This is a genomic window from Cylindrospermum stagnale PCC 7417, assembly GCF_000317535.1.
Classification (GTDB): domain Bacteria; phylum Cyanobacteriota; class Cyanobacteriia; order Cyanobacteriales; family Nostocaceae; genus Cylindrospermum; species Cylindrospermum stagnale.
Genome location: NC_019757.1, coordinates 3,675,163 through 3,732,833, shown reverse-complemented (window position 1 = coordinate 3,732,833; position 57,671 = coordinate 3,675,163). Strand labels below are relative to the sequence as shown.

46 protein-coding genes and 1 pseudogene (1 of these 47 running past the window's edge) are annotated in these 57,671 nt (G+C 41.2%); 20 read left to right on the top strand and 27 right to left on the bottom strand.

Going from position 1 to position 57,671, the window contains the following annotated elements; genetic code table 11:
• Nucleotides 1–60: 60 nt before the first annotated feature.
• The 3 genes from recJ to CYLST_RS15500 form a co-directional block, all read right to left on the bottom strand.
• Nucleotides 61–2,139 (bottom strand): single-stranded-DNA-specific exonuclease RecJ, encoded by a 2,079-nt coding sequence (recJ, locus tag CYLST_RS15510; RefSeq protein WP_015208672.1) that lies wholly within the window; start codon nucleotides 2,137–2,139, stop codon nucleotides 61–63.
• Nucleotides 2,140–2,208: 69 nt separating this feature from the next.
• Entirely contained in the window at nucleotides 2,209–2,634 is a 426-nt protein-coding gene (locus CYLST_RS15505; RefSeq protein WP_015208671.1) for a hypothetical protein, read from the bottom strand.
• A gap of 541 nt (nucleotides 2,635–3,175) precedes the next feature.
• On the bottom strand, nucleotides 3,176–3,388 hold the full coding sequence (locus tag CYLST_RS15500) for a hypothetical protein (protein ID WP_041233122.1): 213 nt from the start codon (nucleotides 3,386–3,388) through the stop codon (nucleotides 3,176–3,178).
• Nucleotides 3,389–3,817: 429 nt separating this feature from the next.
• Between CYLST_RS15500 and CYLST_RS35945 the strand changes: the two are divergent.
• Nucleotides 3,818–4,003 (top strand): annotated as a pseudogene (locus CYLST_RS35945) (VapC toxin family PIN domain ribonuclease); the annotation flags it as partial.
• A gap of 38 nt (nucleotides 4,004–4,041) precedes the next feature.
• Here CYLST_RS35945 and CYLST_RS15495 read toward each other — a convergent pair.
• From CYLST_RS15495 to CYLST_RS15435, 13 genes are all read right to left on the bottom strand, one after another.
• Complete coding sequence (locus CYLST_RS15495; protein ID WP_015208670.1) at nucleotides 4,042–4,710, bottom strand: chemotaxis protein CheB; 669 nt, start codon at nucleotides 4,708–4,710, stop codon at nucleotides 4,042–4,044.
• 476 nt (nucleotides 4,711–5,186) lie between these two features.
• Nucleotides 5,187–6,017 carry a phosphate ABC transporter ATP-binding protein PstB gene (gene pstB, locus CYLST_RS15490; protein WP_015208669.1) on the bottom strand — a complete coding sequence of 277 codons (831 nt, stop codon included), beginning with the start codon at nucleotides 6,015–6,017 and terminating at the stop codon, nucleotides 5,187–5,189.
• A 79-nt stretch (nucleotides 6,018–6,096) separates the two neighbouring features.
• A complete protein-coding gene (pstA, locus tag CYLST_RS15485) occupies nucleotides 6,097–6,996 on the bottom strand; it encodes a phosphate ABC transporter permease PstA (protein WP_015208668.1) in 900 nt (299 codons plus the stop codon).
• A 5-nt stretch (nucleotides 6,997–7,001) separates the two neighbouring features.
• Nucleotides 7,002–7,943, bottom strand: a complete 942-nt coding sequence (pstC, locus tag CYLST_RS15480) for a phosphate ABC transporter permease subunit PstC (protein WP_015208667.1) — start codon at nucleotides 7,941–7,943, stop codon at nucleotides 7,002–7,004.
• A gap of 37 nt (nucleotides 7,944–7,980) precedes the next feature.
• Nucleotides 7,981–8,982, bottom strand: a complete 1,002-nt coding sequence (locus CYLST_RS15475) for a PstS family phosphate ABC transporter substrate-binding protein (protein WP_015208666.1) — start codon at nucleotides 8,980–8,982, stop codon at nucleotides 7,981–7,983.
• Between the two features lie 85 nt (nucleotides 8,983–9,067).
• Entirely contained in the window at nucleotides 9,068–10,216 is a 1,149-nt protein-coding gene (locus CYLST_RS15470; protein WP_015208665.1) for a sulfate ABC transporter substrate-binding protein, read from the bottom strand.
• Between the two features lie 617 nt (nucleotides 10,217–10,833).
• Entirely contained in the window at nucleotides 10,834–12,087 is a 1,254-nt protein-coding gene (sbcD, locus tag CYLST_RS15465; protein ID WP_015208664.1) for an exonuclease subunit SbcD, read from the bottom strand.
• Nucleotides 12,088–12,300: 213 nt separating this feature from the next.
• Entirely contained in the window at nucleotides 12,301–13,887 is a 1,587-nt protein-coding gene (locus tag CYLST_RS15460; RefSeq protein WP_015208662.1) for an iron uptake porin, read from the bottom strand.
• A gap of 235 nt (nucleotides 13,888–14,122) precedes the next feature.
• Nucleotides 14,123–15,142 carry a phosphotransferase gene (locus CYLST_RS15455; RefSeq protein WP_015208661.1) on the bottom strand — a complete coding sequence of 340 codons (1,020 nt, stop codon included), beginning with the start codon at nucleotides 15,140–15,142 and terminating at the stop codon, nucleotides 14,123–14,125.
• 3 nt (nucleotides 15,143–15,145) lie between these two features.
• The gene (locus CYLST_RS15450; protein WP_015208660.1) at nucleotides 15,146–16,975 is read right to left on the bottom strand and encodes an ABC transporter ATP-binding protein; all 1,830 of its coding nucleotides are present in this window, start codon (nucleotides 16,973–16,975) and stop codon (nucleotides 15,146–15,148) included.
• The gene (locus CYLST_RS15445; RefSeq protein ID WP_015208659.1) at nucleotides 16,976–18,154 is read right to left on the bottom strand and encodes a glycosyltransferase family 4 protein; all 1,179 of its coding nucleotides are present in this window, start codon (nucleotides 18,152–18,154) and stop codon (nucleotides 16,976–16,978) included.
• Nucleotides 18,155–18,156: 2 nt separating this feature from the next.
• On the bottom strand, nucleotides 18,157–19,431 hold the full coding sequence (locus CYLST_RS15440) for a glycosyltransferase (RefSeq protein ID WP_041233121.1): 1,275 nt from the start codon (nucleotides 19,429–19,431) through the stop codon (nucleotides 18,157–18,159).
• A gap of 23 nt (nucleotides 19,432–19,454) precedes the next feature.
• A complete protein-coding gene (locus CYLST_RS15435; RefSeq protein WP_015208657.1) occupies nucleotides 19,455–20,726 on the bottom strand; it encodes a glycosyltransferase family protein in 1,272 nt (423 codons plus the stop codon).
• 538 nt (nucleotides 20,727–21,264) lie between these two features.
• Between CYLST_RS15435 and CYLST_RS15430 the strand changes: the two genes are divergently transcribed.
• The 3 genes from CYLST_RS15430 (at nucleotide 21,265) to CYLST_RS15420 (ending at nucleotide 24,862) form a co-directional block, all read left to right on the top strand.
• Nucleotides 21,265–22,851, top strand: coding sequence for a sensor histidine kinase (locus tag CYLST_RS15430; RefSeq protein ID WP_041233668.1), 1,587 nt, complete (start codon nucleotides 21,265–21,267; stop codon nucleotides 22,849–22,851).
• Nucleotides 22,852–22,964: 113 nt separating this feature from the next.
• Entirely contained in the window at nucleotides 22,965–23,633 is a 669-nt protein-coding gene (locus tag CYLST_RS15425; protein ID WP_015208655.1) for a response regulator transcription factor, read from the top strand.
• A gap of 104 nt (nucleotides 23,634–23,737) precedes the next feature.
• On the top strand, nucleotides 23,738–24,862 hold the full coding sequence (locus CYLST_RS15420; RefSeq protein ID WP_015208654.1) for a HAMP domain-containing protein: 1,125 nt from the start codon (nucleotides 23,738–23,740) through the stop codon (nucleotides 24,860–24,862).
• A gap of 275 nt (nucleotides 24,863–25,137) precedes the next feature.
• On the opposite strand, the gene cysH is transcribed toward CYLST_RS15420, so the two are convergent.
• Entirely contained in the window at nucleotides 25,138–25,863 is a 726-nt protein-coding gene (cysH, locus tag CYLST_RS15410) for a phosphoadenosine phosphosulfate reductase (protein WP_015208652.1), read from the bottom strand.
• 569 nt (nucleotides 25,864–26,432) lie between these two features.
• On the opposite strand from cysH, the gene CYLST_RS15405 reads away from it, so the two are divergent.
• From CYLST_RS15405 to CYLST_RS15395, 3 genes are all read left to right on the top strand, one after another.
• Nucleotides 26,433–28,151, top strand: a complete 1,719-nt coding sequence (locus CYLST_RS15405) for a pentapeptide repeat-containing protein (RefSeq protein ID WP_157162590.1) — start codon at nucleotides 26,433–26,435, stop codon at nucleotides 28,149–28,151.
• 443 nt (nucleotides 28,152–28,594) lie between these two features.
• Nucleotides 28,595–28,777 (top strand): hypothetical protein, encoded by a 183-nt coding sequence (locus CYLST_RS35225; protein WP_015208649.1) that lies wholly within the window; start codon nucleotides 28,595–28,597, stop codon nucleotides 28,775–28,777.
• A 338-nt stretch (nucleotides 28,778–29,115) separates the two neighbouring features.
• Nucleotides 29,116–29,313 carry an NblA/ycf18 family protein gene (locus tag CYLST_RS15395; protein ID WP_015208648.1) on the top strand — a complete coding sequence of 66 codons (198 nt, stop codon included), beginning with the start codon at nucleotides 29,116–29,118 and terminating at the stop codon, nucleotides 29,311–29,313.
• A 222-nt stretch (nucleotides 29,314–29,535) separates the two neighbouring features.
• Here CYLST_RS15395 and CYLST_RS15390 read toward each other — a convergent pair whose 3' ends face one another.
• Nucleotides 29,536–30,165, bottom strand: a complete 630-nt coding sequence (locus CYLST_RS15390) for a type I restriction endonuclease (RefSeq protein WP_015208647.1) — start codon at nucleotides 30,163–30,165, stop codon at nucleotides 29,536–29,538.
• 255 nt (nucleotides 30,166–30,420) lie between these two features.
• Between CYLST_RS15390 and CYLST_RS15385 the strand changes: the two genes are divergently transcribed.
• The 3 genes from CYLST_RS15385 to CYLST_RS15375 all read left to right on the top strand — a co-directional run bounded on the left by CYLST_RS15385 (nucleotide 30,421) and on the right by CYLST_RS15375 (nucleotide 34,119).
• Nucleotides 30,421–30,708 carry a glutaredoxin family protein gene (locus CYLST_RS15385; RefSeq protein ID WP_015208646.1) on the top strand — a complete coding sequence of 96 codons (288 nt, stop codon included), beginning with the start codon at nucleotides 30,421–30,423 and terminating at the stop codon, nucleotides 30,706–30,708.
• A gap of 52 nt (nucleotides 30,709–30,760) precedes the next feature.
• Complete coding sequence (locus CYLST_RS15380) at nucleotides 30,761–32,248, top strand: UDP-N-acetylmuramoyl-L-alanyl-D-glutamate--2,6-diaminopimelate ligase (protein WP_015208645.1); 1,488 nt, start codon at nucleotides 30,761–30,763, stop codon at nucleotides 32,246–32,248.
• A 431-nt stretch (nucleotides 32,249–32,679) separates the two neighbouring features.
• Nucleotides 32,680–34,119: a DICT sensory domain-containing protein gene (locus CYLST_RS15375; RefSeq protein WP_015208644.1), complete on the top strand. Its 1,440-nt coding sequence runs from the start codon at nucleotides 32,680–32,682 to the stop codon at nucleotides 34,117–34,119.
• Here CYLST_RS15375 and CYLST_RS15370 read toward each other — a convergent pair.
• Complete coding sequence (locus CYLST_RS15370; RefSeq protein WP_015208643.1) at nucleotides 34,114–35,598, bottom strand: sensor histidine kinase; 1,485 nt, start codon at nucleotides 35,596–35,598, stop codon at nucleotides 34,114–34,116. The two genes, CYLST_RS15375 and CYLST_RS15370, sit on opposite strands and share 6 nt — an antisense overlap.
• A gap of 525 nt (nucleotides 35,599–36,123) precedes the next feature.
• Between CYLST_RS15370 and CYLST_RS15360 the strand changes: the two genes are divergently transcribed.
• Nucleotides 36,124–36,699 carry a BON domain-containing protein gene (locus CYLST_RS15360; RefSeq protein ID WP_015208642.1) on the top strand — a complete coding sequence of 192 codons (576 nt, stop codon included), beginning with the start codon at nucleotides 36,124–36,126 and terminating at the stop codon, nucleotides 36,697–36,699.
• A 600-nt stretch (nucleotides 36,700–37,299) separates the two neighbouring features.
• Nucleotides 37,300–38,205, top strand: a complete 906-nt coding sequence (locus CYLST_RS15355; RefSeq protein ID WP_015208640.1) for an amino acid ABC transporter substrate-binding protein — start codon at nucleotides 37,300–37,302, stop codon at nucleotides 38,203–38,205.
• A gap of 7 nt (nucleotides 38,206–38,212) precedes the next feature.
• On the opposite strand, the gene acsF is transcribed toward CYLST_RS15355, so the two are convergent.
• A complete protein-coding gene (gene acsF / locus CYLST_RS15350) occupies nucleotides 38,213–39,289 on the bottom strand; it encodes a magnesium-protoporphyrin IX monomethyl ester (oxidative) cyclase (protein ID WP_015208639.1) in 1,077 nt (358 codons plus the stop codon).
• 460 nt (nucleotides 39,290–39,749) lie between these two features.
• Here acsF and CYLST_RS15345 point away from each other — a divergent pair, with 460 nt between their 5' ends.
• The 6 genes from CYLST_RS15345 to CYLST_RS15320 all read left to right on the top strand — a co-directional run bounded on the left by CYLST_RS15345 (nucleotide 39,750) and on the right by CYLST_RS15320 (nucleotide 47,408).
• Nucleotides 39,750–40,466, top strand: a complete 717-nt coding sequence (locus CYLST_RS15345; RefSeq protein WP_015208638.1) for a biliverdin-producing heme oxygenase — start codon at nucleotides 39,750–39,752, stop codon at nucleotides 40,464–40,466.
• A gap of 278 nt (nucleotides 40,467–40,744) precedes the next feature.
• Entirely contained in the window at nucleotides 40,745–42,127 is a 1,383-nt protein-coding gene (gene hemN / locus CYLST_RS15340) for an oxygen-independent coproporphyrinogen III oxidase (RefSeq protein ID WP_015208637.1), read from the top strand.
• A 946-nt stretch (nucleotides 42,128–43,073) separates the two neighbouring features.
• On the top strand, nucleotides 43,074–43,352 hold the full coding sequence (locus CYLST_RS15335) for a GlsB/YeaQ/YmgE family stress response membrane protein (RefSeq protein WP_015208636.1): 279 nt from the start codon (nucleotides 43,074–43,076) through the stop codon (nucleotides 43,350–43,352).
• A 211-nt stretch (nucleotides 43,353–43,563) separates the two neighbouring features.
• Nucleotides 43,564–44,256, top strand: a complete 693-nt coding sequence (locus CYLST_RS15330; protein WP_015208635.1) for a manganese catalase family protein — start codon at nucleotides 43,564–43,566, stop codon at nucleotides 44,254–44,256.
• Between the two features lie 367 nt (nucleotides 44,257–44,623).
• Complete coding sequence (locus tag CYLST_RS15325; protein ID WP_015208634.1) at nucleotides 44,624–45,358, top strand: DUF3891 family protein; 735 nt, start codon at nucleotides 44,624–44,626, stop codon at nucleotides 45,356–45,358.
• Between the two features lie 997 nt (nucleotides 45,359–46,355).
• Nucleotides 46,356–47,408 (top strand): tellurite resistance TerB family protein, encoded by a 1,053-nt coding sequence (locus CYLST_RS15320; RefSeq protein WP_015208633.1) that lies wholly within the window; start codon nucleotides 46,356–46,358, stop codon nucleotides 47,406–47,408.
• Between the two features lie 122 nt (nucleotides 47,409–47,530).
• Here CYLST_RS15320 and CYLST_RS15315 read toward each other — a convergent pair whose 3' ends face one another.
• From CYLST_RS15315 to rpsB, 6 genes are all read right to left on the bottom strand, one after another.
• A complete protein-coding gene (locus tag CYLST_RS15315) occupies nucleotides 47,531–50,317 on the bottom strand; it encodes a KGGVGR-motif variant AAA ATPase (RefSeq protein ID WP_015208632.1) in 2,787 nt (928 codons plus the stop codon).
• Nucleotides 50,314–50,793: a hypothetical protein gene (locus tag CYLST_RS15310; protein WP_015208631.1), complete on the bottom strand. Its 480-nt coding sequence runs from the start codon at nucleotides 50,791–50,793 to the stop codon at nucleotides 50,314–50,316. The genes CYLST_RS15315 and CYLST_RS15310 overlap by 4 nt, the downstream gene beginning before the upstream one ends.
• 44 nt (nucleotides 50,794–50,837) lie before the next feature.
• Nucleotides 50,838–53,315 carry an ATP-dependent DNA helicase RecG gene (gene recG / locus CYLST_RS15305; protein ID WP_015208630.1) on the bottom strand — a complete coding sequence of 826 codons (2,478 nt, stop codon included), beginning with the start codon at nucleotides 53,313–53,315 and terminating at the stop codon, nucleotides 50,838–50,840.
• Nucleotides 53,316–53,389: 74 nt separating this feature from the next.
• On the bottom strand, nucleotides 53,390–54,217 hold the full coding sequence (locus tag CYLST_RS15300; RefSeq protein WP_015208629.1) for a hypothetical protein: 828 nt from the start codon (nucleotides 54,215–54,217) through the stop codon (nucleotides 53,390–53,392).
• 262 nt (nucleotides 54,218–54,479) lie between these two features.
• The gene (gene tsf, locus CYLST_RS15295; RefSeq protein ID WP_015208628.1) at nucleotides 54,480–55,424 is read right to left on the bottom strand and encodes a translation elongation factor Ts; all 945 of its coding nucleotides are present in this window, start codon (nucleotides 55,422–55,424) and stop codon (nucleotides 54,480–54,482) included.
• Between the two features lie 151 nt (nucleotides 55,425–55,575).
• Nucleotides 55,576–56,370, bottom strand: a complete 795-nt coding sequence (gene rpsB / locus CYLST_RS15290; protein ID WP_015208626.1) for a 30S ribosomal protein S2 — start codon at nucleotides 56,368–56,370, stop codon at nucleotides 55,576–55,578.
• Nucleotides 56,371–56,619: 249 nt separating this feature from the next.
• On the opposite strand from rpsB, the gene CYLST_RS15285 reads away from it, so the two are divergent.
• Both CYLST_RS15285 and CYLST_RS15280 read left to right on the top strand, forming a co-directional pair.
• Entirely contained in the window at nucleotides 56,620–56,850 is a 231-nt protein-coding gene (locus CYLST_RS15285; RefSeq protein ID WP_015208625.1) for a hypothetical protein, read from the top strand.
• Nucleotides 56,843–57,103, top strand: a complete 261-nt coding sequence (locus tag CYLST_RS15280; RefSeq protein WP_015208624.1) for a type II toxin-antitoxin system RelE family toxin — start codon at nucleotides 56,843–56,845, stop codon at nucleotides 57,101–57,103. The genes CYLST_RS15285 and CYLST_RS15280 overlap by 8 nt, the downstream gene beginning before the upstream one ends.
• Before the next feature lie 189 nt (nucleotides 57,104–57,292).
• On the opposite strand, the gene CYLST_RS15275 is transcribed toward CYLST_RS15280, so the two are convergent.
• Nucleotides 57,293–57,671, bottom strand: the 3' portion of a protein-coding gene (locus CYLST_RS15275) for a hypothetical protein (RefSeq protein WP_015208623.1). Its footprint extends 356 nt past the window's final position; 379 of the gene's 735 nt are visible here — the last part of the coding sequence; the start codon falls outside the window, past its right edge — the gene reads right to left on this strand; the stop codon is at nucleotides 57,293–57,295.

The window sequence follows — 57,671 nt, the reverse complement described above, 5'->3', positions numbered from 1 at the left end:
TCCTTGCTGAATGCTGAGTGACTGAAGTTAAAAAAATTTTTGAATTCAAAACTCATTAACTCAGCAAGGAAGCACTGATAAAGCCTGAAGAGCAGCTTGGATAATGCCGTCATACACTGGTTGAGATAAATCAACCTTTTTGGCGTCTTCACGATTGATGCCTAGTAAGCCGATTGTATCTCCTGGCTGCATAACTAAAACTTTGCCTTCAGGATTTTTAATTCTTAACTCCGACCCAATAGCGTTTTGATAAACGCCACAAGTGTATTGACGCTGCTTGTGTTCAAAGCTAGCGCGTAGAGGTACTGGTGGTGAAGCAAATATGTGAGACAAATTTGGGAGTCTGACGCCGATTAACTCCATTTCAATGGTGGTGTTGCCATTAAAGTCATTTTCTCGGAGTTTGTAAGCGATATCTACTCGTGGCGGTAGGGGGAAGTAGTCGCGCCAACGCCAGGCGATCGCTTTAATTTTATATTGCTGATCATCGACGGTTTGGGCCAGAGTAAGTTTAATGTGACCTTTACCAACGATTGATTGCTCTACAACTTGGACATTGGGTGTCCAAAATACGGGATCTGGGTTGTCGATACCGCAGGGATGGAGAGCGTTTAGCTGTTGATAAAGCTGATGATTGATTTCGTTGAGATTCGCTTGGGCATCTATTTTCAGGAGTGGTTTGAGGTGTTGGGGTTCTAGACAGCCGTTAGCAAACTCACTCAAACGCGATCGCAACACGAGCAAATTTTCTGCTGGGAAAGAAAATCCCCCCGCAGCTTTGTGTCCACCAAACTTACCGAGCAAGTCGTGACAATATTCCAAAGCTGAAAACACATTAAACTCAGGAATTCCCCGTGCTGAACCGCGAATGTGTTTCTCATCTTCATAAGTGCCAATAAACACAGGGACACCGTAGCGTTCCACCAACCGAGAAGCGACAATACCAATAACACCGTGGTGCCAGTTGGGTTGGACTACGACTAATACGCGGTCGAATTGCAGAGACGTGGCATATAAATCTTCTACAACTGCGATCGCTTGTTGCTCAATTTCCTCGCACATTTTTTGGCGACTGAGGTTTATTTGTTCGCACTGCATTGCTCTCTCCAGTGCTATCCCCATATCATCAGTAGTCAGCAACTCAATCACCGTCTGGGGATTGCCAATCCGACCAATAGCATTAATGCGTGGCCCCAGACGAAAACCAATATCTTCAGGCTTCAACGTTTTGGCATTTTGGGATTGAGAAGAATTTCCTCCTTGTCCCTCTCCCCTGGCCTGCACTCCAGCAACCTGAATTAAAGCCTGCACCCCAGGTAACTGGGATTTAGGTAAATGCTTCAAGCCACGCTTTACCCAGCGACGGTTTACACCAATTAAAGGCGCTAAATCGGCGATCGTTCCCAATGTAAACAATGCCAACATCGGCTGAATCAATCCCTTAGTTTCCCCTAACTGTTGCGCTAGAGACACAGCCAGAATATAGGCAACACCAACACCAGCCACACCCCGATAAGGTGAAGATTCGGCGATTAATTTGGGATTGAGGATAGCGTTAGCTGGTGGCAATTTTTGGGGAATATCGTGGTGGTCGGTGATAATTACCTTTAGACCAAGCTCTCTAGCTCTAGCAACTGGTTCATAGGCCGATATCCCATTATCTACAGTCAGAATTAGTCCTACCCCTTCGCTGTGGAATTCTTCGACAATGCGTTTGTTAATGCCATAGCCTTCATGCATCCGACTGGGGATGGCGTAATCTACCTGAGCACCTAAAGCGCGGAGACTCCGCAGTAGTAATGCCGTACTAGTCATACCATCTGCATCGTAGTCACCACAGATGGCAATTTTCTCTTGATTAGCGATCGCCTCTCTCAACAACTCAACACTCATCGCCAAGTCTGGGAAGTCTTCTAACGGCGAAGGCAAAACCAAAGATTCTGGATCTAAAAATGCTTGTGCTTGTTCTGGTGTTTCAATACCACGATTAATCAGCAACTGGCTGACAATCGGGGAGATATTTGTCAAAATAGCCAGATGTTGAGCAAATTCTGTTTGCTGCGGGTATATCTGCCAACGCTGATTAGGTAAGCGCTTGCCAGGTTTTGAGAGTTCAGTTACAGGTCGGTCTACTAGCACAATCGGAGTTAGGCGCTTTGAGTTTTAAGTTATGAGTTTTAAGTAGTTTCATAACTCATAACTCATAACTCATAACACGTTTACACGACCATCGTTGAGAATGTATATAGAGCGATCGCCTGGGTTGCTACGACCGGGGCGAATTTCTACGCGCAATGTGCCAAAGTTGGGTTTAGAAACAATTGCTTTGAGTGGCCATCCTTTTTCATTCCAGAAGATCACAGAAAGATTCGGCTGCAAACTATCTCCTTGGGCAAATTGCAATTCTTGTCCTGGTTCCAGGGAAATTGGCGGCGTTCCTGGAGATTTCTCCAGTTTTACTAAACTATATGTGCGGTTCACCACTTCCAAGCGAATGTATTGACCAGGTGTAAACTGAATTGGCGGCGTACCACACCGAGAAGCACAAGTACCAGCCAATGTAACGTCAGAGTTATTGGTTGAGGTCAACACCAGGGCTGTAGCAATTAAGGTTGCAGATATTAACTTAGACATGGAATCACATTTATAGCTATGTCGATTTTAATACTTAAAGTTAACACTATAAATACAGGAATGCTTAAACATACTTTCTAATACCAGATGATTTCACAGTATTATTTCACCCGTACCCTTTTTACAGAGTAATTGTAACAGTTAGGTTCTTCACCACCAAGTCGCATATCAGCGGATCTGTCTCCACAACGGTTAATATTTATATCATAATCGTAGGAACATTCACATCCCATTCCTACCATAGATTCGCGGACTGGTTCTCTCCCAGTAATAACTGTTTTATAGTGTGGTTCGTTAGCAATACTACAATTTCGGAGTATAACAAAAACTAGCAAACCAGTACCCCAACTTATCCAATTTTTATTTTCCAACGCACCTAACTAAAAATATTTCAACATTAGCTAAAATAGATCAATGGCAACTCACAGAAGGGCTACACAACGAATGTCAAACAAACTATGAAGCCCTATACGATTGTATTTTATTCGACCGCATCAAGAACCGTCAACACATAGACAGTTAGTATAAACTTTTATAGTGCTTATCCTAGAGGATGCTTAGTATATGATGAATATAGTTTAGTAGCACTTATAGTACCAAATTCTTCAGTAAATAAAGCAACAGCCTGATTATTTTCAGGAAAAAGAATCACAAAGTTTTTGTCTGTTGAATTATAGTCTAATTGCAATAATTCTATACCTTCATACTTTGCTACTTTACTAGCCCCTTCTTGTAATCCTTGTGTAGTTACCACTATTCCTCTGCTTGCTCCCACATCTTTAATTATATAAGCAAATGCAGCTATTATATTTTGTTATAATGCTGCACTTTTTCGGATTTTTTGCGTTTGTAGTGTTTACATTCAACCAAAATACGCTGTTCATTGATGTCATCACCATAAGCGTCTACTTGCCAATTTGTACCAGATTTACCAGGCAATTTTTCTTTAGGTTGAATTTTAAAATCTTTTAAGTTCAGGTGTTTTTCTAAATATTTTTTAACTACTTTATCATTAAGAATACTACTTGTATATTATTCATATTTTCGCCAGCTTGTTTGTTTTATCAACATAAAAATTTGGATTTCAAATATTAGGATTTAAGTGTGATTACTCTGCTCTTGTGATAGATGTTTTAAATAAAGTGGTAAATTAACAGGAATAGGAACTACATCAGAAAACCCATCAGACTATCAAAGAATCCAAGAACTTAACACAATTTATCAAGATTTACCCGCAGATTTCACCGATTTATCGCTTATTGCCATTTCCGAAAGATTAAACATTTCTGCTATTGCCACTCTAGACAAAGACTTTAATATTTATCGCCGCTATCGCAAGCAACCATTTAATCGCATATTTTTACCTTAATTAGACGAGAAAAATCCTGCAAATCCAGTATTATAAACTCAGTCGCTGTGTTTAAAGTCACGGCTAAAGCTTGCCAGTTTCTCTGCAATTTTTTGCGGGGTTAAAACAAAGTCTACGTTACCTGTGGCCACGGCGGTATTGGGCATACTGTCGAATTTTGCCGTTGCTTCACACTGAGAAAAAGTCATGCCGCCCGCCTCCTTAATCGCTGTCAGCCCCAGTGAACCGTCTCCATCCATCCCAGATAAGACGACTGCGATCGCTTTGGTTCCGCGATCAATTGCCAAGGATCTCAAGAAGGCATCCCCCGGCATATATTTTCCTGAAACCTTCTCGCGGGGCGAAAGTTGCAGCACCCCTTGAGACAATATCATCTTGGTGTTGGGTGGAATAACATAGACATGGTTCTTTTCCATAACCATGCGATCCCTCACCTGAGTGACCGGCAGTTGAGTCGCCCTCGTCAGAATTTCAGCCAGCTGGCTCTTGTAATTGGGGGATAAGTGCTGAATCAGCACAAATGCCATATCGGTATCCGTATGTAAGTATTTGAGCAACTCAGTTACCGCCTCTAGCCCACCGGCCGAGGCGATAATGCCAACGATGGGGAATAAGACATCATTATTATTGTCTTGCTGCTTGGTATCAGACTCAACAGCCGAAGTTTTGGATGTCGGCTGCTGAGAAAGCTGATCAACTGAAGTCATATGATTGCTATAGAAATCCTATCTAATTTATATTAGCGAAGAAAGCGCGACAACGCATAAATTAACTTTGTTTAACGTAGATGCGGATGGAGCACTTCAACCTTACATAAAATCATAGCAAATTGACAGGAGAAAACTTTTGACTTTATGGTTGTCAGAAGTAATCTCCCTCAATCATTAAGTTTAAAAAACTGGGCTTACTTGCTTACAAGCAAAGAAACCCAGTTTTTTAGTCAACCATAATTTTTGAAAAAACAGCCTTTAATAGTAACCTACTCGTATAGGACTAATATTTGATTTTTGAACACCTGATCCAGCCAAAGCCTTGCGTGACAGGGATTACAATCTCAGTATTTTTAGTGAAATTTAAGTAGGATTCCTATATGATGCCCTGCCTCAGCAGATATTACCAAATTAGAAACATTCAAGATAATCCCATATCGACTGCAAAATTTCAGGCAAATTATCATCCGTTCTTAACCAAACCGTCCACTTATATAGTCCTCAGCTTCTTTGGTTTGAGGAGAACTAAATATTTGAGATGTAGGACTGAACTCGACTAATTTTCCCCGACGTTTGCCATGCTCATCAATTTCTGTATTGAAGAAAGCTGTCCAATCTGCCACTCTGGAAGCTTGCTGCATATTGTGAGTCACCATAATGATGGTGTATTGCTGCTTTAGTTCTAAACATAGTTCTTCCACTTGACGGCTAGAAATTGGGTCAAGAGCAGAGCATGGTTCATCCATCAATAATACATCTGGCTTCATGGCGATCGCTCTGGCAATGCACAGCCGTTGCTGTTGTCCACCAGATAATGCAGTACCTTTCTCTTTGAGTTTATCTTTAACTTCATCCCAAATAGCAGCACGTCTGAGGGACTCTTCCACCAACTGATCAACGTTACCTTTGTAACCATTAGCACGTGGGCCAAAGGAAATATTTTCGTATATTGACTTGGGGAAAGGATTCGGTCTTTGAAAAACCATCCCTACTTGTCGTCGTAACTTCACAGAATTGATTGTGGGATCGTAAATATTGCGATCGCGATAATTCAACCTACCCTCAACCTTAGCTCCAGGAATTAAATCATTCATCCGATTGAAGCAACGCAGTAGAGTGCTTTTACCACATCCTGAAGGGCCAATAAAAGCAATAATTTGTTTTTCAGGAATCTTTATGTAGACATCTATAAGTGCCAGAAAACCACCATAATATACCTTCACGCCTTCAACATTAAATACCGAATTATTCTGTTGGTTAATTGTGGAATTATCTGATTTACTTCTACTATTGCTATAGGTCACTTTTCTTGCCTCCTAATAACTGTGAATCCGGATTAATGCCGTAAAAATTGTCAAAAAAGCTATTTAATTGCCTCGTTACTTAACGTATTGAAAAGCGTTGTCGGATATAAATAGCCACACCATTTAAAAGTAAAATCAAGAGCAACAACGCAATAATTGTCGCTGCTGCTGCATCAGCAAAACCCGGTTCAGGACGAGTGATGTAACTGTAAATTTGAATGGGTAACGCCATAAATCTCTGAAACAAACCAGGGTCAAAGGTGAGAAAACCCACAGCACCCACCACAATTAGAGATGCTGCATCACCAATGGCGCGAGATACAGAGATAATCACCCCTGTGAGGATACCGGGAATAGCGTAGGGTATGACATGATTGCTGATAGTTTGCCATTTAGTAACACCTAATCCGTAAGAAGCATTTCTCAGGGAATCTGGGACAGCACGAATTGCTTCTCTAGCTGTCACAATAATTACTGGTAAAGACAGTAAAGATAAAGTCAATGCTCCAGATATCAAAGCGGGGCCAAAGCCAAGCAAATAATTGAAAACTCCTAAACCCAGCAATCCATAGACAATAGAAGGCACCCCCGCCAGATTGCTGATATTAATCTCAACAATCGCTGTCCACCAAGCTTTAGGCGCATACTCTTCTAGATATAAAGCTGCTCCAACACCAATTGGGACAGTGACAAAAATGACAACAATTACTAAAAGAATGCTGCTGATAATCGCAGGACGGATACCACCTTGGTCAGGAAAACGAGAAGGAGTTTCTGTGAAAAAGCCAGGGGACAAAAATCTAGCTAATCCGTCTCGGAAAATATCAAAAAGTAGCAATGCCAGGACAAATAAACCAATCAGCAATCCTAACAAAAAAAGTACTTCAAATACTTTCCCTAAAGTCTCCCTACTCTCAACATTATCACTAAATTCTGCCGCCGAATCGAGAGAATCATCTTGTTGATAACTTGTAGCCATGACTATTACTCGTATTTTTCTTTAAAGCGATTAGCAATCCAGTAACTAACAATATTCAAAGCTAGGGTGATGAGAAACAAAACAGCACCGACAGCATATAATGTCTGGAAATTGAGACTACCACGCGGACTATCTCCACCAGAAATTTGTGCCATGTAAGCCGTCATTGTTTCTACTGATTCCGCAAAGTTAACAGTAAGTTTTGGCTGTTGTCCGGCGGCTATAAGGACTGTCATTGTTTCACCCACAGCGCGAGAAATAGCCAAAATAATTGAGGCTATAATTCCCGAAAGCGCGGCTGGTAGAACTACTTTAAAAATAGCTTCCAGTTTAGTGATACCTAAAGCGTAAGCTCCTTCCCGCAAAGAACGTGGAACAGATCGAATAGCATCTAAGCTGATGGAACCAACAGTAGGAGTAATCATTACCCCCATCATTAACCCTGCACTCAAGGCGTTAAATATTTCTACAGGAATAAAATTCCGCAGCAATGGTGTGAGAAATAACAGCGCAAAGTAACCATAGACTACAGTTGGTATTCCTGCTAAAAGTTCCACCGCTGGGCGTAAAATTGCTGCTACTTTGGGTTGAGCATACTCACTCAAATAAATAGCAGAAGATAAGCCCAAAGGAATAGCAACTGCCATAGCAATAGCTGTAGTCAAAAAAGTGCCGCTAATCAATGGCCAAACACCAAAATGTCTATCTGCAAATAAAGGCGTCCACTTGGTATCAAGAAAGAATTGGGCAAATGAAACTTGTTGAAAAAACCCGAATGCCTCCTGAAAGATAATTACAACAATACCAAAGGTGGTCAAAACAGAAACTAGAGCACAAGCAAATAAAATTGCTGAAATGATCTTTTCTGAAATATCTTCAGAAGCATTTTTCTCTAATGACTGCCTGAATAGTTGATGAGCATCGTTTTCAGAATTGGTATTTTGCATAAACAGTTAAAACTACCTACAATGACTGGGATTTTATTTAGATAAAGTTTGTGATTGGTTCACCTGGTTTTGCTTTTTTGAATTTTGTCCCAGTTTCACCAGTAGCAAATTTTCGTTTTACCTTGACGTAAGCTTCATCTGGTAATGCCACATAACCAACACTATCTACCCACTTCCAAGAATTTTCCAGGTAAAAATCTACAAACTCTTTGACTGCTGGCTTGTTATCTAAGGATTTTTTACTGACATAAATGAAGAGGGGACGAGACAAAGGTGTGTAGATATTTTTGATCACATTATCTACCGGAACAGGTTTTTCACATTTTCCTGTGGGACTTTCTACAGCTACTAGATTGAGTTTATCTTGGTTTTGAATGTAGTAAGATATCCCAACATAACCCAAGGCAGATGCATCACCTGACACCCCTTGCACCAGGAGGTTTTGATTATGACTGGGAGTGTAGTCTGTCCGTCCATTCTTGGCTTTGCCAGTCACAGCTTGAGTCATATAATCAAAGGTTCCAGTATCAGAAGCTGGAGCATACAGCTTGAGTTTTTGGTTAGGAAACTTGGGATTAACTTGATTCCAAGTTAATATTTTACCGTCTGATTTAGCGCCCCAAATCTTGCTTAATTCCTTAATAGTTAGACATTTAGCAAAATTATTTTCGCGGTTAGTAATCACCGCGATGCCGTCTAAAGCTATGGGCAACTCGACAAATTCAATTTTTTTGCTGCTACATTTTTTAATTTCTTCATCTTTAATGGTACGAGAAGCACCAACAATATCAATATCGCCAGCACAAAACTTACTAATACCGCCACCAGTACCACTTGAGGCAACGCTAACTTTAGCGTTTGGTTTAACCCTTCCATATTCTTCAGCAACTGCCAAAGAAACAGGAAAACCTACCGCTGCACCGTCAATACTTACCTGACTTTTCAATTCCTGTCCGCTGTTACAACCAGTGATACTGCTGGCGATAAGCATTAAACATGTTAGGAACAAGTTATCCTTAAATCGGCTACGAAAGCTCATAAATTATTAATTGAGATCAAGTGAATGATAATCATTTATGCTTTGATATCTGCAATTTTATAATCTTGCCTGAAAAAATTAAATGTCATGTTTTCTTAGCAGCTTGAATTTTATCAAAAATTGCCCCATCTCCAAAAAACTTTTTCTGGATATTGTCCCAACCGCCGAAATCTTGAGATGTGAATAAAGTCTGGATTTGAGGATATTGTGATGCTACTTCTTGAGTAACAGTCGGGTTAACAGGACGATATTGTAATTTAGCAAATTCGCGTTGAGCTTCTGTCGAGTAAAGGAAATCAACAAATGCTTGTGCCACTTTCCTTGTACCGTGCTTATCAACGTATTTATCGACTACGGCTACAGGATTATCAATAGAAATATTGACTTGGGGTACAACATAAGGAAGTTTCTTCCCATTCTTTTCTGCCAAAATTACCTCATTTTCGTAGTTAATTAAGACATCTCCCTGATTTTGTTGGAAGAATAAATCGCTAGCCTCACGGGCATCTTTCGTCAGCACAGGGATATTTTTATAAACTTTTGTGACGTAATCTAGCGCTGCCGCTTCGTCACCTCCTGTTAAAGTTATAGAACCCCAGAAAGCCAAGAATTCCCAGATAGCAATACCAGAAGTTTTTGGGTTAGCCGCAATCACTTTCACGCCATCTTTTGCCAAGTCTTCCCAAGACTTGATGCCTTTGGGGTTGCCTTCGCGGGTGACAATTGCCGCAACCGATTTGCTAACAATACCACTTCTCGGAGATTTTATTTCCCAACCCGATTTAATCAAGCCTGCTTGCTGAATTTTGTTGACATCCAAGGGAAGTGCCAGATGTACTATGTCTGCTTCTTGCTCCCCAGCAATGATAGCAGCCGTTTGAGCGCCAGAACCTCCATAACTCTGGTCAAAAGTGACGTTTTGGTTGTGTTCTTGCTTCCACTTTTCTACAAATTTGGGAATTATCTGGTCATGAGCTGCTTTAGTAACTGAGAAGGAAACGAGCCTAAGTTTTATATCATCTTTGCTACCTAAGCTATTTTCAGAGCAGGCAGCAACTCCCATACACAAAAAAATACCAACTAGAAACAAGCACATAAAAGAGTTTTTACGCAACCAACTTTTGTTTATTCGTTGATACCAAAGTTGTATAGACTGCAAAATTTGCCAGACATAAACCTGTGTTTTCTTAATTAGGTAAAATCCTAATTGTGTTGGATGTTGTGACTTGCTCATCAGCATTTCCTCCCAAAAAGTACGGTAACTTGAGCGGAATTCCGTAATTGTAGCTATTATAGGGCAATATTCACAATATTTTTACCAGCAGCCTTTTTTTTACCGCCCACTTACTTACTGCATTTTGATTACTCTGAAGAAATAACACCCACATTCCGCATCCTCAACTGTCATAGACCCACAAAATTTGCTGAAAAATGGTACTTATGTACTAAAGGACTCGATTTGTGAATTCAAAGTGCGATTGTCTACTCCAGAAGCGCTGACTTTTTCGGACACACTGTTCGCGTTCGCGCCATCGCCAGTTGAAAAGATTAAGTAGTATTGTGACTAAAGTCGCGTAAACCACTCGTATTTGGTGCTTAGAGAGAAAGGTATTTGCAAAAAAAGCCGGGTTTTTCACTTTCTAATAGAAAAACCCGGCTTTTTTCATAGTCTGAAAACTTTTCTTAACATCCTGTTACAAGGAATATCTAACAGTGGTAACAACTCGACTTTTCTTATCTCGTAAAGCTGTTTTTAAGACCAATTCCCAAAATTTGCCTACCTAAAAGACAAACCGCCGTTTGTCCCTCTTGGGGAACAATATGATAAATGTTCGCCTTTTTCAAAAAAATTTAATTAGGAGTAGCCGATTCGAGCCAGATTTCTGCCTCATCTGCTAGCAAATTATGTGCTGCTTCTAGCATTGATGCGGCTATGTCTTTGAGGTCTTCGCGATTTTGCAAGTAAGTTTTCAATGCTTCCATCGGGTCAATGCTGCTACTCGCACTCAATTCGGGTATACGAGGTCTAGCCAACTGGCTGAGTAATTCTGGTTGGATAGTGTAGGTGTGAGCGGAACTTAAAGCAGTATGCAGTGAGGAGTTATCAATCAGATCCAACTGTTCTGATCGCAGTTTGTAAATTAACCGGACTACAGCATCTTGTAGATCATGTTTTGCGATCGCTTTCATTAATACCGCTTGCGGATCATCAGCCTTTGACACATCCACCTCAATCGTGCGGAAAGTCCGAGCTGGTAAGGGGCAAAATTCCCAATCAGCCCTCAGACGCTCCAGTTCAATCATCACATAACCTTTATCTTCCTTTTCTTCGCTAAAATCCACCCGTTCAATGCTTCCTGGATAAATCACAGGCGGGTTGTTGGATTTATGCAAATTCTGGTGCTGATGAACATGACCCAGCGCGACATAATCAAAACAAGGTCGTGTTAGCAAAGATAAAGGCAGAGTGAAACCTTTACCCACCGCTAAAAAGCGTTCTGCGCCCAAGGTAGCATTGTCAGCCATCAAGTGAGCCAAAAGCACAGTTGGCACATCGGCATCAAGGCGGCGAATTTCTGCTTCTAAAACAACTTGCAGACGTTCCGTTAACAATTGACCTACTTCCGCCAAAGACAAACCCTCAGTTTCTTGGCGAGTCATCAAAGTAGAACGAGTTAGCCAAGGAAGAGTGATCACTTGTACTTTGCCATTGCGGGTTTTGATGTGGTGGGTAGTTAAAGTATCCCCGACGATAAACCCCGGCACTCCCAAGGTGCGGTAAATATTTAAACTCGCTCCTCCCTGTCCTTGAGAATGTTGGTCATGATTACCCACCAGCAGCACTGTGGGAATATTGGCATCTACCAAACGCCGAAACTGGCTGGCAAAGGCTCCTTGGACGTAGGGTGGCGGTGTGGCATCAGGAAAAGCATCGCCGCCAAATATAACTAGATCCACGGGATCTGCGATCGCTCGGTCAATACACAATGACAAAGTATTGACAAAATCTTCTAACCGTGTATTTAATCCCGTCACAGGATTAATCCGTCCGTGGGAGAAACCGCTACCCATGTGGATGTCGGAGAGATGGAGGATTTTAATCATAATTAGCCAGTGGTCAGTTGTTTCTAGTCTAACTACTAATGATTCCTGACAACTGACTAAATATCGCCAGCGAGAATCTGTGCATCTTTAGACGTGTAGAGTGTCAACAAGGTTATGGCAGATGTTCCCATAGCGTGACTACCAAAAAAATCAGGTAGAAGAACACCTACCAAGAGTGGTTTATTGTTAATTTTTAATTCCAAGAAAGCGGTACTAGAAGTTAAAGGTTGTCCGAACAGTACCGACATAAATGGAATCATTACTATCATCATGTTCCGGGCTTGTAATCACAAACAACCCCGGAGTTATTGCCAGATTATCAGTGATTTGAAAGTGGTAAAAAGCTTCTAGATGTAAAGATGTATCTTTATCCTTAAAGATACCACCGAAACTATTATAAGTCACTTTGGGGGGTTGACCAACCACAAAACCGGCAAAGCTACCTTTTTTACCAATATCTCTGAGACTTAGCAGCATTGCCCATGTCGAGATCATAGCATTTGCATCTGTTGGTAAATCTTCTGCTTTGGCATGAATAAAACCAACTCTACCACCGAGGGCGATAGTTGGGTTAAGTTGCCAAGCTGCTTCTGCACCAAAAGAATTAGCAGTAATTGTATTTGCCTGATCATCAAACGGATCGCTGGTTAATTCGCTGCCGGTGCCTGTATTCAAATTGTTGCGAGAGTAGACGTAGGTAAAACTAAGCGCTGTTGTTTTAGTAGGTTCGAGTGTGAGTTGTGCGATCGCACCATTAGGACTAGCAAAAATTCCCCTTTCTGAATTAGCTGCATTACTAGCAATATATCCCAATGAAAAATTAGCAGCATCATTCAAATTATGAGAAATACCAACACCGACTCCACCACCTTGCCGTCGAATCGGATTTTCTCGTCCAAATGTAGAAATCGATCCATCTCCACTACCGCTAAATAGAGGATTGATACTAGGAACTAAATCACCTAATCCTCCTCCCAACCCATACAAAGTTATCCGGGTTTCTTTACCTAACGCCAACCTATATTTTATTTCATCTAATTCTACCTCATTGTCATCATCTCCATCAAATCCCAAATTTGCCATTTTAGTACCAGTGGCATCTTCCAACTCTGGTGTATTTCTGCCTTGTAAACGCACTTGCAATTTATCTTTACCTGTGAAACTGCTCTCTAAACTGAGACGGACACGATTACTGAATATTAAATTATCATTTATTGGCTTATTAGTAGTTTTAGCTTTTTGTCTGCCAGCCAATCCAGTCACAGCAAAAATAATCTCTCCCTCTAGTTCAATATGGGGTAAAAACTGCGGCGTCTTTAATGTATTAATATTGGTTTCTAATAAATTGACTCGGTTATCAAAAATCTTTAACTCTGCTGAGAATTCAGTTTTTAATCGCTGGATCTCAGTTAAACTTTCTCGATCAATAAGATTAGACTTTTCATTGATAATTAACTTATTTATACTGACGATACAAGTATTGAGTCCAGCCGCAAATTGGTATCGGTTTAGCCTTTGATCAGAAAAAGCCATATCTTCAGATAACCGATTCATACAATTATACTTTTCAACCAATGCTTGTAGTGTTTGAAATTTCCAACTATCCACACTAATATCTGACAATCGAGAAACAGAGTTGATTTGATTTAAGGCATAATTATCTGAGTTAGATTGATTGAAATTATCAATGTCTGACACTGATTGAATAGGTGCAGCATTAACTTGAGTTATGTTTTTCAACGAGCAGGAAATAATTAAACCAATCAAAATAATTTTTAGTAAGCAACTCAAATTATTCAAAGCAATCTCCTGTAATACTATTTTAAATTTTGGATTGTGAAAGAATTACTGCATCAGCTTTATATTTATCCATCTGTCACAATCTTTTTTTTAATTGGTATAAGCAACTAAAATAAATAACGAAAATTACAACAGTCGTAACTCATTAAAACAATCTCTATTTTCTTGATTTTATCTGTGTGAATAACAAAATAAATTTATGCGCTGTCGTGCTTTCTTCGCTAACACAAGTAACTCATTTAAATTTTCTATAATTATGAATTATATTGAGACGTTGTTCACAGAGATTTAATAATGCTTCTGTAAAATGAGAACGTTCTGAAAATTGAGTGCTAATATGAATGTGCCTTACTAAAGTTAAAGTGGTATAAGATTCAATTGCAACTCGGAATTGATCATCTGTAAGCTGAAGAAATCGTTCAGTCAAAGATTTTTCAAAATCGCGCAGCATTTCTAGATTACCAAATACACGCAGACTGTATTCTTGAACATGACCAATGAAATTACCGATGTCGAGAGCTGGATTACCTTCACAATATAGATCTAAGTCAATGAGATACAAACGTTGATGATTAATAATCAATTGATCAGGATAAAAATCTCTATGAATACCACAGCATTTTGGTGCTGGTGTGTTATTTGCCAAATAATTACATTCTGCTAAAATTCTTTCTAAACGTCCTTGCCATTGTGGATATTGTTTCATAACTAAAGGAATACGTTCGTGCAAGATTTTTAATTCATCAGTCATAGTATGAGAACAACGGGGAGGAATATTAGTTTTGTGAAGTTTATGAGCAGCTTCAGCAATTCGTTCAGCCCAGATAAAACCATTTTTTTCTATTAATAATTGAGTAGCTGTCACACCTTCAACTTTACGCTGTAACCACATTTGCCATTCAGGAATTATGCCAACAGGTTCAGGTACAGAAATTCCATCAATACTATCCCCAGCAAATCCTGCTTCCCATAAAGACTTCTGTAACTCATAACTATTAAAATCTATCCCCTTAGCCCGAACCTTCCCAATCAGCGTGATTTTTTGTCCATAATCATTAATCAATTCATATTCAATTAAACAACGCCGCCCCGGTTTGTGACGAATAACTTCAATTTTTTCAAGATGAGTATTTTGAGCAGTTGACAAATAATGACTCAAAGAGTCTTGCACTTGCAGCGGATCAATAGCTGCTGACAAAAACGGCATTTTAATATCAGTAACACTGTTAAACCTATCACTCACAAAAACATTCATTTTCTACTCCTCTGCGTCAGAAAAATCTTCTTTAGTTTGCATTGCAACTTGTAGATGATACAACGCTGCATAAAGACCATTTTGTTGGATCAATTCCAGATGCGTACCTTGTTCTAATACCCGCCCATTTTCCATGTAAACAATAATATCTGCGCGAGTAGCAACATCAAGGTCATGAGTAATTAAAAACGTCGTGCGGTTTTGAGAAAGCCTTTGTAGAGCATTAATTACAGCTTTTTCATTGCCCTTATCTAAACCAGTAGTAGGTTCATCTAAAATGAGAATAGGAGCTTGACGAATAGCAGCACGAGCGATCGCAATTCGTTGGCGTTGTCCTCCAGAAAGTGTTGCTCCTCTTTCCCCGACAAAAGTGTCATATCCTTGCGGTAAAGCTTGGATAAAATCATGAGCATTAGCCAGACGAGCCGCATCTTCAATTTCAGCGTCTGATACTCCGGCAACACCGTAAGCGATATTTTCCCGAATAGTCGCCGCAAACAAGATACTTTCTTGTAAAACTACACTAATTTGCGGGCGTAATGATGCCAATGTATACTCTCGTATATCTCTGCCATCAATCATAATCTGACCCAGTGCAGGGTCATAAAGCCGTAATAATAAACTCGCTAATGTAGATTTACCACTACCAGAAGTGCCAACAATCGCTACTTGTTGTCCTGGTTGAATATTTAAGTTGATGTCTTCTAGCAGAATTTGTCCTGGTTCATAGCCAAAATTAACATGATCAAAACAAACCGCACCTCGAAAAATTGGGGCGGGAATTGCATCTGGTAAATCTCTGATATCAGGCTGCTGTTGTAATATATCTAAAATTCGCTCACCAGAAGCCGCAGCTTTAGCAAGTCTGCCGGTGTACTTAGCGAAGTTCTGAACTGGCTTAAAGGCATTTTTGAGATAGGTGATAAATACGAGTACATCCCCTGGTGTCAGCGCAGCTCTTAATGCCAACCAAGAGCCATACCAGAGAACAATAGCTGTTCCTAGAGCAATGACAGCATCTACAGTGCGTTCTAGGTGAGCGGCCAGACGTTGGGTTTTGACGCTCTCTTTGAGGCTACGCTGATTTTGTTGAGCAAACACTTGTGCAAAGGCATCTTGCAGCCAGAGTGCTTTGACTAATTTAATGGCTGCAATTGATTCAGCTGCTGTAGCTGCTACAGATCCTTCTTGTTTCCGTTGCTTTAATGAGGAATCTTGAATTTTTTGGCTAAGTCGATTGGTAACTAACCAAAATAACGGTAACGTGAGAAGTGATAGTAGGGTAAGGCTGGGATTCATCCAAAACATTACCCCAATCATGCCAAATAGACTGAGAATACTGACTACTAAGGGCAATGCAGCCGTAATCATAACTTCTTGCAGACGGCTGGCATCACCACTCACACGAATAATTAAATCACCGCTACGGGCTTGGGTGTGATAAGCCAAAGACAAATCTTGCAGATGACGATATAAATGATTACGCACTTCGGTCATGACTCGGCTGCCGACTGTGGCTAATCCAACGGTACTTGAATAGGCAGCAAAAGCGCGTAATCCTGTAAATACAAGGACTGCAACTGCGGAAAGTGTCAGTAAAGTAATCGGTTCTAGACTTGTAATTACTGGAATATTGGTTGGTTGATTGTCCCGGATGAGAACGTAATCAAACACAAACTTGAGAGGCCAAGGTTCTAGTACCCGGAGTCCGACATCTGCAATTAGAGCGATCGCCGAAATTAAAATTAATCCATACTGTGGGCGAATGTAAGGCCAGAAATAAGCCAGCACTCCCCACAAACCAGGAACAGCTTGTTTGAGGGGTTTTGACATTTATTGTCTTACCTCCACAGAGAGTCCCGCTATAGGCAAAGTTTGTTGAGCGATTGCTACGGAGCGCTTCGCTATCGCATCCCAGGTATGATGTGCCATCACCTTTTGGCGTGCAGCTTGTCCTAGACTATGACGGAGAGTAGGCGTGAGCCACAATTGTGCTAATGCATCTGCCAATGCGATCGCATCACCAGGAGGACAAAGAATCCCATTTACCCCCGGATCAATTAAATCTACTAATTGCCCAATTCTGCTAACAACTACAGGCAAACCAGCCGCCATATATTCATAAACTTTCAACGGTGAAAAATAAAAATCCGCTTGCGCTGGATAGGGTGCAACAGCAACATCCATCGCAGCTAATAATTTAGGAACTTGATCAGGATTTACCGCCCCAGTAAATTGAGTATGAGAATTTAACCCCCGTGCAGATAATTCAGATTCGAGATTTTCTCGTTCTGGCCCATCACCGACAATTAAAAGTCTGGCATGAGGAACTTGTTGATGCAGTCGAGCAAAAGCCTCTGTGAGAATTGGTAATCCATGCCACGGTTTTAATGTCCCCACAAATCCCACCGTAAAGGTTGCCGATTGAGTGGCAGCATGAACAGTAGAAAAACGGTCAGGATTTACACCATTAGGGATGACATGAATTTTGCTACTATCTACATAATTCATTAAATAGGTTTTCACCTCCTCAGAAACAGCAATCAAGGCTGTAGCAGCTTGAAAAACCCGATGCGCCACCTGTTCAGCACTATGAATATCTATCAAACCGCGATGCTTTGCCTGTTCTGTAATCAGAGGGGAATTGACTTCTAATAAACCGGGAATTCCCTTTTCTTGGGCAAATTTCATGGCGCTATAACTCCAAAGAGAATAGCGCTCATAAATGAAGTCGAAAGATCCAAACCTCTGCAAATATAAACGTAAATCAGGATTAATTCCTAAAGCAACCTGTTCCCTCATAGCTTTTTGCACTTTGGGGATTGCTGGCAATTGATGAACAATAATATCAGTTAAATCTGCTGGTGCTATTCCTCCAATCCGAGTAGCAAACAATTCAACTTCGCTACCTTGCCTTTGTAATGCTCGTATCATCTCCTGAACATGAATAGAACATCCCTTTTGTCCAAATACAGGAATTCCGGAATCAGCACAAACATAAGCAATTCTCACCTTCACAACTCCTTTGCGACTTTGCGCTTACTCTTGGAGATCCCTAAGAGCGATTGCGTGAAAAATAACTCTCTTAACACTGCGGTATTGCGATAAATATCAAACTCAGATTCAATTAATTGTCTAGCCTGAGTTGACAACTTAACCCGCAAAGCTGAATCAGTGAGGAGTTCCTGAAGTGAAATCGCTAATTTTTCAGCATGATTTTGCGGCACAATCAACCCAGTCTCACCATGACGCACCAGTTCGGGTATACCAGTAACATCTGTACTCACACAGGGCGTTCCTAATGCGATCGCTTCCAGTAAAACTGTAGGTAGTCCGTCCCGGTTGCCATCTTTAGCAATCACATAAGGCGCTGCAAACACAGCCGCTTGTTGCACCAATTGAAACACATCATTTTGGGGACGTGGCCCGATAATCTCCACAATAGATTGCAGTCCTAAATCTTGGATTTGCTGACGCAGTGTAGGTTCTAATGATCCTGTACCGATAATTTGACACTGAAACTCACAATTTCTTTGCTTCAGGATGGCACAAGCATCTATCAAAATAGATAGACCTTTTTTCTCGACTAACCGACCGACTGAGATAATTAAAGGAGGACGGTCAGCCGGAGAAGAATATTGTAATTGTTGCAAATCCAAACCATTGTAAATGCGCCTAATTTGCTGTGCGGCTGTAGGATATGTTTTTTGTAAATAATTGAGGTTGTAGTCACTGACAGTTACAACAGTAGCTGCATCCTGTAGTTTGTGTTCCATATCTGCAAATTCAACACTCTCATGAAAGATGTCTTTAGCATGAGCCGTGAAGGTGTAGGGAATGCCCGTAAAGTGAGATGCTAATCTAGCGACACTGGTTGCTAAAGTACCAAAATGAGCGTGTAAATGAGTGATGTCTTTAAGTTTTGCTTCCCGTGCTAACCATGCAGCTTGGTAGACGGTGCTGGCTTGTTCACCTTGAGCAACTGCTAACTTTGACCAAAAATCTGGAATGACTTTACTAGCCTCTTGTAATTCTGCCCAAAAATAGCAGGCTGGTGTGGGAGCAAGACTATTGAGAGATTGACTCACACGACCTTGAATTGGCTGTTTAATGTAAGTTACGGAAGCTCGTACCTGGGAAATAATGTTTTGAAAGTGGCTGTCACTCGGCGGTCTTAATGCGAAAATTTCAATATTTAAACCTGCTGCTTCATGAGCCAAAATTTCATTGACTACGAAGGTTTCAGAATAGCGGGGATAGCGTTTGAGAACGTAACCAACAATTGACATAATTAGAAATAGGTAATAGGTACTCAGCACTCGGTACTCGGCATGAGTATTTCGTCTATAAATTGAGAAATGTGGTTGAGTCCGTTGAGATTGACGAAGTTACGCACCTGTGGTGGCTCGCTTTCTTGTATTAACCAATCTGTCAATGCATGAGAAGTCAGGTTGTGGGGGTGCAGCATATCAACTAAACCCAGTGCTTGTAAGCGTTCGGCGCGGACAAACTGCTCTCGGCGGGGTTTGATTCGGGGTACAATTAGCGATCGCTTTTGAAATGACAACAATTCACAAGTTGTATTGTACCCACCCATTGCAATCACGTGCTCGGCCTGATTTATCAACATTGTCGGCTCAGATAAATATTTCAATACCCGCAAATTGGCACGTTTAGCAGCCAACTTTTGAAGCCGTTGCTGCACCTGTCGCGGCATAAAAGGACCCGTCAAAATAATGCCGTTCATGTCTGGTGGTAGTTCAGCACTAGCAAATGTTTCTGCCAAACGCGCTCCATCTTGTCCACCACCCACCAGGCATAATACTAATCGTCCTGATGACAAATTGAGTGATTTAAAAGCCTCAACACTATCCAAATCCATGAATTTGAGGCGGTTACGTTGGTCAAGATAGCCTGTGTAGCGGAGTTTAGCAACGGTTTTGGGGTGGAAACTATATTCCTGTACTAAGTCATAGATGGCTGGATCTCCATATACCCAAACGGCATCATAATAACTTTGAATAGCCTCTTCATTAGCCATGCGTTTCCAGTCTCGATCTACGGATGCAGGTTCGTCTAGCACATCTCGTAAACCGAGAATGCAATGGGTTTGTTCTTGGGTACGCAAGTAATCCAGAGTTGGTTCTAGTTCTCTGACTGCTCCTCTGGGTACATTATCGACAATGAAAATATCGGGTTTAAAAGTTTTGATTGTAGTGAGAATAACTTGCGATCGCAGTGTAATTATTTCCTGCAATGACAAATCTAGCCGTCGTGCCCGATATTGTCCATTAACATTTTTGTACAAAGCAGGTAGGCTCAAATAATCGACTCCTGGAGGTATTAGTACATTGCTGCCATCTTGTATGCCACTAATCATCAAAATATCGGTTTCTAGGGGTGAACATCCTAATGTTTGTGCAATTAACAAGTTACGGCGTTTGTGTCCCAGTCCCATTGTGTCATGGGAATATAAAGCAATGCGCCACTTACGAGGATTGTGAGATGAACTACTAACCTCCGCAGATTCTTCTCTAGCCGCCCTTAGTCCTATTTCTCTAGAGTGAACTAATAAGTTTTTCATTTGCAATCCTGACAAAGTTTTCATTAGGGTAATTAACCACAACAATGATTAATGGCGGTTGATGAATTTGCTCCTAGATCAGAGATAGGAGGAAACAGGCAGGACTAAAAACTAATGCTTAACTACTGATAGCAGAGGGTAGTGCAGTCCATACTCCCTTTATTACTATATTTAATTGAATTATCACCTGTTAAACTCGCTCCGACAATTGAATTTAATAGGGTTAAATAGTAGGATGGTTTTTGTATTCATTGGGTAGATGGATTTTGCAACTGTTGTTTATTAACAGGATATTAAGATTTGATTTTGCTTTCTTGAAGAAAAATTAAAGATTATTGTTAACATATCAATTAACCGTGAAAAACACATGAAAAATAGATGAAAATTTTCTCATCTTTAAATGATCACCAGTTTGTAAAATTAGCCTGCATGGAATAACCGTGATTTTTAACAACCTAATTTGCCTGAGTTTAACCGTGATATGAACAACTTAATTCCCAATAAAGAACTGGGAAAATTGAAATTAAGAAGATTAAAAATGAGCGTAACAATAAATACTTTCCGTGAGCGCATATCTGGTTTCAAAATATCTCAGTTATCTTTAGTTTGGCAGCAAGTATTTGGAGAAGCACGCACCCGAATTTTGCTGTGGTACTTGCTGATTTTAGGAATAACATTTCTCATAGCCATTCCTGCATTTCGCTATCATCTCTATTACCGCATTGATGAGCGTGTTCGTCAAAATATGGCAGCAGACATCAAGGATTTCAGAGCATTGATTAACGGACAAACCTTGATTCCAGGGGATGAACTCACTGATGACGAAGGAAAAGAGATGGTAATCAGACCAAAGCAATTTAACTTGTTAATGTCTGAACAAGAAAGAATTACTACTCCCAGATCAGTAGAAGAATTAAGGACGCTTTTCAGAGCTTATTTGTTGTATCGGCTACCCAAAGATGAATCCTACTTCATCACTTTTATAGATGGTGAATTCTACAAATCCAGTCCTAGCGCCCGTCCTCAGCTCCTAGCTAGAAATTCACTACTAATGAAACAATGGGCAAAACAGACCTATGCAGAACAGGGAGAAAAAGAATTTTTCACCTCTGATGTTAGTAATATTATGTACATTGTGGAACCGCTAACCATCAATGGACAAACACGGGGAGTGTTTGTGGTTGCCCACAATGCTGCTGGAGATCGGACACAAGCTCTAGAAGCAGTGACGGCAATTATTGAAGTTTCCAGCTTAGTTTTTGTGGTGTCGTTAATTCTAGCTTGGTTAGCTACAGGGCGAATACTGACTCCTTTACGAACAATTATCACCACGGCTCATGCCATTAGTGAGTCAGATTTAACTCAGCGTTTGCCAGTGCGAGATCAGGGAGAATTGGGAAAACTGGCCACAACATTCAACGAAATGATGGACAGACTCGAAGCTGCCTTTGCCAGTCAGCGTGAATTTGTGAATGATGCTGGACATGAACTGCGAACACCAATCACGATCATTCGTGGACATTTAGAACTGATGGGAGATGACCCCCAAGAACAACAGGAAACCCTGGTCATGGTGATGGGAGAACTGGACAGGATGAGCCGTTTAGTTGATGATCTGATTTTGCTGGCCAAAGCAGAACGCGCAGACTTTTTACAGGTAGCAACGGTAAATGTGGCAGAGTTAACCCAAGAGTTATTGATCAAAGCCCAAGCGCTGGCAGAGAGAGATTGGCAACTGGATGCTGTGGCCAAAGGTCAGATTGTGGTTGATCGCCAAAGAATCACCGAAGCTATAATGAATCTGGCGCAGAATGCTACTCAGCATACTAACAAGAGTGATACTATTTCCATAGGTTCAGCGATCGCTAAAGGAAAGGTACGCTTCTGGGTACGCGATACAGGCGAAGGTATTCCACTGGTGGATCAAAAAAGGATTTTTGCACGATTTGCCCGCACTTCCCACAGTCGTCGTCGTTCAGAAGGTGCGGGCTTGGGACTGTCTATTGTTCGAGCGATCGCAGAGGCTCATGCCGGGCAAGTATTACTTCGCAGTCAGTTAGGCAAAGGTTCGATGTTTACCATCATCTTACCCCTAGATCCCCCGCAAAAAGCCAGTAATTACTAGTAGCGCAGGGCATAAATAACTAATCAGTAAGATTCAAGTCAAAAGCTTGTGGAATCTACTTTTTTAATTGTTAGTTGTTAATTTTTAATTCCGCGAAAGCGGTACTAGTGTCTATGCCCAACATTCTCATCGTTGAAGATGAACCCCGGATTGCCTCATTTATTCAAAAAGGGTTGCGATCGCAAGGATTCACAACCACAATTGTGACGGATGGGCTGTACGTGCTGGATGTAATACAAAGTAGCACTTTTGATTTGTTAATTCTGGATCTGAGGTTGCCTGGAAAAGATGGATTTAAAGTCCTCGAAGAACTGCGTGGACAGGGAGAAGACATACCTGTAATTATCCTTTCTGCTCGCAGTGACATTCACGATAAAGTTGCGGGACTAGAAGGAGGTGCAGATGATTATGTCACTAAACCCTTCCGATTTGAAGAACTACTAGCACGGGTAAGGTTGCGGTTGCGGAGCGCTAGACCTGTCAGAGATGCTCAAGAGTTTACCCTTCAAGTTGGTAACGTGGTACTAGATTTGCGGACTCGACAAGTGAAATTAGGCGATCGCATTATAGAACTACCCGCCCGTGAATTTGCAATGGCAGAAATGTTTTGTCGGCATCCAGGACAAGTCATCAGTCGAGAACAACTGCTAGATTCCGTTTGGGGTTACGACTATAACCCAGGTTCTAATATTGTCGATGTATATGTCGGTTATCTCCGCAAGAAACTTGGCAGCAAAGTGATTGAAACAGTTAGAGGCATGGGTTATCGCTTACGAATCTGATAGTATATTGGTATAATTACAGACTTGAATTATTCAATTCAAAATCCAAAATCTAAAATTCGGTTGATGGAACGGATTCAAGTCTATCTGGGTCGTGATTGAGTATGAAACAGCATCACAACTTAGATGAACAGACCTTCGGTCAGTCAAATATCCCCTTAGAATCAAGTGATTCAAGCCCAGACACAAGCAATTTTAGGTATTGGTTCAGCCATCTGAAAGTTGGCCAAAAGATTGGTCTTGGTTACGGACTGCTTTTGAGCATCGCTGTCTTGGGAACCAGCATCGGGTTTTTGATTGCGGATCATTACCAGCGACAAGCCCAGAAACGGGAAGAAGCAGCAATTGAAGAGTTATATCAAATGTACCAACTCAAAACCATTGTGTTTCGTGTTCGTACCAACCAACACAAACTGATTTTATATATGGAACAACCAAAAAGATGGCAAGAACAATATACTTTACTACTGAAGTATGTCGAGCAAGCTAGACAAATTTGGTTTGATTTCCAAGCTAACTACAATATTGAAAACCCAATTATATACGATTCTATAATTGAGAAAAAAGCCGTTTATCGCTTGTTGCAAACCTACAAAGGATTTGATACTTACTTACAACACACGGGAGGTTTATTTCAGGATAACAATCCCAGTAAATTATCACCAAATGAGATTAGAACAGCACAAAACCAACTGTTTAATTTCATGCACGGTTCATCAGTTTTTATGATTGATGATTTTCTCGATGAGATCACGATGCTTGTGGAAGTGATAGCCCAGGAGTATCAGCAAGCTAATTGGGAACTAAAAAGGGCAGAAAAATTACGTTTATACATTATTTTAGGGAGTTTATCACTATCAATTGCACTCGCCACATTATTAGCAATTTACACCAGTCGCGCCATTGCTCGTCCTATTCAAGTAGTCACTCATATTGCTCAACAGGTGACAGAAGAATGTAATTTTGATTTGCAAGCACCTGTAACAACTAATGATGAAGTTGGTATCTTAGCTGCTTCCCTCAATCGTCTCATCCTCGAAGTTCAGCAACTCATCAAAGTCCACAATGATGCTAATGAACAACTAGAAGTATACAGCCAAATACTGGAAGAGAAAGTACGCGAACGAACGCGGGAGTTAAATGAGAAAAATCTTAGCTTAGAGTTGACACTGGAGGAATTGCGTCGTACTCAAGCTCAACTCAGTGAAACAGAACAAAATGGTGATTGACATACTCCCCACACCTTTAGGCGTGGGGATTCTGGGGTCAAACAGCAATTGCTGGCGTAGCCAGTCTAACAATCCGGAAATTAAACAAAAGCCGTCCTACTAGGACGGGGCTTTAAACCCAGTTTTTTGGTAAGGGAACTCCAAAAAAATAAAGTCCGCGGATGCAGACTTTATAAAAGGCGATCGCTTCCAGCGGGGCGCAGCCCATCGCGAACAGCGGGCGTTCCGCGCCATCGCGAACAGCGGATGCTTTGGTGCAGGTCGCTAAACAGTCATTAAATATGAATTCCACATTCTGTTTTATTACTTCCCCGCCAGCGTCCGGCGCGTTCATCTTCGCCTTGACCGACTTTGGTGGTGATGGGTTCGTCGCCAATGCTGGGATAACCTTCGTTGTGGAGAGGGTTGTAAATCACCCCATGTTCAGCGACATAAACCCAGCTTTCTTCGCGTGTCCAGCTAGCCAAGGGATTGACTTTCAACCGCCCTTTGCCATCCAACTCAAATACGGGCATATTCGCACGGGTTACGGCTTGGTCGCGGCGACGTCCGGTAATCCAAGCGATGGTGTTCAGTTCGTCTAGACCCCTGAGCAGTGGTTCAATTTTTGTAACGTGGTGGAATTGGGTAATATCTTTGTCCCAAAGTGCTTCGCCGTATTTGGCGGTAAAGGCTTCGCGGGTGTCTACGTCTGGAGTTTTGTAAGTTTTCAGATCCAGGTTATAAATTTCTTCAGTTTTGGCAACTAGTTCTAGGGTTTGGGGGAAGTGGTATAAGGTGTTGAGAAATATAACAGGGACTGAATGCTTGAGTTCACTATAAAGAATATGGGTAATTATCATGTCATCCACGTTAAAGGCGCTGGTTTGCACCAGTCCCGTGGGGATATTCTCTATAGACCATGCCAGGATGTCCTTGGGAGTTGCAGTTTCAAAGTGCTGATTTAATTGCTCTAAGTCAAAATTCGCCGTTTGGTTCCTAGATGCAGTGGAAACTGTCATGATTATTCTCTGGGATTAAATATTTTTTACCTTCATTAAAAATAATCTTACCCTATCAAGGCACGTATCCCGCTCGGAAATTAGGTAATTATTTTGTTCGGCTTTTACTACACAGTCTGTAGTGTCATGGTATCGCTTTATTAAGAAATACTGAGATTTTGCTAAGAAACTTTACGCAATTTTAAGTTTTGACTAGCTTTGCATAGGTATTTATATTGTTACTGCTATGTTAAGAGAATCTTTAAAATAAAAGGATTTTACGAAAATGAACGATTCAAAATTACCAAATGCATTCGGTCAATCCTTAGCTATGGCTGCTTTGATCATATTGACCAGTGTTGGCATTATTACGATTATGAACCTGTTTTAAGAACAAGACTGCAAATTTTAGCTAAAAAACTTTACATAACCCCGTTCAAAAATGAGTGGGGTTTTTACATTTTGTTACAAAATATAATTTTTTTCGGAACAAAAATCTGAACGCAATCATCCGTAATTCTATAAACACAGTTTGTAGAAGAGTTGACTCTTCACAACAAATTGACACCTGGTTACAGATGACAAAAGAGATGAAACTTGCTAATACCCAGCAAAGAGGTTTGAAAAAGTTCTTCGCTGCTATTACTTTATTGACACCCCTGATGATGGCGGTTCCGGTTTATGCTGAAAAACCTGAACAGGTCAAACAGTTGCTGGACACGAATAAATGTCCCAAATGTGACTTAAGCCGTGCAAACCTGAGGCGCAGAAATTTAATTCGCGCTGATCTCTATCAGGCTAACCTCAGTAGTGCAGACTTGGAGGGTGCAGACTTAAGCGGTGCAGACTTGAGAAATACTGATTTAAGTAGCGCCAAGCTGTTTCGTGCTAACCTGTTTCGTGTTGACTTGGGGAGTGCTAACCTCAGTGGTGCTGATTTGAGCGGGGTAAATTTGAGTGGTGCAGACTTGAGAAATGCCAACTTAAGTAGTACAAATTTAAGCAATGCTGACCTGAATGGTGTAAACCTCAGTGGTGTTAATTTCAGTAATGCCAATCTCAGGGGCGTGCGACTCGATAATGTTAACCTCAGAGGAGTGAACCTGAATGGTGTAGACCTGAGTGATGTAGACCTGAGGAATTTTAACTTTAACGGTGTCTCATTCAATGGTGTCAACCTCAGTAGAGCAAATTTGAATGGTTTTAATTTGCGGGGTGTAGAACTGAGGAATGGGAATCTTAGTTATGCCAATTTGCAAAATGCTGACTTAAGTAATGCCCAACTTAATGGTGCTAACTTGCAAGGTGCTAATCTCTATAGTGCTGACTTGCGGGGTGCTGATTTGATTGGTAGCAATCTCAGTGGTGCTAGCTTGGGGAATGCTGATTTGCGGGGCGCTAACCTAGATGCAAGTAGTTTACCTGACAATATTCGTGCTGATGCTGGTGATTACAGCAAATGGGGAGATAATCAGTATAGCAAACGTGAATACAAGAGTGCGATCGCCTATTACAATCAAGCGATCGCACTTAATCCCCAAGATACCCAAGGTTATACTAGTCGCGGTCTTGCTTTTAGCCAATTAAAAGATTATCAAGCCGCATTAGCCGATTTCAACCGAGCAATCGAAATTGACCCTAACTATGCCAAAGCGTACAACAGTCGGGGTTTGACGCGGATTGAGCAACAAGATTATCAAAACGCGTTAGTTGATTTTGAGCAAGCAATTCGCCTTAACCCTAACTACGCTGAAGCTTACAACGGTAGGGCCACAATTCGCCGTATCCAAAAAGACTATGCAGCAGTGATTGTTGATGCATCCCTGGCGATTAGAATCAATTCTAAATTCGGGGCAGCATATAATAACAGAGGTTTAGCTAGATTTGCCCAGCAAGATTATCAGGGTGCGATTAAAGATTATGACTCAGCTATTGGTAATTCTAGCAACTGGGCTTGGGCATATTTTAACCGAGGGCTTGCCAAATATACGATTGGTGAATATAAAGACGCCACTGGAGATTATGACAGGGCGATTGACATAGATCAAAACTATGTTGACGCTTACTATCAGCGCAGTTTAGCTCGCTTTGCCCGCAAGAAATATGAAGATGCGATTAAAGATTGCGATCGCGTAATTCAAAAAGATCCAAATTATGGAGAAGCTTACGAAAATCAGGGTAATTCTTTTTTGGCTTTGAAAAAGAAACCAGAAGCAAAGCAGGCTTTTGAGCAAGCTGCGAGAATCTATTCGCAAAAACAGCATAATACTAGTCTGCAACGAGTGCAGCAAATTATCACTGGGCTTTAATTCTTTGGGTATCTTGCTTGCCGAATATTGTATAGGTGAGCAAGATAAATACCCAGTAGTAAACTAGGATATTGATATTAGGAGAAACTCTATAACTTTATGCAGTTTGTCATATAATTATCAAAATAAAGTCCACTTTTTAGCAATTTCTTCAACAATTTTGGATGATTTGCTTGGTAAACTTAAAATAATGCAAATATCTACGAGTCCACAACCCCAGAAATCAAACAACGTAGCTTTCGCTCAGATGGGGTATTTTCGACTTTAGATAATTTTTCTAAGGAAACAAGCTGCAAATAGGATTGCTATAGTTGGCGACGAGTGCAGAAAATTATCGCTAGGCTTTAACTCTTGGGAATCTCACTAGCCTAATATCGCAGAAACAAGCAAGAGACGCACCCAGAAGAAAACCAATGTGTTAAGTAGGTCAAAGAAGAAAAACAATGAATATGGCAGAAGACAACCAACTAGTGATCCGCCACGTTAGTCCTGAAGTGAGACGGTTGATTAAGGTATATGCGGCTGTTAATGACTGTACCCAGGCTGAAATGTTGGAGCGCATTGTTTTGGAGTGGAACGCGCAGCAGAGCGAGAGCGAAAGACCGCCTGGTGACGAAGATGAGTAGCTCGATTATATGAAATCCTGGCGTATATCAGGTAAAAGTAAAGATTTTGTTGGCAAGTCGTCCAAACCCTAATTTGGAAAGGGAAATGCTGTGATATATCAGGGTTTCTCTGAAGCGATTGCCATTTGTCAACAAAGTCTATTTCTGAACACTCTGCCATCATCGCTGTTTTGTAAATCTTTTGTTATACTTGTTAATATAAGTTCACACAATGTCTTGCTCATGTAAGACGCTGCTATAGAAAATGACTACCAACATCAGCTAATTACTTAGCTCCAGAACAAGATAGACAGCATTTATCCTCTAGTTTTCGCCCCATTTGGGCACAGGAGTCAGGAATGAATCAGCCCTTAAAATTATCTTTAGAACAAGAATTTAGCCTCAGAACGTTTGCTGACCAAGTGCAGCAGATGTCCCGTGAACAAGCCCAGGCATTTTTGGTCAAGCTGTACGAGCAGATGATGATTCAGGAAAAGACGTATCAGCAAATGCTGAAGCAAGAGTGGAGACTTGATTCAGGTGCAGTCTCTGGGTAAGGGACTTCCAATTAAAAAAATATCCAATCCGTAGGGGCACAGCAATGCTGTGTCCCTAAAAGTCTACGATTACTGGATAATTTATTTTTTGGTATTCCCTAATTCCTCGAATGCTTTGAGAAAGTAGCTTGAAAACCCCAGGTTCCAGCTAAGAGATTAAAAGTACACCCAGGATTTATGTCTAGACTCAAGATCATCTAGTCAAATGACACCCTCAAGGCTTCAATCGCTTACCAACTGAGTCAGACGCTTGAGTATGCGTAGCACGTCGTACAATTCGTTTCCAGGGTTTCGCATCAAAAATCCCTTTGATAAAGCATAAAGCGGTGTGTTTCCTTTAACTAATTTGACAAAAATGAACTCACTTCCTGTAGCAATCATGCCAAAACTGGGTTGATCAGCATAGGGATTTCCTAGCATATAAGCTAGAATTTGCGCGAGTCCCTCTTCAATTGAAAACGAAGCTTTTTTAGATTCAATAATCATCACCCATAATCTGTTTTGTAAAACCAAGGTATCTATTCTGCCTTTGATGATTACATCTTCATCTGGTACAGCAATGTCAATAGATTCTTCAGATTTTACATAAAAGGGAGCTAGATAAAAATCCCAAATAAAAAGTATCGGTTCTACAATTGCCATTCTGACGACATCTTCTAGCAATGGTGGGTAATTAAGAAGGTTGAAATAACCTGTTTTTACCTTATCTAAAAGTTGTTTGTCTAAATCTGTAATTTCTGGTAAATCTTCTTGCCATTCGCGGAAGAATTGATTATCTAAAACCAACTCAATACCAAAGTTATCAATTAAATAGCGTAGATTGATATCCTTTGCTTGAATGGTTTGTGTCATAGTTTTTGGATAGGATAGTCAATAATAGAAATTATATCAATTTGGTTTCAGGTGAAACCTTCCTTCACATTTGCACGCCTTCGATTGAAATCGCGGAACGACCAGAACAAAGCCGACTAAAAACTCCAAATAAAAAACTATCCAAATTCTTCTTGTCGAAGTATGCCCACCCCACAAGATGGGATAATTTAATTTTAAATTTTAAATTGTTTACGCCTATCATGTTTTTGGTATGGGCGAAATTGGTTTAAGGAAATGCGATTAATTTTATACAGTAAACCTGGTTGTCATCTGTGCGAAGGCTTGCAGGAAAAGCTGGAACAAATCCAAAATATTGCTTTTGAGTTGGAAATTCGGGATATTACCACCCGTGAGGATTGGTTCGGTCTGTATCAGTATGAGGTGCCGGTTTTGTTTTTATCGAACCGCCAAGACGCCAAGAACGCCAAGGAAGAGGTGATTGAGGAACTTTTGCCGCGTCCTTCTCCCCGTGCTAGTGTGCAGCAGTTGGAGAAAATGTTGTCTAAGTATTTATCCAAATAGAAAAAAATAATGCAGAATAATCGCAAGAGAAGCTTGTGGCGAGGTTCACCAGATGAATTTGCGGGAATTACTAGCGGCGGTAGATGGTGTTGAAGAGTTGGCTGGTTTGGCGGATGCGGAAGTTTTGGGGTTGAAGACTAATTCCCATGCCTGCGGTGTGGGTGATTTGTTTATTGGAATGCCGGGAACTAGGGTAGATGGTGGGGAGTTTTGGCCGAGTGCTTTAGCATCGGGTGCGGTAGCGGCCATTGTCTCGCAGGAAGCGATCGCTAAAAATCATCCCACACCTGAGGCTGTTGTCATCAGCGCTAGCAACATGAATACAGCTTGCGCCCAGATAGCAGGGGCTTTTTACGGTTATCCAGGGAAGAAACTCAAATTGGTGGGTGTGACGGGTACAAATGGCAAAACTACCACTACTCACCTGATTGAATTTCTCCTCACCAAAGCTAATCTAGCTACAGCTTTGATGGGAACTCTCTACACTCGTTGGCCTGGTTTTGAACAAACTGCTGTCCACACGACACCGTTTGCTGTGGAACTGCAACAACAGCTAGGAGAAGCTGTAAATGCTGGTTGTAAGTTTGGGGTGATGGAAGTTAGTTCCCACGCTTTAGCCCAAGGTCGGGTGTTGGGTTGTCCTTTTGAGGTGGGGGTGTTTAGCAATCTCACCCAAGACCATCTCGACTATCACAGCGATATGGAAGATTATTTTGCCGCTAAAGCGTTGTTGTTTAGCCCTGATTATCTCCAAGGACGGGCGATAATTAATGCTGATGACGTTTACGGTCAGCGGTTAATTGGGTCGTTGAGTCGAGAACGGGTTTGGAGTTACAGTGTCAACGATGCCAAAGCTGACTTGTGGATGAGTGACTTGAGTTATCAGCCTCATGGTGTCAGCGGTAAACTGCATACACCAAAGGGTGATGTGGCTTTTCGTTCACCTTTGGTTGGTCAATTTAATTTAGAGAATCTTTTGGCAGCGGTGGGCGCAGTTTTACATTTAGGGCTAGATTTGGAGTTAGTAGCCTCTGTGATTTCTGAGTTTCCCGGCGTTCCTGGAAGGATGGAACGGGTGCAGATTAGTGAAACGCAAGAAATCAGCGTGATTGTGGATTATGCTCACACACCGGATAGTTTGGAAAATTTGCTCAAAGCTGCACGTCCGTTTATTCCTGGGAAGATGATTTGCGTGTTTGGTTGCGGAGGCGATCGCGATCGCACCAAGCGCCCACTCATGGGAAAGATCGCCGCCGAATTAGCAGATGTGGCAGTGGTGACATCAGATAATCCCCGCACCGAAGACCCAGAAAAAATCTTGCAAGATGTCTTAGCCGGGATTCCCGCAACTATACAGCCGACGGTAATTTGCGAGCGCGCGATCGCCATTCGCACCGCCATTCTACAAGCTAAACCCGGCGATGGGGTATTGTTGGCTGGTAAAGGTCATGAAGACTACCAAATTCTCGGCACCGAAAAAATCCATTTTGACGACCGAGAACATGCACGGGAGGCTTTACAAGCAAGAATTCAAGGTTAATGCCTGCATTAGAAGGCTGACGCAACTATCAAATCCAGGAACTGAATTTTAATTTCGTAGTCAACAATTTAGTACTTTCTGTGTACTGAAGTACACACTACGAACAAATCCATATACCAGTTGCGTAAGTCCTCAGTAGAGACGCCATCCCTTGCGTCTCTACAAAAGAAAAATTTAGACACACAAAAGTAGAGGAATATCAATAAATACATGAAATAAATAGGAATTTATTTAGACCAAGAAAAACTTGCCACAGTTTATCTTGAATGCTAAACTCCCTGAATCTCATAATTAATAATTCAATAATTTATCCTTCATCTTTCTTGCCGCAGTTGGTTCCTAAATTATTTATACATCAGGGTGAAAATAGAAGATAGAATTATTGCCTCCTTGATCGATCATTCTTCGTTTTTCCTTTTTGTACTTGCAAAATGAATTTTTCTCTGGCTCATGATCTGTCCGTTTATCAGCTAGCTCTTGGTGGGCAAACTCCTCTCCAATCATTAACTCTCAATCCTGCTACTCTACTGGCGCTGGTGAGGGCACAAATTGACTTACTAATTGAGCAGCAGATTGACGCCACTTTATGGGTAAAGCTACCACCGGGAAATATTTGGCACTCAGAATTATGGCGTTATCAATCCTCAATGGGTGTTTCTGGGATCATCTATAGTTGCCAAACTGGTTCGAGAAGGAGAGAGCCAGACAAGGAACAAGAAAGTAATGATTGTCTCCCCGCTTATTCCAGTATTAGCGTGCAGTTACTACCAAATAGCCAACTGCAACGGGAATACTTTTTGATGATTTTATCGCCCCAGTTTTGTAGTTTGATTTTAGCTAAACGGATTCTCAACAACTCTAAAAATCACACATCACCTAGAGAAAATATCAACAAAAAAACATCGTTGTTGGCAATAAATACTGTTGAAGGAAAAATCATTCAGCGAGTATTAACCGGCATCAATCAGGCGCAAGCTCCAGAATCACCGCCAATTGTACCTGCTGATTTTATTTGCCCCAGTGTACCCGAGCCAACACTGATGAATCAGTTGTTCGTAAAGCAACTCCAGCGGCAGGAGGAAATGAATCGGCAAATCATGACTAGGCGCATCGCCAAATTGCAGCAGCGAAATCAAAGTCAGCAAAAGCAAGAACATCTTAAGGATGAATACTTAATCAATGTGTGTCAGGAGTTGCGTACGCCATTAACTCACATAAAAACAGCACTGTCGTTGTTGAACTCCCCTAATCTGAAACCGCCCCAGCGACAACGTTATTTACAGATGGTAAATAACCAGTGCGATCGCCAAAATTCTCTGATTACTGGACTGTTGGATCTGCTGGATCTAGAGCGAAATATAGAAGAGACAAAATTGGAGTTGGTACGCCTCTGTGACATAGTGCCAGGGGTCGTCAGTACCTACCAACCTGTAGCCCAAGAAAAAGGCATCATGCTAGCTTACACCGTCCCCACTGAACTACCAGCTATTTGGTGTGTGAGTGGTAGACTGCGGCAGATCGTCATTAATTTGCTGCATAACAGCATGAAGTTTACCCCCAATGGTGGCCAAGTGTGGGTGCGTGCGCGTCTTCAAGGCGATGATGTGCAATTGGAATTCCGCGACACAGGTATCGGTATTGCCGAAAACGAGATTCCCAAAATCTTTAACCGCTTTTATCGTGTGCGTACAGGATCAACAGAAGACGCTAGCGGTGCTGGGTTAGGATTAACAATCGTGGAACAACTGCTGAGGCGTAGCGGTGGTTCTATTTCCGTAAAAAGTAAACTATATGAAGGTTCTACCTTTACAGTACACTTGGCAACCGTCTCCGAGAAACTAGAGGTGATTGCTGCCGAGCATGAATTATGAGTTATTAAGACCTAGCTTATGTTTATCGCTAACCTCTAGAGGCAAGAAAATTGTCAACACTTCCCCGTAGTGGGGGCGCTGGCGGACAATCAACTTGCCACCAATTGCCTGAAACAGATGCTTAGTTGCAGCAATATTTAAACTAATCGTCCCCGTTTCCGGTTGGAACATTAGCAATTGACCTAAAGCTTTACGAATTGGTGGCGTTGCTGGTGTGGTAGTTTTACTTGCATCTTTGCACTGGAGTTGAGGCGATAATTGCAACTTCAGTTGGTCTCCAGCAGGAATGACATGAACTTGAATATGGCTACCAGGTGGTAAGCTGCGAGTGAAATTTTCCATCAAACCCGTGAGTACCTGATCTAGCATAGTGGGATTACTCACCACCGTTGGTAAATGCTGCGGTAAAACCACATCCAAAGTCAAGTTCCGTCGCTTCGCCGCTTGTTGCCAACGAGGAATACTCTGCTGCAATACTTGATCTAGAGACATCGGCGTCAGTTGAGTTCCAGAAAATCTTACCGAGGCACAAGTTTCTAGTTCTGCTGCCTTAAACAGCAACTCCATCCGGTCAATTTGCTCAGTACACTCGTGGTCGATAACTTCTAAACGACTGATCACACTAGTCGGTAAATCCCGTCGCTTTAGCAGTAGGCGAGTCATCGTGCGAATAGTTGTCAGTGGGGTGCGGACTTCGTGAGCAAAAGCTTGCAGTAACTCCACATCGGGACGTTGAGGGGAAGATGAGGAACTTGGGGTGCCGATGAAGTGGGGATTAGAAGGGACGGGGGGATGGGAGGATTGGGGGATTTGGGGAGTAGGTGTCACCGTGTCTGCGAATGGCGGCTCTGTTAATTCTCGAAGTAACAGCTGGCTAAACTGAACTACGGTGCGGTAATCTGGCGCCACTGGAAAATACTTTTGTACCAATACATCTAGATCGGCAAAAAATTCTGGATTGGTCAGTATTACCCGCGCTCCCAACGCTCGCCACGCCTGCTGGACTACCTCTGGCTCAAAGGAAAATGAAAACTCTTTTTTACCGTTTTTATGTTCTGCTAAAACCAGCACTAATCTAAATTTATCAGTGAACACCAAGCAAAACTGCTCCGACCCCAGAGGATCGGCAGGTAGTAACGGCAGTATCGATTCTTCGGGAATGATTTCATCTACCGTGGTAGCAACAGGCGGCATTTTCCATGGCATCAGTGCCAAGGGGTTGAAAGGTCTTGCCGTAAAAGTTACAGTTTTTAAGCTTTGAGTCAGTTTTGGTTGACTAAATAGAGGTGCTGGTGCAGCTAAAACTAAACCTTGGATGGTGTCTGGTGTTGCTTTTGTTAAAGTTTTGAGTAGCAAATGTTCTGTCGCTGCAAGGCTAACGCGCCATTGTTGCTCTGCTTTGGCAGGTAGACATTCAGCCACGCTTGATTGGCTTTCGGCTAAAACTTCGCTCAGACTCGGCAAGATCCATTCGTACACAGGTTTTCACCCCTTGATTCAAGAGCGTCTAACAGCAGCTAGGCATTGCACCATATACTTACGAGGTTATAGTGATTTGTGTATTGATGACAGTCGTATAACCGAACAATTGAGGCGCAATTTCCCCTTTTATTCTTTATTGCTTCTTGATCATCTGTCCTAAATGTCAGGAAATTTTGAGCAGGGATCGCTAAATTTCCCCAAATCTGATAGCATCAAGTGACCGTTGTGGTGCGGCAGCGTCTACCCTCTTCTAAGCCACTGGCTGTCTACATCTTTCTTTGCGGCGAGCCAACCGTTGTCCAGAGCCGCTACCAGTCTGTAGCAGGCATAAAAATTAAATTGGTGCTTCTCAGAACTGGGTTCCAGATTTTAGCTGCTAGAAGTTATCCCAGTTTAGACTTTCAGTAACATAGGTGTCTAGCTCCCCCGCTGCTTTTTCACCTTTAATTGTGTTTTAAGATTCGCTCCTCAGCATCACACACAGATCAATTAATCGCTTCAAGTACTCAAGTCGAGATAAAAATGAAAAAGCTTATTCCTTTTCTAATTAGTGGCGTTCTGGTAGCTGGTGTTTTTGGTTGCCAGGAAGCTCCTAAATCTAGTTCCGAAAATCCTACCACTACCAATGAATCTGCCCAAGCACCAGCAAAAGAAGCTTCTCAGACCACTGAAACTGCTGCTAAAACTGCTACTGAAAAGACCAAACCAGCAGATACAACTGCTGCTACTGAAAAGACAAAAATAGCAGATACAACTGCTGCTAAAACTGCTACTGAAAAGACCAAACCAGCAGATACAACTGCTGCTACTGAAAAGACAAAAATAGCAGATACAACTGCTGCTAAAACTGCTACTGAAAAGACCAAACCAGTAGTAACCGCAGGATCTGACAATGTTAAAAGTTTAGCTTTGGGCAAGTTAAAGGATAAGTTACCTGGCAGCAATTTAGTAGTTGAAGATAAACAGGGTGTTGTCACTGTCACAGGAACGGTTCCCACTGAAGCAGATTTGAAGAAAATCGAACCCATCGTTAAACAACTGAACGGTGTTAAGAGCGTGAAGGTCGAAGCGAAAGTTGCAACTGAGAAAAAGCCATAAAATTATAGTAGTTTTCAGTTGAATGGACTACGTGCTGGCAATTGAAACTACTGTGGAGACGATATTAATCGTCTCCAAACCCTCATTATTCCGTTGTCTGATAAAACTTGCTTATGTTTGCAGCTTAGAGGATGTTTGTAAAGTATCAAAATTGATCGAGATCCCCCCAACCCCCCTTAAAAAGGGGGGCAAAAACTCCTTACAGTCCCCCTTTTTAAAGGAGATTTAGAGGGATCTACGAGTATTTGATTTATCCCTAACAACTTTTAAAACATCCTCTTAAGGCGCGATCGCTTATCCTGGGGGAAAGGCGATCGCTTTTCATAAGATTAAATACGCTCTAACTATCCAAACAATTAGCGGTAGAACCAACTTTTCAGGCTACTTTCATGGTTTTTAGATGCGTCAGGGGACGCATCCTACTACGTAGCGTGCCTCTTGGTGAATTACAAATAAAACTGGTGAGATGTAAAGAATCGTTGCTGGATATAGTTCTTGTGTACTCTATAGGGATAATTTTTTTGTATTTTGAATAGCCGAGAAAGTTTGGTTAATTCAAAAGTTTCTCTATCGTGTTTACCTAGTTTCCATAATACCAAAATGTATAAAAATATTGCTGCTGCTCTTTTCGCCTTAACGTTACCAGCACTGATACCTCAGATGGCACACTCTGAGACTGTGATGCAAAAAGTTGCCCGGACAGGGGTGCTAAAGGCTGGTACAAGTAAAGATGCCTTACCTTTTGCCTACGTTGACAGTCAGGGTAAATTAACTGGTTATTCTGTAGATATGCTGGGTATTATTCAACAACAATTAGAAAAAGAACTGGGCAAAAAAATTCAACTGAAATTAGTCGGACTTTCTCCAGCAGAACGAATTCCTAATATAGTCAACCGACAAGTTGATATTGTTTGTGATGCTAGTAGTTTCACTTGGGAACGGGACAAAAAAGTTGATTTTTCTGTCAGTTATGGGGTTACTGGTACTCAAATCTTAATCAAGAAGGAAAGTAATTTAGGTTCTCCTGAGTCTCTAATTGGTAAGCGTGTGGGTGTGCTGGCTCAAACTACCAACGAACAAGCGATCAAGCGGACACAACCGAAAGCGAAACTGGTGTATTTGCAGACTAGGGCTGAGGGATTTACTGCTTTACAACAGGGAAAAATTGACGCTTTTGCATCTGATAGCATTCTGTTGGAGGGATGGTTGCAAACAGCGAAAAATCCAGATGATTTTGCCATCGCACCGCCGCGTCCTTATTCACGAGAGGGAATTGCTTGTATGGTGCCGGAGAATAACTCGAAATTCCTCGACTCGGTGAACTATTCTTTAGTCAAGTTTATGCAAGGATTTGTCAACGTTAATCCCAAATATGTGACGATTTTTGACCGTTGGTTTGGCCCTCAAGGTGCTGTGTATCTGAATCGGGATTTACGCGACTTAACCGTAGAAACAATGCAACTGATGATCGAATTCCGCGAGGAGATTCCCCAAGGTGATTTGTAGGCTTTAGTTAACGCACTGTTTCGCGGATTGATTCTGCATCAATGGGTTTCATGAGGTAAATCTTTAACATTTGCCAGATGATTCCCATAACTAGGGGGATTTTTTGCAAAAATTTGACAAACTTGGGGCGATCGCTATTTTTCAAGGCTATCAGTTTTAGGTTATTGTCCGAACACTGCTCCAAGCGCCAGAAAAACTCCGGGTGATCTGTATTTAAGATCAGCGGAAATGCCCTAGCGGCGGTTTTATTCGTCTCTGCAATCACTTGGTTATTGTATTTGCGGGGATGAATACCAATGGCTTCATAAAAATCCGCTCGTTCAAACACCGTCATCGTGTGGGTAGCAAACACCGTCAGCAGAAAGAACCGCACCCATAACCGCGATCGCCAATTGTTCCATAGCCGGGGTTGCGATCGCAAAAGTGCCTTGAAAAAATCCCCGTGTCGATTCTCATCCTGACACCAACTCTCAAACTTCCGGAACAAAGGATACACTTGGTACTCTGGATGCGCTTGCATATGGCGGAACACCAAAATATAGCGCCAGTAACCAATTTTCTCCGATAGGTAAACCGTGTAAATAATCCACTCTGGCGGAAAGAATGTATAAGTACGACTTTTAGTTAAATAACTTAAGTCTAAGGAGAGGTTAAAATCTGCCATTGACTTATTCAGAAATCCCGCATGGCGTGCTTCATCCCGTGCCAGAAAATTAAAAGCATCAGACAACAAAGGGTTGCTCTCCTTCAGTCGCCGTGACAACTCTTTAAACAGCAGAAAACCAGAAAATTCTGAAGTACAAGAACGCTCTAAAAAATCAATAAATGCACGGCGCTTTTCCCCCTGAATGTGATCCCAAGACTGCTTAAATTCCTCATCGCGCACAAAGTGGTGGCGGTTATAATCAGCCCTGAGTTCTTCAACTACTGCCCGCAACTCAGCCTCATGAGCCGAAAAATCCATCTTCGCCACAGCATCAAAGTCCGTGGTATAAAACCGGGGCGTTAATAATGTTTCCTGAACAGGGGCTTTAATACCCGACTTCAGTAAATCAGTCTGGGGGGCTTCCAGAGACTTGATCATGAGACTCCTTTTACCAATTTTATCCTTTAAAAGTTATATAAGCATAAATAGTTATGAGTAGTCATCAGTTAAATTATTGAAAAAGAAATTGTGCTTGATATTCTTAATACATAAATTCTTAGCAGAGTTTAAATGCCTATCCTCAACCAATTTTGTATCCACTTAACTTGGTGTTCAGTGCCACTTAGCATCAAAAAACAGTAAATAAAAATTAAATTTTTGGATACTCAAAAATCTAAAGAAATATTAATAACTTTCTCGCTATACAAAGAATTAATAGTTAAATAATTTTGGGAGAAATAAAAATCGTTTGGATCTGTATTGGCAGTGATACTTGCTGGCGGAGAATAGTACAGATCCTCTATAAACCTAGAATAGCAATCTTTTAACTTTAACTGGCAGACATCCTTCCTCTGATAGCTGTCTGAAAACCTTGCCCTGGAACAAGAAGGAAACAACAATGAGTAGTAATCTAGCCATCAAACTGCGCTCTGGTACCCAACAAGCTCATACAGAGGCAGAAAACGTGGGATTCATGAAATGTTTTCTCAAAGGAGTTGTAGATAAAGACTGCTTCGCTAAGTTTTTAGCCAATTTTTACTATATCTACAGCGAACTAGAAGCAGCAATTGCAACTCACAAAGAGCATCCCGTAATTAGTCGAGTTTATTTCCCCGAACTCAACCGCCAAGCCTCTCTAGAGCAAGATATGGTATTCTATTATGGAAATGATTGGCTTCATCAAATCGCACCCTCAACCGCTGCCCAAGCCTACATCAACCGCATTCGAGAAATCTCTGCCAATACACCTACCTTATTACTAGGTCATAGCTACACTCGCTACATGGGCGACCTTTCAGGGGGTCAGATGTTACAAAAAATTGCTCAGTCAACCCTGAAGTTGTCTGGCTACGAAGGCACATCCTTTTATAATTTTGAGCAAATTCCTGATAAGAAAGCATTTAAAGATAAGTATCGTCAGGCATTAGACGCTATACCTATCGATGATGCAGCAGCAGAAAAAATCGTAGCAGAAGCAAACAATGCCTTCCAGCTTAATTTACAGATGGCTCAGGAATTAGAGGAAAGTTTAATCAAGGCTCTTGGTCAAGTTTTATTTGATAGCTTAACTCGCCCTCATAACCCTGGTAGCACTGAAGTAACTACTGCTAATTAATTTCCTACACCAGTATCTAGTTACAAAGATTTATCTTCAGTCCCACTCAACGAGGACTTAATTTGTGTAGCCGCGAATTCTATTCGCCAGGGATAATTCTAGTATTTTTGATATAAACCGGGTTTCTTTGCGTAATTTCTAGCTGTTTGGTTTGAATCAACTTTCATTCTGCTCTATTAGTAATTTGTTTAGCTAGCACAGAAGCAAGCAAATTACAGTTTTTATTTCCCATACAACCAACTACTAGGCGGTATGTTCGCAGTTACTCGGAGGTTTTGATGGTTTTTCTATTACCTGGTGTTAAGTTCGATCTGGATCTGATTCAAAAGTATGATACCCGTGCTCCCAGATACACCAGCTATCCACCCGCTACAGAATTAAGCGAAACATTCACCGCAACTGACTTTCAAGCCGCAATCGCCGCCTCTAATCAACGGAAATCTCCCTTATCTTTGTATTTCCACATTCCTTTTTGTCAGAGTGCTTGCTACTTCTGCGGCTGTAATACCGTAATTTCCAATAACAAGAATATTGCCAAACCTTACTTAGAGCATTTGGTTCAAGAAATTAAGAACACCACAGCCTTAATTGATCCAAACAGGAAAGTGCTTCAAGTTCACTGGGGTGGCGGTACACCTAATTATTTGGAACCTGACCAGGTAGAATTTTTGTGGAACAACATCACTCGTCACTTCAATATTGATCCACAAGCAGAAGTTTCTATTGAAATTAATCCCCGTTATGTCGATAGAAACTACATTTTATTTCTCAGAAAACTAGGGTTTAACCGCATTAGTTTTGGCATCCAAGATTTTAACCCCGAAGTGCAAGTGGCGGTGAATCGCATCCAGCCAGAAGAAATGCTCTTTGATGCCATGAGTTGGATCAAAGAAGCCAAATTTGAAAGTGTGAATGTAGACTTAATTTATGGTCTACCCCATCAAACTCTCCAGACTTTTCGGGAAACTGTGCAAAAGACTATCGCCTTAGATCCTGACCGGATTGTGGTGTTTAACTTTGCCTATGTACCGTGGCTAAAACCTGTGCAAAAAAATATTCCTCTAGAGGCGCTACCCCCAGCACAGGAAAAATTAGAAATTCTGAAAATGACCATTGAAGAGTTAACCGATAACCAATATCTATTTATTGGGATGGATCATTTTGCCAAAATTAATGATGAATTAGCGATCGCACAACGTAATGGCACTCTGAAGCGCAACTTTCAAGGCTACACCACCCATGCAGAAACAGAACTTTTTGGCTTCGGTGCCACATCCATCAGTATGCTAGAAGATGCGTATGCCCAAAACCACAAGCAATTAAAAGATTATTATCAAGCAGTGGTGGCAGGTATAATCCCAACTAGCAAAGGCGTCAACTTGACTCAGGATGACATCATCAGACGAGATGCCATTATGTCCATTATGTCTCACTTTCATTTATGTAAATCAGACATAGAAAACAAATACCACATCAGTTTTGATGAGTATTTCTCCCAGGAGTTAGAAGAATTAATTCCGCTAGTAGCTGATGGACTTGTGAGTTTATCAACCAACGACATCCAGATTACAGATATTGGCAGATTGTTGGTGAGAAATATTGCCGTCATCTTCGACACTCATACTAGAATGAGAGAGACAAAATTCTCCCGTGCAATTTGAGTATTGGTAATGGGTAATTTGGTAATTGGTAATTGGGGAAGTAGAAAATTATTTCTGAACTTTTAACTTTACCAATTTCGGCTCTTCATTACTTGTTATGCTAAATACGTCTGCAAATAAGGCTGAAACCCTTACTGGACAATATTAACAGTCGTTATTCTTAACGTTTTAGGCTTGGTTCTGAAATTTAGGCTACAAATGCCTGTAAGCCTTGATTTTAAAGCCCAGTTCTGGACTTTAATTAAAAGTTCAGCATAACAGGTACTGAAGATCCCCAATTTCCAAGCGGAAAAACTATCAATCAGATATTGCCGATGTGCTATCACTTCGGCAGTTAAGTAGCTTGGCACAATTAAATATAAAACCTCGCGAACATTCCTCTCCCCCTTAAGAGCAACAAAAGTTTTTCCTTTCCCCTCTCCTCTTAGGAGAGGGCTAGGGAGAGGAGGGAAGGGGGCTGGGGGGTTAGGTCTATCTTATATTTTTTAACGCCCACCTACTTATCGTTAAACCAGATACTTTTACTATCTATCTTGACCAACTCAGGACTGAAAGTCTAGAGGCACATTTTCTGTAGCTATAAAAATTCCTTGATATTATTTATCCATTTTTAGTAATTTATCTAAAAAAGCCGAATAATCCCTGAGTTATTGTGCGTCTAAGCTTTGCAATAATCAGATATTTAACTTAACCTTTTTTTATTCATCTACCGAAAGATATAACATTAAAATACGCCGTTAGATATAGACAAAACAATATCATATCTATTTGGTTTGCTTGGAAAAACCGTGAACAAATAAAAAAAGAAGAAATCAAATTTATTATCTTGTCATAGAGATTAGGATATTTTCTCTATCTTTAGGTTTTTTCAATTTATCTCATTTGATGGAGATAAGTGTAAATAAAAATTGATAACTTAGATACACGTTAGATTTTTGAGGCAACTATGGACATTATTGCATGGGTAGTTTTAGGACTGTTGGCTGGTGCGATCGCTAAAGCTATTTATCCGGGTTATCAAGGCGGCGGCATTCTCTCAACCATGATTTTGGGCATTATCGGCGCCTTTGTTGGTGGTACTGTGTTCACGCTCATCCGAACGGGAACCTTACAAATTACGGCGGCTGGTGCTGGTTTAAATATTCCTGGTCTTCTCGTTGCTATCATTGGCGCAATGATTGCCATCTACCTCTGGGGATTGTTCAGAAGAAGCAGCAACGCCTAACTCTAGCTATTAGAAGATGGATTTATTTGCTAAGTGCAAGATTTCATAGACTCCTATCGCTATAAAACGAGATTTATAACTTGTAGTTGCGCTGTCTTATCCCAAACGCAACTACAAATAAATCTCAGAGTTTATGAAAAATTGTACTAAGTCTTGCAGACATTCGCAAAAAAATCTCGTGTCAAATCATCTAGTGAGGAAAACTAAGGGTATGTTTTTTCACAAAAAAGAACCGATTCATTCAGTCAAAGTTAGTGAAGCAAACCCCCGTTTTGCTCAGTTACTTCTAGAGCAGTTTGGTGGAGCGACTGGAGAGCTATCAGCGGCTCTGCAATACTGGGTGCAATCGTTTCATGTCGAGAATGCAGGAATTCGCGATATGCTTCAAGATATTGCTATCGAGGAATTTGGGCATTTAGAGATGGTGGGTAAGCTCATCGAAGCTCATACCAAAAATACCGACCAAACAGAGGCTTACAAAAGTACTCTCTTTGCTGTTCGCGGTATTGGCCCCCATTTTCTTGATAGTCAAGGTAATGCTTGGACTGCAAATTACCTGAATGAAGGTGGAGATGTAGTGCGTGATTTACGTGCTAATCTAGCGGCAGAAGCTGGCGCTCGTCAAACTTATGAAGCGTTGATTAAGCTAGCCTCAGATGAGGGAACTAAAGAGACTTTGGTTCATTTATTAACGCGAGAGATTTCTCATACTCAGATGTTTATGAAGGCTCTAGATTCGTTGGGTAAGTTGACTGATCCCTTCTTTGGCAATGTTCAACCTGACGAAACTGTTGCACTTTACTACAACCTATCTACCAACGGAAATGGTAAAGATGAGCGTGGCCCTTGGAATTCTGAGCCAACATTTAAATATATTGCTAACCCCTTAGAAAATCGCTCTTAAATTAATAGCGGTTTACAGGTGGATGCAACGCTGGCGGCATTGAGTAGGGTGGGCTGTATGTTCACCCCGAATTTAATTAATACCATAAGATTTGCTCTTGCTGAACGACAGCTAGATAGACTTCAGATATAGCAGTTCTCTCTGATTTATGTTGGCAAAGAGAGCGCGACAGCACGTAAACAGATTTGTAGTCTGACGCTGCAAGCACAGAGAATGCAGAGATCAGAAAGGAAATAGAGATTTTCCTAAATGATTTAGGACTGCTATGTATTTAGTTTTTATCTGGTTGTTTAGCCAAAAATTTTGGGGCTATTCTCATAGATCGGGTGATTTCTGAATTCAAAACTGAGAATTGGGAGATTGATTTGTGATTGTTAATGCCACACAAAATGGTTGGGAAATCATTTATCATCGCGCCCACGCTTTGCTTGCAGCTCAACTAGCAGGACAGTGGCGGCGTGCAGATGCGCCAGCACGTTTATATGAAACCCTAGCGGCAATTTCCCATCATGATGACTTGGAAAAAGAGTGGGAGGAGTACCTTCTGACAGATGCTGGTGCCCCACGTGATTTTACCCTAAACCAAGACAAAGATGGTGATATCCAAAAAGTGGCAGATTTGGCGAGAAATGCTCGCTATCGGGGACGGTGGGTGGCTTTATTAATTTCTATGCACATCAGCCGTTTAAATGAGCCAACACGCGGTAGGTCTTCCGAAATAGACAAAGTTCTTGATGAGCAGCTAGAAAACCAGCAACGTTGGCGTGAGGAATTGGGTATTGAGAAGGAGGAGGTAGATGCAGCTTATGCGTTTATGCAATGGTGCGATCGCCTTTCGCTGATCCTCTGTCAGCAAGAACTACCTGCTGATGAGCGGTTTCTAGAAATTAGCAAGGGTCCCGACGGTCAGCGATATGACATTATCCAGCGTCGCGATCGCTTGGTCTCTGTTGAACCTTGGCCCTTTCAGGATGATCAATTCACAGTCAATGTCGAAGCCTGCAACCTGGAACAGGTTAAATTTAACGACAATGCTGAACTTACTCAAGCACTTCAGGACGCTCCCATCAAAGTGCTGGAGTGGACGTTTGTTAAGAGTTAGCGGCGTTTAACAAGTTGCAACCATACCAGTTTGATCCGGGGGACTTGGGAAACGCTCTTGCTGTGGTGCAAATGCCTAACCCCCATTCCTGATAAGCCTTACCTATATGTAGTATTAGCTTTTTTTGTCAAGTTTGCTTGACAAAGTGTAACAATTTCGTTAAATTTATTTACATAAACTAAAAAACAAAAAACCAACCATCTATACCACTATTAGCAAAAGCCTTATTCTCAATAACTACGCCAATGAGTCCAAGATGTAATATGCCACTTACCCCAACAAAGAGTAGCAAAATCGCTATGCTTTTGGTGGTGCAGTTGCGGCTTGATTCATCGCCGCGATCATCGTAGTTGCTGTAGGCGTCAGCTTATAAGAAATAGATTTCCATCTCGCTATATCTCATTGAGATTTAATCTTCTCCCAACTACCTCGGCTATCAAGCTGAGGTTTTTTGTTGCTGCTGGGTTTTAAGTTGAGTAAACTCAACCGCACCTTTGAGAATAGTGCATCATTCAAGTGGGGATAATTTGAATCCGAGGCATTGCAAATATTTGTCTTCGATTATTAGCTCTAGCAACTTAGTATAAAAAGCTATTACCAGCAATCTCCAGCTTGTTTGGCTGGAGGTAATTATCACTGTCTGCTAGGCAAAAGGTAAATTCCTGCCACTGAAAAGACCCGATTAGCGGTAACCTAGATTACTACAACAACCTAGATAACAGAGAAACGAAGTATAAAGCATCCAGAAAAAATTAAGGACACCAAGATTACTAGACTGATTTAAAATTCTATCAAAGTGTCGCCGATCGCTTCCTATCTGTCTCAAATGAGCATCGGGGAAATTAGGAATTTTGACAACAGACGACAGCAAGGATGAATGGGTTTGTCACACCTGAGTAAACCTCCTCCTGAGAAGGTTCGCTGCATTGCTAAACTAACGATTTTCCCTTGTCTTCAATCCGTTATTACTAAAAAACCATAGACTGAGGTAGCAATTATGACAAAGTACGAAAAAATCTTTAACTCACAAGAAGCCTCAGAAGAATCACTGAGTCCAGAAGAAGCCGTAGCTGCGATCGCAGTCATCACTGCACTTGCCGAGTCTACCGTTGATGAAGTAGAAGCAGAACGCTTAGTGATTAACCTGTGGGAATTCGAGGTTTTTGAGGAATATTCAGAAGATGAAATTGCCGAAATAGTCGATAGACTCTTAGGCATTGCCGAAGATGAGGGACTTGGGGCCCTGTTTAATACCGCCAGTGCCAGCCTCTCCGATGAAATCGTACTCGATGGTTTTGCCGCTGGGGTAATCATGGTTTTAGACGAAGAAAAACTGATTATCCCCAAACAAAAACAGCCTTACCTCAAAAAACTACAAACAGCATTGGAACTTGAAGATGGAGAAGCAGAGGAAATTATCCAAGAGGTAATTGCCGCCTTTCAAGAAGCAGAAAATGAAGAATATGCAGATGACGAAGATGAAACCTTAATCATCGAAGACTTTAGTCAACAGGTATATGAGTCACCCTTGGGGAATTTTACAGTACCGATCCCGGTTGATGCTGAACAAGGAGGTAGGGTTCAAAGTCAAGAAGGCGTAGTCGGCTTTTCTGATGACTTCGGCACTTTGCTGAGAATTGATTATTATCCTCTCCCCCCAGAACAGTTAGAGGAAATGGAGTCTACTGGACAAGAAGAATATCTCCAATCAATTCTCATAGAAAAATATGTACCCCAGGCGATTTTTGCCCATGTACCAGGCGCTGAGGTAAAGCATACTGAATATCTGGAAGAAACTTGGGAGGGGTCTTACTATGCCTTAGTTGATATGCCGAAAGGTTCGACAATCTCCAAGCAAGAAAATAACGGAACTGCCATCAGATTAGATGCCTACCGAGGGCTGCTGGCCTTAATTAATGGGGAATTTTTGTATATAGTTAGCAGCCAGCGCAGCTTTTTTAATGGCGATACTCCCGGTACTCTTGAAGAAGAAGCCGAAGAAATCAAGGTAAATATTTTAAACTTTTTGGAGACTATAGAGTTTAATTAGTCAGAAGAATTTCGTCTCTAGCAAGGGGCAATGTCTGAGAACAAACCCCCTTGTTTAATCTTCCAATCTTTCTACGAAAGCGAATTGATCTGGTGCAAAATCAGTAATAAGGACAAATAGTATTACAAGATTCCTTTCCTTAATGCCTTACGCTTTAACACCAGTACACGAGGTCGCGCTCTGCTAGCTAATGTAAATCCTAGACCTTCACGAAAGATTTCTGGCATATAAAAACGTGCAGTATCTTCCTTTTCTTTATCTTCGTAAATGACCCCCATCTCTTCTAACATTCTCACCGTTTCCTGCTCCATACCCAACTCTTCGACAGCAAAAGGAATTTTCTTTTGTTCAGGGGTAAAGGTAGGAAGAGTTTCATCAACCCATCTTCTAAATGTTGGATATTCCTCTTTGGCTTCGTCTACTTTCTTCCTACTACATGGCTCAATTGCTCGACGGATAGCTTGAGGGGGCAAAAGTCTGCTTGCAGACCACTTTACAAATTGTAGTTCCTGAGAATTATCTACCGTTATATCAGCCGCATGGTATAAAAGACGGACAACATCTCTCGCTTGAAGTCTGTTATTAAAATCTGTCAACGCCGCAAATATCCAAGAATAAGTGTAGGCTTCATTAGATTTATCTGTACCGAGTTTTCTGCCCCACAATTTCTGTAGTTCTTCTGTAAGCTTGTTTTCGCTTAAACTGTCAATATCTTTGTTTGCACATACTACGTTTGCTTTGCTACAAATCCAATAAACCAGCCTCAAAAAAGAATCTTGATCCCAGGATAAATCGTAAGGACGGTAAAGGTTTTCAAACTGTTTCAAGTCTTGAGTAATTGTATAACGCAGAAAGTCACGACGAAGAAAAATTATTAAACCAAGATTAGATTGCCGTATTTCAGATAACTGCTCTGGTACATTCTGAATCAAAGCTCTTAAAGCTTTTCTTTGTTCTGGTTTAGAAGAAATCTCAGATAAAATATTTTCCAATCCATCAAAAAGAAAGATTATTCGTAAATTTTTCTTTTTTAATTCACGATTTATTAGGCTCAGATTATTGACACTTCCCTCTTCACTGTTAATACCTGTAGCTATTGATATCTCTTTAATCCAAAATTCTGTCCATTCTGGTTCTGCCCAATCCGTATTCGATAAAGCTTTTTGAATTTTAGTCTTGAAGCCTTCAGGTGAAAATTCAGATAAATTTTCGTTTAAAGCTTCTCTGACGTTGCTTCTGGCTTCATTAGTTAAGTTCTTAGCTTTGTCGTGAAGGTTGCCTGATTGAAGCAGAGGAAATATATAGGTTTTTAATTCTGATGGTGTCGATGTAGTGTCAATTGTATGCAAAAATGATTCCCAATATTTAAACCGTGACAACTGAACATAATTAAAAGTTTTGCCTGCTCCTTTGGCTCCAATCGATACTACACAAGGTAATTGCTCTTTGTAATTAGTTGCTAAGTTTTTCAATGGTTCTGTTACTAATAAATCTTCCCCTTCTCCATTTTCAGCATATTCATAAAGCCGACTTACATCCCTAAGTTGGCGAACTTCTGCAAGTATATCCGCTTCTTCTGTGTCACTTAACCTTGATTCCTCACAGGACGTAGGTATTAACTCACCCTTAGCCCACTCTCTAGCAATTTTCATTACTGAAGTTGCATTTAATTTTGAGCGTGCATCTTCCCAGTTATTTACATAAAGTAATTCTTCCGCAAAATAAGCTTCTTTTATCTCCAATCTTCGCCCATTTAGCGTATCTTCTTGTGATTGGACATAAGCAGATATTAATTCTACCAAGGCATCATCAAATGCTGGTAATTTTTTAAATTCTTCTTTTAACATACTAACTATTATTGATGGATCATAGTAAATTTTATCTTTTACACTTGCTTCTAACGGTGCAACTTTACCAATTTGTTTTAAAACAAGACTCGTGCCTTTAATAGATTGATCATTAATTGTTGTAACTAGAAACCGCTGGATTCTTGGATCAAAAATTATTGGACTGGATATTTCACTTAAGCCTGCTCTCAAATCAATAAAAACATAATCTGCATCAACAACTTGACCTAATTTATAGATAGCATCGGCATATTCCCAAGTTCCATCTGGACTTCTAACCAAATGTTCAGGTAGAATAGGTGTATCTAGTAGCTGTTCATCTTTAAGACAGGCAGGTAAGAAATAAGTTGTTAATTTTACCTCATTTTTAGCTGACTCATTTTTAGCTGATTTTTTAACTTCACCTGCAAATAATGAAAGTGCTTCTTCTCTTTCAATAGTAGGATAGTGGTAAACTTCTAAAAAATTAATAAAAGAAACAAATGGTTGTTGTTTTTCAAAAGCATTCCAATAGGTAAGACCAGGAGCTTCTAAATCAGCATCAATTACCAAGATAGTTATAGACTCACTTAACTCTTTAGCTCTATCTAGCAAAGCAAAAAGATGGGCTGCTAAATTTAATGTCCTCCCTACACCACCTTTAAAAGAATAAAAAGCTATTAAACTAGGTTTTTTAGTATATGGTTCTGGTAGCTTAACTGGGTTTTCTATTACGGTTTCTGTTTCCAAGTCACTTTTTAGATAAGCAATTTCTTCCCAAAAAGGACGTACCTCAATATCAGTTATGTAAGCTTCTTCTCCACTGATAAATTCTACAGGTAATGTAGCATCACCAATATCAAACTGAATAACAGATTCTTCTTCCTGATACCAATCTTTGAACCATTCCTTTAAAGCAATAACAGCGCGATCTCTATTTTCTTCAGTATGAAGGTATATTTCTAAAGCATCTGAATAACAGCGAATTTTTACTATTCCTGTTGGTAGATTAGTACCGTAGTTAGTTTCGTGCCGAATTTTTCTTCTAATATCGAGCCAAGTGAATAATTTTAGTTCATTCATAGTTTGTTAATTTCTCCTGCAATCCATTTTGCTATTTTTAGCAGTTTATTCTCTATATCTTCATCGCTTGCTTGTATTTCATTTTTTCTAGTAATGGTAGAAATAACGTTTCCTCCATATCTCCACATTTGGTTAATCTGTCCACTATCTAATTTTCTCTTTTCTTGTTTATTCTTATTATTCCTCTTATCTGGGATATCCTCCATACGTATTTCAGGTAATCTTAAAGGCCCTTCTGCTTCTAGACAATCTAACAATTTATTTATATTATGTTGGCATTCAGCAATTTCTGGGCATAAATCAGTGCGTTTACGCTTTTTTTGCTTCATGAACACTGCCTTAAGACCACATTCAACGGCATAAAATAATAATAACCGATGGGCATTGGTAAGGAGTGGAGGTGTTTTGTGATAAGCAGATATGTTTCTAAGCCAAGCTTTCTCCATTTCTTTGTCTGTGAAAGGTATTGGTGCCATTTAGCTATTTTTATTCCCGGAAAATAAGATTTTACTCAGATATATTATGTTAAAATTGCTCCACCCATCAACCGCTCATACCGATATTTCAATTCTTCTTTCATCAAATACCAACGCTCTAAAGTTGCATCTGTTTCTATCACCTTCTCTGCTGCTTGACGGGCTAAAATTAATACTTCCTCATCTTCCACCAAACTTGCTAAGGTAAAATCTGCTACTCCTGATTGGCGAGTTCCCAGCACTTCCCCAGGTCCACGAAAACGCATATCCATCTCCGAGATGAAAAAGCCATCTTGGGACTGTTCCAACACCTTCAGCCTTTGTTGCGCTTCGGGACTTCGAGAACTGCTCATCAGCAAACAGTAGGACTGTGCTGCACCCCGACCGACACGTCCCCGTAATTGGTGCAGTTGTGATAAACCGAATCTCTCTGCATTTTCTATGAGCATTACAGTGGCGTTAGGTACGTCCACGCCTACCTCAACCACAGTGGTAGAAACTAAAATCTGTGTTTCGTTATCGCGGAATTTGGTAATCGATTCATCCTTTTCGGCTGAACTCATGCGACCGTGCAACAGCCCCACTTGAAAGTCAGGGAAAATGCTTTCTTGTAACTTTTGATGTTCCTCTACAGCCGATCGCAAATCGAGTTTTTCTGATTCTTCCACCAAGGGCAAAACAACGTAAATTTGCTTACCTTGGGCAACTTCCCGACGCATCAAATCGTAAGCCTGGGGACGTTGCTGACCCGATAAAACCGTTGTCTGAATTTTTTGTCGTCCTGGTGGTAACTCATCAATTTGGCTCACATCCAAGTCACCATGTACCGTTAATGCTAATGTCCGGGGAATGGGTGTGGCGGTCATAGTTAATACATGGGGTTGCTCGCCTTTTTGCTGCAACTTCGCCCGTTGTTGTACCCCAAAGCGATGCTGTTCATCAATCACCACTAACCCCAGTTGCTGGAAGTTGACGGGGTCTTGAATCAAAGCATGAGTTCCCACTAATAGGGGTAATTCACCCGTTTCTAACTGGGAATGAATTTGTCGCCTTTTGACAACTTTAGTAGAACCTGTCAGCAATTCCACGGGTAAATGCAACAAGTTAAACCAGCTAACTAATTTACGATAATGCTGTTCTGCTAAAACTTCAGTGGGTGCCATCAATGCCGCTTGGTAGCCAGATTGAATTGCGGCGAGGATAGCTACTACAGCGACGACGGTTTTACCCGAACCCACATCCCCCTGCACCAAACGATTCATCGGTGTAGATTTTTGCAAATCGTTGAGGATATCATTGATGACTCTTTGCTGGGCGCCGGTGAGTTGAAAAGGCAAGATTTCGTTGAATTTTTCTAATAGCTGACCTTTGGGGGCGAGGATAGCGCTGGTTTGAATTTGTCGCGCTTGCTGCTGTCGTTGCAGTAAACCAAGTTGCAGATAGAAAAATTCGTCAAATACGAGGCGACGACGGGCAACTTTCAGGGTGTCGCTATCTTCGGGAAAATGGATGTTAGCGATCGCATTCTTCAATTCCATCAAACCATACTTTTCTCGCAAACCACTGGGTAGAGGATCTTTCATTTGCGCCGCAGCAGGTAAAGCAGCAATTACCGCCTGTCGTACCATATTCGCCATCACACCCTCAGTCAGAGCATAAATCGGCACTACCCGCCCAATAGTCAGCGAATCAATCGGATCTCCTGGATTTGCCAAAACTTCTAATTCTGGGTTATCCAACGTCAAGCCATATTTACTTCCTTTCACCAACCCACAAGCCGCCACCACGCTACCTACCGGATAACGGCGTTTTAAACTTTCCTGCCAACCACGACTGCTAAAACGCGCCCCTGCGTAAAAACGCCCAACTTTGATTTCCCCTGTGTTATCTTTCAGGATCAATTCTAAAATTGATAATTTCTTATTCTTAGGGCTAGTAAAAAAGTTACAACGCTTCACCGTCGCTATTATTGTTACTGTTTCACCCCCCTGCAACTCACGGATATTCACCTGACGCGCATAATCAATGTGGTCGCGGGGATAGTAGAACAGCAAATCACGCACAGTAGATAGACCCAAACGCGCCAAATTCTCCGCTTTTTTGATGCCTATTTCTGGCAATTCGCTGATTTTTTGGTCTATTTTCGGGGCAAGCCTTGGACTGATATCAGGAATAATTTTGGATATTGGGGTTTTGGATTGATAAGTTCTCCCCTGCTCCTCTGCTCCTCTACTTCCTGGCTCATCCTGCTCTTTTTGCAGTTCGTAGAGATATCTACGAGCATCTGCTACTAAATGTTGTCTCTCTTCCACACCCAAATTTGGATAGTCAGCAAATTGCACCGCTAGTTCTTGCCAGCGACGGCGTTCATTTGGGGGTAAGGCTGTGGGGAATTTACCAAAAGTCAAGCTGAGAAACTCACCGAAGCGGTATTGCCTACCCACCAAATCTGTAAAGCCATGTTCAGCCTCTATTGCCAAGGCTTTGTGCAATCTTATCCAATCGGGTGTGTCATTGGTCATTGGTCATTAGTTGTTAGTCATTGGTCATTGGTCATTGGTCATTAGTCATGAGTATTGAGACAAAGAACAAATGACTAATCCTCAAACCAACTGGCACGCCATGCGGCTTCAGCTTCAGCGATTGTCAGTTCCCGCTGCTTTTTTTGATACTCCCGTCCTAGCTTGTTTAGCTGAACTAAGATATTACGAATCTGCTTGCGCTCAGACAAAAGTTTCGCGTCAGCAAATTCGATTTCCCCCAACCGCAGGTTAATAGCCATGATTTGTGTCAGGCTAGAATCTTCTGACTCCTGCTCATTTTCAATTTCAATTACTAAGTTTAATAGATTGGGCGGGCCTGGTATGACCTCAGCCGATGCTTCGGATACAGCCGCTGCCGCTGCTAAAATCGGTTCTGGTAATTTTTTCGGTAAAATACCAGCTTTTTGTAATAAAACATTAGCATCATGGGAGACTTTTTTCAGTGTCTCCTGGGTTGCCTCCTCTAATTCCTGCTGCCATTGTGCTAGTTCCATAGGGTTAGAAAGGTCAATGAATTTGGAATTGCTTTCACGTTCCTCAGTTTCCCCTAGTTCCTCAGTTTCCCCTAGCTCCTCAGTTTCCCCTAGTTCCTCTAGTTGCTCACTTTTAATATAAGTGAGTAAATACTCAGCAGTCTGTTGACCCAATTTGCGGACAGCTTGTTGCAATTTTTGCCGCTGATTCAATGACAAACTCAGGAAATTTTCGGCATATCCTTGGGTACAGAGGTGGTAACTTGCCAGAATCAACTGTTTGGATAGGGCTTGTCCCAAGGTGGTTAAATAACTAGCATAAGCATTTTGGAGTTCTGTCGCGATCGCTCCGATTGCCTCGTTCAGCACTGCAATATCCCGCTCAATTCGCTCGATTGCTCTCGCCATATCTTCTTGTTCTTGTCCATCTGAACCTTAATTATGGTACAAATGTACAAATTTTTGGTAAAAAAATTATCTAGAAAACTTGAGATTTTGTCGGAAAAATTGGGGATAATCATCCCTTCAGCTTGATTTACCCCCAATAAAATACAGGCCAGCATAGTTTGCTTGACCTGTCTTAAAACAGTTATTAGTCAAGAGTCTATAGCCCATAGTTAAAACCATAATTCTTAACTAAATGACTAACGACTAATGACTAATGACTAATTTACTTAGTACCCATTTGTGCAGCAACTTCGTCAGCAAAACTAATTTCTTGCTTTTCAATGCCTTCACCTAGCACAAAGCGCGTAAAGCGGCGCACTTGGATGTCTTCGCCTATTTGATTCTTCACTTGCTTCACCAAGTCTTCTACCGAGATACTTTGATCGCGGATGTAAGGTTGATCTAGCAGAGTCAACTCTTTCAGGCGTTTATCAATCCGCCCCTGAACAATCTTTTCCTTGATGTTTTCTGGCTTATTTGCCAAATCATCCCGGCCCATTTCAATATCTTTTTCTTTTTGGGCTACTTCGGCAGGGATTTGGTCTAAGCTCACATACTCGACATTTGGACAAGCCGCAACTTGCATCGCCGTGTTCCGTGCCAAGGTTTGGAACTCTTCGTTAACAGCTGCTGAATCAGTTTGAGAGTTCAGTTCTATCAATACACCAACTCGACCGCCAGTGTGAATGTAGCTTTCTACTATACCTGATGTGCCTTTTGCGATCGCAAAATTGACAAAGCGCCGCACCTGAATATTTTCTCCCAGGGTAGCAATAACTTGCTTAATCGCTTCGTCTACGGTAACGCTGGCATTTTCAATATAGGGTTGAGCCAGTAAAGACTCCACACTATCAGCCGTTGCAGCTTGCTTGGCTAGGCTCTTAACTAAAGCTTTAAAAGCATCATTCCGGGCAACGAAATCGGTTTGGCAGTTGATTTCTATGAGTACACCCACCTGGCCACCTGGCTTAATGTAGGTATCCACTAGACCTTCTGCCGCAATGCGATCGCTTTTTTTACCTGCCGAAGCGATGCCCTTTTGTCGTAGCCAATCTCCGGCTTTTTCTATATCGCCGTCATTTTCTTTCAGCGCTTTTTTGCAGTCCATCATGCCAGCACCAGTTTTTCGGCGTAGCTCTTGGACGAGTTTTGCAGATATTTCCGCCATGTTGCCTCAATTCCTAACTTGACCTCGAGTTGTAATCGCTCACGGGTGTTGAGTATTTCTATCTTACTCAGGAGAATGAAAAGTATGAAGGATGAAGTGACTTCGATTTTTACTTCATCCTTCATTTTTCATCCTGACATCCGACAGTTACTTATGCTTCTTCTTCTTCTTCGCCGTCGGGAATCAGCGCGTCAGTATACTCCGTTTCTTCGTAGTCGTACTCATCGCCTTCGTATTCTTCGTAATCTTCTTCGCCTTCCAGCTGACCGTGACGGCCTTCATAAATGGCATCCGCCAATTTGCCGACAATCAGCTTAATTGACCTAATGGCATCATCATTAGCTGGGATGGGAATATCAACTACATCTGGGTCACAGTTTGTATCTAACATAGATACAATCGGAATTCCCAGTTTTTGGCATTCTTGAACTGCGTTGTACTCGCGCCGTTGGTCTACAATCACCACGACATCGGGCACTTTCCGCATGGTTTTAATGCCGCCCAAGTATTTCTGTAGCTTTGCCATCTCCCGACGCAGCATCGAAGCTTCTTTTTTCGGCAATAAGTCTAGGGCGCCGGTTTCTTCGCGGCGTTCCAAATCTTTCAGCCTGTCTGCTCTGGTTTTGATGGTCGCCCAGTTGGTCAGCATTCCGCCTAACCAACGTTGGTTAATGTAGTGAGAACCACAACGGCTGGCTTCTTGAGCGATAATTCCGGCTGCTTGGCGCTTAGTGCCAACGAACAGGAATTTCTTACCCTGTTCTGATTGCGATCGCATATAGTTATACGCCGCATCCATCAATTGGGCAGTTTGCACCAAGTCGATGATGTGTACACCATTGCGGGAAGTGTAGATGTAGGGGGACATCTTCGGGTTCCAACGTCGGGTTTGGTGCCCAAAGTGAACCCCTGACTCCATCATTTGAGCCAATGAAACAACTGGCATATTTTTTAACTCCGATTCGGGTTAAACCTCCACCCAGGCGTATCTCCCATAAGGAAACACCCGAATTCCCGGATGTGCGAGATTAATGAACTTATCTAGGGTAGCACAATTATGTTGACTTTTAAAGTAAATTTGGATTTGCTGAGTGATAACGGGTTTAGTCTCAGTAGCTTTTGTAGCGAATTAGTAAGCTTTAGATTATTAGTGATTATTAAATTATAATTTGATTAAAAGCTAGTTTATTTTTTTATGGAAACAACAAATATTCGTCAACAAGCAAAAGATTATATTGATCGTCTTTCCGCCGAAAAATTAGTAGTAGCCACTGATTTTTTAGCTTATTTAGCTGAACGTGAAATTAATGAAGCGACAGAAGAATTATTAAATATTCCCGGATTTAGAGAAGCATTTGCAAAAGCTAAGAAAGATGTAGCCGAAGGTAAAGTAACTGATTGGCGTAGTATTAGAAACGATGTATAGCGTAAAACTATCGCCCGATGCAGAAGAATTTTATGCCGGCGTTGATAAATCATTAGCCAAGAAGATAGCTAGATGTTTTGAAATATTAGAAAAAGAACCTCGCAATTATCCTAATATAAAACCTTTGAGAGGTGAGTTATCAGGTTATTATCGTTATCGTGTAGGTGACTATCGAGTAATTTATGAAATTGACGATGAACTCAACCAAGTGACGATTATTTTTATTGAACATCGAAGTAGAGTTTATGACTAATTCGGAGCTTCAAACTAGGGAATTATTATGATATTTGGTAATTGTCTATGTGGTTTCTATGTATTACATAGTATTCAAGTTTGATGGAACTTATTTTATTATTAAAACTTATATCTAAACTCTATTCTGAAAACCTCACTAAAAAAAGGGATGATTGAGGTTTGTAGTAAATCAGTCTTCTGCATATTTTTATTTTTCAAACCCTTGGCCATGTTTATAGGATTTAGGCTCAAATCTAACAAAAAATATAATTGTCTTATAAAAGACCATTTTTATGGTAACTTTATCTAAGTTTTGCCATATTTGATAAATAAATATATCTGGATTTGCTCCTTTTTTTTCTAATTCAGAATTTTCAAAAACTTGAGACTGAAACATGAGATATTCATAATCTGGACTTAAAGGTAAATCTCCCATAAGAAAATTAGGACTTTGTACTGTACAATCTCCTAACCATTTATCTTGATATTTTGATTCGTAGTGGTAAAGCCCACGAGCAATAGATTGTATTACATTATCAATTCTATCTCGGTCATAGCTTACCTGCGCTGTTTCATAAGGAATAATA

Excerpts from the sequence above, each read along its gene's own strand:
- CYLST_RS15470 (WP_015208665.1), bottom strand. The coding sequence starts at position 10,216 with ATGAGCAAGTCACAACATCCAACACAATTAGGATTTTACCTAATTAAG.
- CYLST_RS15285 (WP_015208625.1), top strand. The coding sequence starts at position 56,620 with ATGGAAACAACAAATATTCGTCAACAAGCAAAAGATTATATTGATCGT.
- CYLST_RS15390 (WP_015208647.1), bottom strand. The coding sequence starts at position 30,165 with ATGACACAAACCATTCAAGCAAAGGATATCAATCTACGCTATTTAATT.
- CYLST_RS15380 (WP_015208645.1), top strand. The coding sequence starts at position 30,761 with ATGAATTTGCGGGAATTACTAGCGGCGGTAGATGGTGTTGAAGAGTTG.
- cysH (WP_015208652.1), bottom strand. The coding sequence starts at position 25,863 with ATGACAGTTTCCACTGCATCTAGGAACCAAACGGCGAATTTTGACTTA.
- CYLST_RS15395 (WP_015208648.1), top strand. The coding sequence starts at position 29,116 with ATGAATCAGCCCTTAAAATTATCTTTAGAACAAGAATTTAGCCTCAGA.
- pstC (WP_015208667.1), bottom strand. The coding sequence starts at position 7,943 with ATGCAAAATACCAATTCTGAAAACGATGCTCATCAACTATTCAGGCAG.
- CYLST_RS15405 (WP_157162590.1), top strand. The coding sequence starts at position 26,433 with ATGAAACTTGCTAATACCCAGCAAAGAGGTTTGAAAAAGTTCTTCGCT.
- CYLST_RS15425 (WP_015208655.1), top strand. The coding sequence starts at position 22,965 with ATGCCCAACATTCTCATCGTTGAAGATGAACCCCGGATTGCCTCATTT.
- sbcD (WP_015208664.1), bottom strand. The coding sequence starts at position 12,087 with ATGATTAAAATCCTCCATCTCTCCGACATCCACATGGGTAGCGGTTTC.
- acsF (WP_015208639.1), bottom strand. The coding sequence starts at position 39,289 with ATGATCAAGTCTCTGGAAGCCCCCCAGACTGATTTACTGAAGTCGGGT.
- CYLST_RS15320 (WP_015208633.1), top strand. The coding sequence starts at position 46,356 with ATGACAAAGTACGAAAAAATCTTTAACTCACAAGAAGCCTCAGAAGAA.
- CYLST_RS15330 (WP_015208635.1), top strand. The coding sequence starts at position 43,564 with ATGTTTTTTCACAAAAAAGAACCGATTCATTCAGTCAAAGTTAGTGAA.
- CYLST_RS15420 (WP_015208654.1), top strand. The coding sequence starts at position 23,738 with ATGAAACAGCATCACAACTTAGATGAACAGACCTTCGGTCAGTCAAAT.
- CYLST_RS15360 (WP_015208642.1), top strand. The coding sequence starts at position 36,124 with ATGAAAAAGCTTATTCCTTTTCTAATTAGTGGCGTTCTGGTAGCTGGT.
- CYLST_RS15280 (WP_015208624.1), top strand. The coding sequence starts at position 56,843 with ATGTATAGCGTAAAACTATCGCCCGATGCAGAAGAATTTTATGCCGGC.
- CYLST_RS15345 (WP_015208638.1), top strand. The coding sequence starts at position 39,750 with ATGAGTAGTAATCTAGCCATCAAACTGCGCTCTGGTACCCAACAAGCT.
- CYLST_RS15440 (WP_041233121.1), bottom strand. The coding sequence starts at position 19,431 with ATGTCAATTGTTGGTTACGTTCTCAAACGCTATCCCCGCTATTCTGAA.
- hemN (WP_015208637.1), top strand. The coding sequence starts at position 40,745 with ATGGTTTTTCTATTACCTGGTGTTAAGTTCGATCTGGATCTGATTCAA.
- CYLST_RS15375 (WP_015208644.1), top strand. The coding sequence starts at position 32,680 with ATGAATTTTTCTCTGGCTCATGATCTGTCCGTTTATCAGCTAGCTCTT.
- CYLST_RS15495 (WP_015208670.1), bottom strand. The coding sequence starts at position 4,710 with ATGACTTCAGTTGATCAGCTTTCTCAGCAGCCGACATCCAAAACTTCG.
- rpsB (WP_015208626.1), bottom strand. The coding sequence starts at position 56,370 with ATGCCAGTTGTTTCATTGGCTCAAATGATGGAGTCAGGGGTTCACTTT.
- CYLST_RS15475 (WP_015208666.1), bottom strand. The coding sequence starts at position 8,982 with ATGAGCTTTCGTAGCCGATTTAAGGATAACTTGTTCCTAACATGTTTA.
- CYLST_RS15430 (WP_041233668.1), top strand. The coding sequence starts at position 21,265 with ATGAGCGTAACAATAAATACTTTCCGTGAGCGCATATCTGGTTTCAAA.
- pstA (WP_015208668.1), bottom strand. The coding sequence starts at position 6,996 with ATGGCTACAAGTTATCAACAAGATGATTCTCTCGATTCGGCGGCAGAA.
- CYLST_RS15385 (WP_015208646.1), top strand. The coding sequence starts at position 30,421 with ATGCGATTAATTTTATACAGTAAACCTGGTTGTCATCTGTGCGAAGGC.
- CYLST_RS15455 (WP_015208661.1), bottom strand. The coding sequence starts at position 15,142 with ATGAATGTTTTTGTGAGTGATAGGTTTAACAGTGTTACTGATATTAAA.
- recG (WP_015208630.1), bottom strand. The coding sequence starts at position 53,315 with ATGACCAATGACACACCCGATTGGATAAGATTGCACAAAGCCTTGGCA.
- CYLST_RS15450 (WP_015208660.1), bottom strand. The coding sequence starts at position 16,975 with ATGTCAAAACCCCTCAAACAAGCTGTTCCTGGTTTGTGGGGAGTGCTG.
- CYLST_RS15335 (WP_015208636.1), top strand. The coding sequence starts at position 43,074 with ATGGACATTATTGCATGGGTAGTTTTAGGACTGTTGGCTGGTGCGATC.
- CYLST_RS15355 (WP_015208640.1), top strand. The coding sequence starts at position 37,300 with ATGTATAAAAATATTGCTGCTGCTCTTTTCGCCTTAACGTTACCAGCA.
- CYLST_RS35225 (WP_015208649.1), top strand. The coding sequence starts at position 28,595 with ATGAATATGGCAGAAGACAACCAACTAGTGATCCGCCACGTTAGTCCT.
- CYLST_RS15435 (WP_015208657.1), bottom strand. The coding sequence starts at position 20,726 with ATGAAAAACTTATTAGTTCACTCTAGAGAAATAGGACTAAGGGCGGCT.
- CYLST_RS15505 (WP_015208671.1), bottom strand. The coding sequence starts at position 2,634 with ATGTCTAAGTTAATATCTGCAACCTTAATTGCTACAGCCCTGGTGTTG.
- CYLST_RS15300 (WP_015208629.1), bottom strand. The coding sequence starts at position 54,217 with ATGGCGAGAGCAATCGAGCGAATTGAGCGGGATATTGCAGTGCTGAAC.
- tsf (WP_015208628.1), bottom strand. The coding sequence starts at position 55,424 with ATGGCGGAAATATCTGCAAAACTCGTCCAAGAGCTACGCCGAAAAACT.
- CYLST_RS15310 (WP_015208631.1), bottom strand. The coding sequence starts at position 50,793 with ATGGCACCAATACCTTTCACAGACAAAGAAATGGAGAAAGCTTGGCTT.
- CYLST_RS15315 (WP_015208632.1), bottom strand. The coding sequence starts at position 50,317 with ATGAATGAACTAAAATTATTCACTTGGCTCGATATTAGAAGAAAAATT.